The following is a 57,671-nucleotide window of genomic DNA, read 5'->3' on the forward strand; positions in this document are numbered from 1 at the left end:
TTCTGCTGAGATCGTTTCTTTTCCGTCTTTCAGTAAATTGATATAACGAACCGCTTCAAACAATTGCGCAATCAGAATTGGTGTATTGAAATCATCATTCATGGCATCGTAGCACAATTGTTTCCATGCTGCAATGTCTATAGAACTTGTTGTACCTGCTGAAATTGTAGGTAAAGCATCTACAGCTTCCATTAGTCTTTTATAACCTTTTTCGGCAGCCACAATAGCATCATCAGAAAAATCTAGTATGCTTCGGTAATGTGCCTGTAACATGAAAAAACGGGTTACAGACGCCGAAAAAGCTTTGCTTAGGATGGTATTGTCTCCGCTTAAAATCTCTCCCGGTAAGATGTTGTTTCCGGTTGATTTTGCCATTTTCTTTCCGTTTAAAGTCAGCATATTGGCATGCATCCAGTAGTTTACCGGAGACTGACCTGTGCAGGCTTCGTTTTGTGCGATTTCACATTCGTGATGTGGGAACTTCAAGTCCATTCCACCTCCGTGAATATCGAAATGATTTCCAAGATATTTGGTGCTCATGGCAGTACATTCTAAGTGCCAGCCCGGGAAACCATCACTCCATGGCGATGGCCATCTCATAATGTGTTCTGGTTCTGCTTTTTTCCAAAGCGCAAAATCCTGTGGGTTTCTTTTGTCAGATTGTCCATCAAGATCGCGGGTGTTTGCCAGCATATCTTCGATATTTCTACCGCTTAAAATTCCATAATTATTGGTTTCGTTGTATTTCACAACGTCAAAATAAACCGATCCGTTTGCTTCATAACCAATTCCGGTATCGATAATTTTTTTGATGATTTCGATTTGCTCAATAATGTGCCCGGTAGCAGTTGGCTCAATGCTTGGCGGTAAGAAGTTGAAGGATCTTAATATATTGTGAAAATCAACGGTATAGCGCTGAACAATTTCCATAGGTTCTAACTGCTCCAATCGTGCTTTCTTGGCAATCTTGTCTTCGCCTTCATCTACATCGTCTACAATATGCCCTACATCGGTAATGTTACGCACATAACGCACTTTGTAATCAAGGTGTAAAAAATACCTGAATATCACGTCAAAAGACATGAAAGTTCTAACATTTCCTAAGTGTACATTGCTATAAACCGTAGGTCCGCAAACATACATTCCAACGTTTCCTTCATGTATAGGGTTGAAACTTTCTTTTTCACCCGAAAGTGAATTGTATATTTTTAGATGTTGAGCTGTGTATAAAGGCATTTTTTTGTCGTTTAATCGTTTATTTGTTTAACCGTTTATTTGTTTACTGTTGAATCGCGTAACGTTCTGTAATTACTTAAGTTTTATTCTTTTGAAAGATAGTATTTTTTTAAACTGTTTATCTGATTGCAGATTTTTTCTATTTTTTCTCGGGTTTCAAGATATTCTGTCTCGGAAAGATAGTTTAAATCTCTGGAAATTATCAAATGATTTAAAGTTTCCATCGCTGACGAATAAGAAATAGTTAAAAAATGAGCTTTGTCTTTATTCGTATTTCGCGACGTGCCTTCTGCAATATTTGTTGCAATTGACGATGAACTTCTTTTTATTTGAGAAGTGATTCCAAATAGCTCATTTGGCGGGAACGTATCAGTCAATTTGTAAATGTCTAATATAAACATTCTTGCATTTTGCCAAACTTCTAATTTCTCAAAAGAAAACGTGTACATTCTTTTCTGTTTAATTGTTGATTTGTTTAACCAGTTAATCGAAAGTTTTACTCAAAGAAAAATGGGATTAAACAAATCAACGATTCACCGATTCAACTAGAATTGTGTATCCAGTTTTATATAGTCCAAAAGTTCTCTTTTAATTTGCGGATCTTTAAATCTACCACCAAATTCAGAGGTTACTGTGCTGCTTTCGATATCTTTGATTCCTCTGGAATTTACGCAAAGGTGTTTCGCGTCGATCACGCAGGCTACATCTTCGGTTCCAAGTGCTTTTTGTAATTCCTGAACAATTTGCATGGTTAGACGCTCTTGCACCTGAGGTCTTTTTGCATAATATTCTACAATACGGTTCATTTTGGATAAACCAATAACTCTTCCGTTAGAAATATAAGCCACGTGAGCTCTTCCGATGATTGGCAGTAAATGGTGCTCACAAGTAGAATAAACCGTAATGTTTTTTTCTACCAGCATTTCACCGTATTTGTAGTTGTTGTCAAAAGTAGAAGCTTTTGGCTGTTTTGAAGGATTAAGACCTCCAAAAATTTCTTTTACAAACATTTTGGCTACTCGGTTTGGAGTACCTTTAATGCTGTCATCCGTCAAATCCATTCCCAGAGTTTGAAGGATGTTTTCAACATCTTTTTTTATTTTTTCTATTTTTTCGTCGTCACTTAAGTCAAAAGCATCCGCTCTTAAAGGATTTTTTGCGTTACTGCTAAAGTGATTGTCTCCTATTTCGTCTAAAAAATCTTCGTTATTTATCATTAAAAACTTACTATTAGTATGGGTATTTCTTTTTAAGGCGGTAAAGATAATTAATAAATGGTAAACCTTTTCTATGGTTTTTACTATTTAATTGCGGCTTTTGCTATAAAATTCAAATTGTAGAGAAAATGTGGTTTCTTTTAAATACAAAAGACAATAACACAGCATGTTATTGTCTTTTTAAAATTTTATATTCAGACCTTACTTCTTATTGTAAATCAAAAGAGCTTCTTTTAGAATGTTTACAGCAGTAATTAAATCTTTTTTGTTTAAAACGTACGCAATTCGAACCTGATTCAGTCCCATTCCCGGCGTTGAGTAAAATCCGGCAGCGGGAGCAACCATAACGGTTTCGCCATTCAGATCATAACTTTCTAAAAGCCATTGCGCAAAATCTTCAGAATTGTCAATCGGTAATTGTGCGATACAGTAAAAAGCCCCTTTAGGTTTCGTCACAATAACGCCTTCGATTTTATTTAATTCGGCGATTAAAGTATCACGACGCGTTCTGTATTCGGAAATTACCTCGTCAAAATAACTTTGTGGAGTATCTATTGCCGCTTCACAAGCGATTTGCTCGATTGTAGGAGGGCTCAGACGTGCTTGTGCAAATTTCATTACTGTTGCCAATACTTCTTTATTTTTGGTTACCAGACATCCAATTCTGGCACCACACATACTATAGCGTTTAGAAACCGAATCGACCATGATTACGTTTTGCTGAACATCTTCCAGATTCATTACAGAAAAATGTTTATCGTCTCCATCATATAAAAACTCGCGATAGACTTCGTCAGCAATTAGGTATAAATCGTGTTTTTTGATTAAGCCTGCCAATTGTCTGATTTCTTCTTCAGAATATAAATATCCGGTTGGATTTCCTGGGTTACAAATTAAAATGGCTTTTGTTTTTGTAGTAATAAGTTTTTCAACTTCGTCAATACTTGGTAAAGCAAATGCAGTTTCGATAGTTGAAACTAAAGGAACGACAGTTGCACTTGTTGAAGATGCAAATGCATGGTAATTAGCGTAAAAAGGTTCCGGAATGATAATTTCATCTCCCGGATCTGTAATTGTGGCCAGCGCAAATAGTAAGGCTTCAGAACCACCAGTTGTAACAATGATGTCTTCTGTATTAACGTTTACATTTTGGCGCTGGTAAAATTGAGCTAGTTTTTTTCTATAGCTTTCATATCCGGCTGACGGACTATATTCTATAAGAGTTAAGTCAATATTTTTTACCGCCTCGATGGCCACTTCGGGTGTCTTGATATCCGGTTGACCAATGTTTAAATGATACACTTTGTGTCCTTTTTTCTTTGCTAAATCAGCAAAAGGAGCAAGTTTGCGTATCGGTGATTCGGGCATGTTTCTGCCTTTGTGAGAAATTGTTGGCATAGGTTTTCTTTATTGAAGTGCAAATTTGCATTTTTTTTTCGAATTTAACGTAAACATTACGGGTACTTATTAATTTGTAGTAATTATCGATATTTTTAGTAATTTTATCTTAAAATTTTATCAATGAGAAAACATTTTATATTGTTTTTTGGGCTTTTCACAGCTTTTGCACTTCAGGCGCAAGAAGATTTTCAAATAGAAAAGCGTGCCTCTAAGGTTACCATACCTTTTACATTAATTAATAATCTGGTTTTTATTCCTATAAAGGTAAATGGAGTAGAACTAAATTTTCTGTTGGATTCGGGGGTTGAAGAAACCATTTTGTTCAGTATGGAAGAAAAACAGGAGGTTAGTTTTAAAAATGTTCAGAAAATTAAGCTGAGAGGTTTAGGAAGTGAAGATGAAATTGAAGGTTTGAAATCGACGAATAATGTTTTGGAAACCCATGGTTTAAGATCGAACAATCATTTACTGTATGTCATTCTGGACCAAACTTTTAATTTATCATCACACATTGGAATTCCGGTGAATGGTATTATTGGATATAAATTTTTCAAAAACAACCTCGTTGAGTTAAATTATCAAAAGAAGAAGATTGTAGTTCATCAGAATAATGAAGAAGCTCTTAAGAGACTGAATAAAAAATTTGAAGCAGTTCCGATTACGATTGAAAGATCTAAACCGTATCTGTACACAACCGCATTTGTGGAAAATGTTGCTGTACCCGCAAAAATGTTGATCGATATTGGTAATAGTGATGCTTTTTGGATTTTTAAGAATGATATTATAAAGCTGCCGGGTAAAAATTTTCCTGATTTTCTGGGAAAAGGTTTCAGCGGTGACATTGAAGGACATCGTGCCAAAATTGAAAAGTTTTCTATTGGAGAATTCAATTTTAAAAACCCGATAGTGGCATTTCCGGATTCGAGTTCGATTCGGAATGTAAAGATGGTGCCCGGACGAATAGGTTCTGTTGGTGGAGAAGTTTTAAAACGATTTACTGTCGTGTTAGATTATGCGGATAAAACATTGTATCTTAAGAAAAACAGTAAATTCTCAGAACCTTTTACGTATAATAAAAGTGGAATTACAGTGCAGCATAACGGACTTCAGTGGGTTCAGGAAACGGTTCATCTGGAGACGGTAAAGGTTGTTAATTCAGTTGAAGAAGCAGGTTATGGCACTAAAAAGAATGATGATTTTAGATACAAGTTCTCCTTAAAACCGGTTTACGAAATTGTAAATATTCGTAAAAACTCAGCCGCAGAACGTTGCGGATTGAGAGTGGGGGACATCATTGTTCGTATTAATCACACACTTCCGTATAAATACACTTTACAACAGATCAATTCACTTTTAAAATCTGAAGAAGATGTTTGGATAGATTTAGAAATAGAAAGAAACAGTCTCCTTTTAAAATTCAGATTTAAACTGGAAGATGAACTGTAACGGGGATTAACGCTATTTTTTTGTAGAGGCGTTTTGTAAAGATTTAATTATTAAAGCAAGCTTTAATTGTTTAATATACATTATTATTTCGTTATGTTTGTAAAAAAATAACCGGAAGTCTATGGTGAAAAAATACACTAGTTTCTTGCAATTCGCATTGTTTTTTATTGTTATGCTGGTTTGTGTTTCAAAAGTTCAGGCACAATGTGCGGGGAGCGATGCGCAAAATATAATTTGTGATATTGAAGATCCGGTCAATCAATCAATCTCTTTGTTTTCATTATTAGGAGGTACACCAACTCCTGGGGGAACCTGGACGGATAATAATAATTTAAGAGGTCTGGATTCTGCTACAGGAATGTTAAATGCCCAGCTTATTTCAAGTGGGGGAACTTACCAATACACCTATACCGTAACAACGCCGGGATGTGTTGTAAATAAAGCGACCGTAACCTTAACTATTGGCGCATATTCAGGAATTGGAACTGAAGCTACAATCTGTAATGACAGAGGAGAGTATAATCTTTTTACGGCATTTAATAGTGTTATTATGGGACCGCATTCCAACGGAACCTGGAGGGATAGTAGCGGTAGGATTGTAAGATCTACGTTCACGGTACCAAAGGTACAAGTGAAGACCACTTATAATTTTACTTACACAGTGCCGCCTGTACTGGCATGCGAATCGGTACCACTTACTTCGGCAGTGAAGATAACGGTTGTAAGGAAGCCGGAAGCCGGAGATCCAACAGATAAAGAATTATGCGGTACGACTGATTTGGGACCTTACGCTAATTTTGACCTGCACGACCTGCTTTCAGGGGAAGATATGGGAGGTAAGTGGAGTGGTCCCGGTATTACCGCGTCAACAGGCCATACCGTTAATCTTCAGACATTGTTTGCTACATCCGGAGCGGGAGAGTACTCCTATACTTACACAGTTTTTGCAGTTCCGGATCAGAATATCTGTGAAAATGATATGGAAACGGTAAAAATTACACTGGAAAAGAGATTAGATTTTACCGGCGCGAAGTTAGTTGTAGATTCCGATATTTGCGAAGATAAAATTGCAACGGCATCCTATACCGCAAGAATTAAAGAAGGACCGCAAGCTATCCCGAACGGAGAATATGAGGTTCAATATACTATTACAGGACCTACCGTTGCATCAGCGACGGTAAAGGCTAATTTTACAAATGGGGTACTGGTATTCCCGCTTAGCTCTAATTATTTTAAGCAAATAGGTACATTTAACGTTACAGTAACCAGTATTATAGCTACATCCAGTAAAAAATTATGTACCAATATAATTGGTAATTTATCAGATGACTTAATCATTAGTCCATTGCCGCGTTTAGATGGAGCAGTGTTAACAACTACTCCAATTTGTCAAAATGAGGCAGCAATAATTCAGCTTTCAAATGCTTCGTTATTGGCTAATGGAACTTACAGAATTACGTATAATCTGACGGGAGATAATGTTGTTACCGGTAGAACAGCAAATATTGCAGTTTCCGGCGGCAGTGCAAACTTTGTAATTCCGGCGAGTTTAAATGTAAAAAGCGGATCGTCAGCAATTACGATAACAAGTATCACAAACATTACGAATCCATCTCCCCAATGTTCGAATGTGGCCAATGTAAAAGGGACTCAGATTATCAATCCTTTGCCGGATGCGTCAACTGTTGTCGTACAGGTTGAAAACTTTTGTTTTGGAGAGCCAGTTCTCGTAGCTGTTTCCGGATTAGGGAATCTGACAGATGTTACACTCTCTTACACGCTTTCTGACAGCAACTCTTCTGCATTACAGACAGTTGTTTTAGCAGTTACAAACGGAAAAGCTACTTTTGTTATCCCTGCAGGATTGCTTTTAAATACAGGTTCGACAAGAATTAAGGTTCTTAATGTGAAAAACAATGTGACATCCTGTGATATCGATTTGGTTAATGTGTCGGATATCTTTATGATAAATGTAATTCCTGAAGCTCCACTTGCAGCAAGTCCGCAGATATTTTGTAAAGTGGAGGGAGCGGTAATCACAAATTTAACGCCACGTGGAGCCCAGTACAAATGGTACAGTTCTGTTACGGCAGCTACACCGCTTTTAGACACTTATGTTTTAAAAACAGAGCAGCTTTATGTCAGAGAGATTTCTGCTGCAAATTGTATTTCTGCACCAACTCCCGTTTCGGTTGTGGTAAACGATACGCCGGCTCCAACGCTGAATTCAGGAGGAGAAAATTTTTGCGGGTTAAAAAATCCTACGATTGCAGATTTATCCAAAGCAACCAATGTCTCTTCTACAGTTGCGTGGTATGATGCCGAAAATAACGGTAATTTATTGACTTCAACAACTTTGCTTCGCGATAAGGCAACTTATTATGGTTTTGATCTTTCGGTTGTAACCAGTTGTATTTCTGATAATTATTTAGGAGTTACAGTTTCTTTATTCGATTGTAATCCGGATGAATATGCCTTTTTTATTCCTGACGGATTTTCACCAAATGGAGATAACGTAAATGATACTTTCAGGATTCCGGATATAGAATTTTTATACCCGGATTATACTCTTGAAATCTTCAATAGATATGGAAGTGTAATGTTTAAAGGAAATAGAAATAAACCCAATTGGGACGGAAGAAATTCCGAATCGGCCGGTTTTGGTGACGGAATCGCGCCAAATGGAGTCTATTTTTATGTGGTCAATTTTAATAAAGGCAACAGACGTCCACAGCAGGGCCGACTTTACCTGAACAGATAATTTCCTTTTATAGTATTTAAGATAAGTTTCAAATGAAAAAAGTACTACTTTTTATAAGTTTCCTCTTTTGTATCCTATCAGCCTCGGCCCAACAGGATCCTGAGTACACCCATTATATGTACAACATGAGTGTAGTCAATCCGGCTTATGCGACAGGAGTTCCTGCTATGATGAATTTTGGAGGATTGTACAGAACGCAATGGGTTGGAGCCATTGGAGCACCTAAAACTTTTACCTTTTTCGGACATACAGCTTTAAGTGATAAAATTGAAGTGGGTTTGTCACTGATTTCAGATGATATTGGTGACGGAGCAAAAAAAGAGAATAATTTTTATGCTGATTTTGCCTATGTCTTAAATCTGGGGGGAAAAAATAAACTTTCGCTTGGACTAAAAGCAGGTTATACATCGCTCCAAAGTAATTTCAACGGGTTTAAATTAGAAAGTGGGGATGCGGCCAGTGATTTGGCTTTCGCCGAAAATGTAAACGTCACCAAGCCTAATATTGGAGTGGGGGCCTATTACTTCAGAGATAATTTTTATGTCGGATTGTCTGTACCCAATCTGTTGAGCACGAAACACCTTGAAGAGAAATCTGGAATCAATGCTTACGGATCAGAAGCCATTCATACTTTTTTAACGGCAGGGTACGTTTTTCAACTCAATGATAAGGTTAAATTAAAGCCTGCTTTTATGTCAAAATTTGTTCCGGGGTCGCCGGTTACTTTAGACCTGACAGCCAATGTTTTGTACAATAATAAATTTGAATTGGGGGCAGCCTATAGAGTAAACGATGCTGTAAGTGCTTTAATGAATATAAATGTAACGCCAACTTTAAGAGTGGGCTATGCTTACGATCATAATTTGTCGAATATGGGAAGGTTTAATTCAGGTACACACGAAATTATGCTGCTTTTTGATTTAGACTTATTAGGAAAAGGATACGATAAATCGCCAAGATTCTTTTAAAATGAAAAACAGGAAAAAATTACTCGTTATTGTATTCGTATTTTTAATACAGTTTATACAGGCTCAGGATTTTGAATTGGCCAGAGCCAAACGTTTTTTTGATAAAACGCATTATGCTGAAGCGATTACTTTATATGAAAAATTAGCAGAAAATAAGCCTTCACAGGAAGTGATAAAGAATCTGGCAGACTCGTATTTTTACACTAACGATTTGATAAAAGCGCAGCGTTATTACCGACTTTTGATTCAAAATTATGCTAATGGTTTAGATCGGAATTATTATTTCAGATATGCACAGACTTTAAAAGCAAGCAATAGTTATGACGATGCCAATGCAGCTTTAAAGGAGTATTATTCAAAATCAGATCATAGCGATGCCGTTTCTAATTTTGAAAAAGAGCTAAAAACTCTGGAGAATGTTTCGGCGATCGGGAAACGTTATGAACTTAAAAACCTGGCAATCAATACCCCTAATTCAGAGTTTGGAGCAGTAAAATATAATGAAGATCTGGTTTTTGCAGGAGTAAAATTAAAGCCCGGATTGTTGGATAAAAAATTCAAATGGGACAATGAAACGTATTTGAATCTGGTGTCGATTCCTCTTAAAAACAGCAATTCCGCAGATTCTATAGTGCATTATTTTGCCAAAGAGTTAAAAAGTGGGATGCACGAGGCAAACGCGGTTTTTACAAAAGACGGCAAAACGATTTATTTTACGCGTAACAATTCCAAGAATAAAAGCAAGAAAACAAACGAGCAGAAAATTTCGAATCTTCAGATTTTTAAAGCCGAACTGATGGAGGGCAAATGGAAAAATGTAACGTCACTTCCGTTTAACAGTTCAGAATATTCAGTCGAACATCCCGCTTTGAGTCCGGATGAAAAAGTGTTGTACTTTGCATCAGATATGCCGGGAACTTTGGGGGCGTTTGATATTTATTCGGTAAACATTAATAAAGGAGCATTTGATACCCCCCGAAATTTAGGTCCGACAATTAATACCGATAAAAGAGAGCAGTTTCCCTTTGTTTCAACAGACCAAAAACTCTATTTTTCTTCTGACGGGCATTTAGGTTATGGATCACTTGATGTTTTTGTTTCCGATATTAACGGAAACGAATACAGTAAACCGATGAATGTGGGACAGCCTTTGAATTCAAATGGTGATGATTTCTCTTTTAATATCGATGCTGATACCAAAGAAGGCTATTTTGCTTCCAATAGAGAGGGAGGAAAAGGGAGCGATGATATTTATCAGATTAAAGAAATCAAAGACCTAATCGTAGAAGATTGCAAACAATTCATTGCAGGAATTATTACAGATGTTGATACCAAGCTGCCTTTAGAAAATGCGACAGTGACTTTACAGAATTCAGATCAGAAAGTTTTGAATACAACGATCACCACCACAGATGGGAAGTTTAGTTTTACTGTTGATTGCGAAAGTTCGTTTACTGTTTTAAGTTCCAAAGAAAAGTATACAAGCGAATCGAGAACCGTATCTTCCGGAAAAACCAGAGACGCAAGCCATGACGCCTCGATGGCTTTAAGATCTTTGGAGGTTATAAAACGAGAAGAACTAGAAACTGCTGAAAAGAAAAGGCAGGAAGAACAGCAGCTTGCAGAAAAGAAAAAACAGGAGGAAGAAATTGATAAGAAACGAAGAAAAGAAAAAGAAGCGTTGGCTGTTATTGCTTTAAAAGAAGCAGATAAAAAGGCAAAGGCAGACGAAATTATTGCAAAAGACATTAGAAAGAAAGAAAAAACAGCTCAGATTCTTGCGCAGGAAAAAGATGTGATAAAAGACAATAAAAACCGATTGATTATTAAAACCGATCCGATCTATTTTGATTATAATTTGTGGTACATCCGAAAAGAATCTAAAGTAGTATTAGGACGTGTGGTGGAATTAATGAAGAAATATCCTGACATGGTAATCGAAATTGGATCACATACCGATTCAAGAGGTAATGAAAAGTTCAATGCCAATTTATCTCAAAAAAGGGCTAATTCAACCAGAGACTTTATACTAGAGTCAGGTATTAATGCCAAAAGGGTGACGGCGAAGGGATATGGAGAATCAGTACCTATTGTGAAATGCAACCCCGATGAAGCGTGCTCAGAAGAAGAACACGAACTGAACAGAAGAAGTGAATTTGTAATTAAGGACTTATAATTGCAGTAGTTAAATCGACCCGACAGATTTTTAAAACCTGTCGGGTTTGATGTTTAAAAAATTAGTTTAGAACCCTTTCTTTTAGCTTCTTTTTTATTTAATTTTATAAAATAACAACGATTAAAATAAAAATAATTATGAAAAACCTAGTTGTATCCTGCTTGCTTGTGACCTGTATCGGACTTCAAAGCTGTAAAAACAATGAAAATCAGAAGGCGGCTGAAGCAGCTAAAGCAGATGCTGAGACCATTGTAAGTACAGAATGTTATAAAGCTATATATGAAAAAGATACTATCGATTTAAAAGTAAACACGCTAAAAAATGGAAAAATAAGTGGCAATATGACTATGAAAGTTGCCGCAGCAACAGAAAGAGTGGGAGAACTTGCAGGAGAATTCCGCGGAGACACCTTATTTGCGGACTATACTTTTCAAGAGGTAACCAACAAGAATAAAACTTTTAAAAATCCAATGGCATTCTTAAAGAAAGACAAAAGACTTATTTTAGGCAACGGGACGATGCAGACTACTATGGGAGTTACTTATCTGGTAAAAGACAAACCAATCGATTTCGATCGAGTAAAATATAAATTTGATGCGGTCGAGTGTACGGAGAAATCAAAATAACAACCTCTAAAAAACAAATCCGACAGGTTTTTAAACTGTCGGATTAGATATAAAAAAAGCCGCTTCTTAATTTCTGGAAGCGGCTTTGTTATTTATTAGTTTTTGTGTTTTATAACACTTCACCTTTGATTTTTAAGGCAACTCTACCGTCAGGGTAGTTTACGGCATTAGTTTCAACGGTAATTGTTTTACGAATCGGACCGGAAACCATGTTGTATTTTACATCAATTTTACCTTTTTTTCCCGGCATAATTGCTGCTGCGGGTTTGGTAACAACTATAGAACTTACGGTAGATTCAGCACCAGTAATCAAAAGCGGAGCATCACCCGTATTGGTAAATTCAAAAGAGCGAACTCCGTTGTCACTTTTCGAAATTTTTCCATAATCAATTGTATTGTCTTGGGCTTCAAATTCAATTTTTGGGCCGTTTTGTGCATAACTTATTGTACTAAACAATACGACTGCAATAAAAGAGGCTACATTTTTCATTTCAAATTTTTTTAAATTGTAAGTAAATATACATTCTTTTAATTAACACACAAATTATTAATTCGCTTTTTATAGTGTACTTAATTATTTACTTTTGCTGTCAATAATTAGTACAAAAATTGAACCAGTTTTTCTGTTTAATTGTTTAGACGTGTATCTGCTTCATCGATTGATGATTAGCAAAGACTGTAATTACAGTAACGAAACGATTAAACAAATAAGCAAATTAACGATTAAACAACCCTAGTAAATGACAATTCCAGCACAATTTGACGCTAAGACGATCGAGAACAAATGGTATGATTACTGGATGAAGAACAACTATTTTCATTCAGAACCTGATCACAGAACACCATATACAATTGTAATTCCGCCACCAAACGTCACAGGAGTCCTTCACATGGGGCATATGCTGAACAATACTATTCAGGATGTTTTAATTCGTAGAGCGCGTCTTAAAGGTTTTAACGCCTGTTGGGTTCCGGGAACGGATCATGCTTCTATCGCGACAGAAGCAAAAGTAGTACAGAAATTAAAAGCGGAAGGAATCAATAAGAATGATTTAACCCGTGAGGAATTTTTAGCACACGCCTGGGAATGGACGGATAAATACGGCGGTGTAATTTTAGATCAGCTTAAAAAATTAGGAGCTTCCTGCGATTGGGAAAGAACTAAATTTACTATGGATCCTGATATGTCAGCATCTGTAATTCGCTCGTTTGTAGATTTGTATAATAAAGGATTGATTTACAGAGGATACCGAATGGTAAACTGGGATCCGGAAGCAAAAACAACACTTTCTGACGAAGAAGTAATCTACGAAGAACAGCAAGGAAAATTATTTTTCTTAAAATATAAAATTGAAGGTTCAGAAGATTTTCTGACGATCGCTACGACGCGTCCTGAAACTATTTTTGGAGACACTGCGATCTGTATCAACCCCAATGATGAGCGTTTTGCACATCTAAAAGGGAAAAAAGCTATCGTTCCAATCTGTGGAAGAGTTATTCCGATTATCGAAGACGAATATGTAGATGTTGAATTCGGAACCGGATGTTTGAAAGTGACTCCGGCACACGATATGAATGATAAAACGTTAGGAGAGAAGCACAATCTTGAAATCGTTGATATCTTTAATGAAGATGCTACATTAAATAGTTTCGGATTGCATTATCAGGGCAAAGACCGTTTTGTGGTTCGTACTGAAATTGCAAAAGAACTGGAAGAAATCGGAGCTTTGGCTAAAACCGAAATCCATTTGAATAAAGTGGGAACCTCCGAAAGAACCAAAGCGGTAATCGAACCAAGATTATCTGACCAATGGTTTTTGAAAATGGAAGAGTTGGTAAAACCGGCTATTAAGTCAGTTTTAGAAACGGGAGACATTAAATTGCATCCAAAACGTTTTGAAAATACTTATGCGCATTGGTTAAACAACATCCGTGATTGGAATATCTCACGTCAATTATGGTGGGGACAACAAATTCCGGCTTATTATTATGGAGATGGAAAAGAAGACTTCGTAGTAGCAGAAACTATTGAAGATGCTTTAGTTTTAGCTAAAGAGAGAACATCTAACAACTCACTAACAGCAGCTGACTTAAAACAAGATGTTGACGCTTTAGATACGTGGTTTTCATCATGGCTTTGGCCAATGTCAGTTTTTGGTGGAATTATGGATCCGGAAAGTGCAGATTATAAATATTACTATCCAACAAATGATTTGGTAACAGGTCCGGATATTTTATTCTTCTGGGTAGCCAGAATGATCATTGCAGGTTACGAGTACGCAGGTGAAAAACCATTTACAAATGTGTATTTAACCGGTTTAGTTCGTGATAAACAACGTCGTAAAATGTCTAAATCATTAGGGAATTCACCTGATCCTTTAGATTTAATCGATAAATTTAGTGCGGATGGAGTTCGCGTAGGATTGCTTTTAAGTGCTTCTGCCGGAAACGATATTATGTTTGATGAAGAATTATGTAATCAGGGGAAAGCATTTTCGAATAAAATCTGGAATGCCTTTAAACTAATCAAAGGATGGGAAGTTTCTGAAACGATTCCACAACCTGAGTCTTCAAAAGTAGCCATCGAATGGTACGAAGCAAAATTGCAGCAGACCTTAGTTGATATTGAAGATAATTTCGAAAAATACAGAATTTCAGATTCGTTGATGGCCATTTATAAATTGGTTTGGGATGATTTCTGTTCGTGGTTCTTAGAAATGATTAAACCGGCCTATCAACAGCCAATTGATAAAGCAACGTTGGATAAAGCGATCGAAATGTTAGAAAGCAATCTGAAATTGCTGCATCCGTTTATGCCTTTCTTAACCGAAGAAATTTGGCATTTACTTGCTGACAGAACTCCGGAAGAAGCTTTAATCGTTTCTACCTGGCCGGAATTAAAACCTTTCAACGCCAATTTAATTTCAGATTTTGAAAGTACAATTGAAGTAATTTCAGGAATCCGAACAATTCGTAAGGATAAAAATATTCCGTTTAAAGATGCGATCGAATTGAAAGCAATCAACAGTGAGAATATCACGACGTATTTTGACTCTATTGTTACGAAGTTAGGGAACATTTCAGCTTTCGAGTATGTTACAGCTAAGGTAGACGGAGCATTGTCTTTCCGTGTGAAATCAAATGAATATTTCATTCCGATTTCAGGAAACATCAATGTAGAAGAAGAAATTGCCAAACTGACGGCAGAGCTGGTATACACGCAAGGTTTCTTAAAATCTGTTCAGGCAAAATTATCTAATGAAAAATTTGTTGCCGGAGCACCTGAAAAAGTTTTGGCTAATGAAAAACAAAAAGAAGCTGATGCATTAGCAAAAATTGCTACAATCGAGCAAAGTATTGCCGGATTGAAATAAGCTGCTTTGTAATTAATATTTAACCCGACAGATTTTTATAATCTGTCGGGTTTGTTGTTTTTAATCGTCACGAATTCAAGAATTATTCATTTACTCACAGATAGTAAAAAATAAAATTCGGGAATTCGGGGCTGTTAAAAGTAAGTTATTTTACAGGTTCTCGAAGTATTGTTCTCAATTTTTCAGAAGCTGTTTTCCGAAAGTCTGATAAATAAATTTCATGGTGTAAGCCATTTTGTTCCAGCTGGTGTGCTGTAGAAAACTCCTGTATTTTTTTCAGCGTTTGAGGCTCATTTTCAAAAGGTCCGATATGAAGAACCTGTATCACTTTGCCTTCAGCCATCTCATAAAATTCTATTGATTTCGCTCGTTCGATTTGTTTTTTATTGGCAGTATTTTGAATGGCTTCTTCTGTTTGCTCTTTAGTTACGAAATTCGGCATTCTGATCATAATTCTGTAATCCCATTCACTTCGGGGTATTTTTAGCGGAGCTTCATCCATAGAAATGTCTTTGTATTTTTCAGTATCAAAACTCCATAAGGCTTCTAGTTTTGGAACAACAAAATCGTTATTTACGGCTTTCTGCATAAATTTAATAGCATAAGCAGTGGCATACAAGGCCTGAATATTTTCTGAGAATTTTTGTCCCGAAGGATCACCTTTTCCTGTAATCGATAGGTAATTTGTTTTTTCAATGTAAACTATCTCGGGATTAGTTTTAGCAGTGTAGTATACTTTGTCGGTTTTTGTTAAATCTAGTTTGCTCATCTTTTTAGTTTTATTGCAAATTAAATCACAGAAGGTGACAACAGTATGTCAGCAGAAATATTTTAGATCTTTTTTCTAAAAAAAATAGCCACGAATTCACGAATTGTTTGTTTTTATAGATGGTAAAAATAAAATTCTAGAATTCGTGGCTATTAAAAATAAGCGGTTACTTTTTCTTCTTCAAAAACAAAAATACAGGATAAGAAATCAAAGTGAGAACAACGATTATAGCAAAACCTTTTGGATCGCTGAAAATAAATCCTATTAATAAAGCAATCGAGGCTACAAAGGCAAATATTGTCGTCCACGGATACCAAAAAGAATGATACGGACGAGGTAAATTAGGTTCGGTGGCTCTTAGTTTTAAGAGAGAAAGATAAGCCAGTCCCCAAACGATAATTGAGATAAAGGCTGCAAAAGAAAATAATACTTCAAAAGAGCCAATACAAATTAAAAATAAACTGAAAAGCGATGAAACTAAAAGCGCTACGATTGGTGTTCCTCCTTTATTTACTGTTGTTCCTTGTTTGAAAAAGAACCCGTCACGGCTTAATCCGTAAAGGATTCTTGGTGGAATCATCATAAAAGCATTTAGTATACTGATTAATGAAAAAATGGAAATTACCGTAACAATAATAGCTCCGTTTTCTCCAAAAAGGATCTTAGCAACATCAGCTGCAGCTAAATTTGATTTTGCCAGGGTGCCAATTGGTAAAACATGAAAGAAAGCGGCGTTTACCAAAACATAAATAGCAACAACTAAAAAGACACCGCTGTACAATGATTTGGGAATGTTTTTGTTGGGGTTATCGTTTTCTTCTGCAAAAAAGCAAACACTGTTCCAGCCATTGTAAGTCCCGATGATCAATTGCAATGATTTGAAAAAGCCAAAGATTAGTCCAATTTGAAAGAAAGAATGGTCTGTTTTGATTTTAGGAACTTCAGTACCTGTGTACATAAAACAGGCTATGACCAAGGCTACAAAGCAGATTACTTTTAAGAAACTGGTAATTTGCTGAATGACGCTGCCGTTTTTTACACCACTTAAATGAATGAGTACAAAAGCAAGTAATAAAGAAATTGCCATCACGGTAGAATAGTTCGAGAGTACAGGAAATAAAATAATGATATACTCACTAATTACAATGCAATAAAAAGCCGGCGGTGTAACATTGACGATAAAATCAAACCAGCCGGAAAGAAAGCCGGCATATTCGCCAAATGCTCTTTTAATATAGTTATAGGAGCCACCTGCTTTGGGTAACATTGTGGAAAGTTCTGCATAAGAATTGGCTCCTAGCAAAACATATAAACCTCCAAAGAGCCATGAAGCAATAATGAACCAATAATTATCGAGTAGGGAAGCAATACTGCCAGGTGTACGAAGAATTCCAACGCCAATCGTTCCTCCAATTAATACAGCAATATTAAAACTTAGGCCAAGACTTTTTTGCAATTGATTTTTTTTAGCATCTGACATATATCGGAGTTTTGTTTTGGTGAGAATTTTTGTGGAACAAAAGTAATACAATCGGATTACTTTCTTTAGTGAAAACAAAAAACCTCATCTATTGTAAGATGAGGTTTTCTGTTTAAAACCAAACTTTTTTGTTTTCGGTATTGAAATACGACAAAAGTCTGGAGGGTAAAATCTAATTCAAAATTTAGAATTTATATTTTAAGCTTGTCAAAATTTGACGAGGTGCAATTGGGTTGATACTGTAATTTTCGTGAACAGTATAATTCAACTCATTTGTAATATTAGATAATTTACATAAAACGGAGAATTTTCTCCACTCGTAACCTACAGACGCATCAATAGTAGTGTAACCTTCGATAGGAATATCTCTGTCTCTAATGGTAACAATGTAAGCAGGATCTGGTTTTTGATTGGTAGGTGTAGGTTTAACAGCTGTCCATAGATAATCATCATTCCATCCACCTAAACGGTTACCAATATAATTAGCGATTGCTCCAAATGAAACTCCTCTAAACATTCCTTCCTGTACCTTGTAGTAGAAGCTTAAGTTGGCTGTGTTTTTAGGTGTTCTTACAACCTGATCTCCCGCTACAAAACTTCCACTTGTTCCTGAAGTTTTAGTATAACGCATATCATTATAGCTATAACCGGCAATAATATTAAGTCCTTCAATAGGTGTTGCAGTAACATCAATTTCAACCCCTTTACTTTTAGTAGCTCCACCCAATACTTTTATGTTTGAATTGACATTTGCCGTAACACCATCAGCTTGAAATGGTGCGGTCTGAGCCAAATTGCTGTTTGAGATTTGATAAACAGTTAAGTTTGTACTTAACAAGCCCTCAAAGAATTCTTTTTTAATACCTGCTTCGTATTGGTCAATGATTGATGCTTCAATTGTTTGACCGTCAACAGTAAATCCTGTATTTGGTGTAAACGAGTTTGAATAGCTGGCAAATAATGACATGCTTTTTGTTGGCTGGTAGATAAGACCCACTTTTGGAGAGAAAGCATTGTCTAGTTTTTTAGCTCCAACTTCAGCCTTTGCTTTTTCCGGAGCGACAGTTTGAGTTTCTTTTGCAGTGTCGTAAGTTTCTTTATAATTTGTAGCCTGACCTTCTTGCCAAGACCAACGGATACCTGCCAATACTTTGAATTTTTCTGTAACCGAAATTAAATCCTGAAAGTATGCGCCAAAACGATTGGTTTCTGTTTTTGCAATTTGAGTAGCTCTAGCATTAGGAATATCATTTCTTTGCGTTGAAGGATCAAAGTTGAAAAGATTGATGGTGTCGTAAATATTTGGGTCGTATGTTTTTGGGCTTCCATCAGGGTTTTTGCTTGTTACAAATTTCTTTTCGTTAAAAGCAAAAGTGTATCCTGTGGCAAATGAATTTTCCCAATCAACACCTGTATATACCTGATGTTTTACCGATCCTGTATTGAAATTCCCTTGCAGGCTTAGTTGGTCTCCCAATATTTGTTCCAGGTTTTTAGTTTGAGTTAGCCCTCTGTTCCAGAAACCAGGAGTTGGGTATAATTTAGTATCATCTAAACCTGACATTTGAGCGGTCGATTTTTGACCTCTATCATAGGTTTGGTAAGAGCTATTGAAGTTTAGTTTCCAGTTTTTATTGAAATCATGGTTTAATAAAACCGAAGCACTTGCTGATTTTGTAGTACCATTAGACCAAAGTGATCCGTAGAATGCATTACGAGGTAAGTCCAGAATTTGTTTTCCAATAAGTCCTGTTCCGAAATCCGGGGTCCAGTCTGCTGTTAAGTAATCTCCTTGTACCGTAATTTGTGTTTTAGGACTAACAATAAAAAGCAAAGACGGGTTTACATATACACGTTCGTTTTTTACTACATCTCTGAAACTTTCAGAATTCTCGTATGAACCATTTATTCTAAAAGCAATAGAATTGCTAAGAGGACCATAAAAATCGAAAGAAGGTTTGTAGAAGGCATAACTTCCAATTTGCATCGATACCTCACCGCCCGATTTAAATGAAGGTGTTTTGGTTACCAGGTTTAAGATACCTCCCGGTGCAACGTTTCCGAACAATAAAGCCGAACCTCCTTTTAAGAATTCAACTTTCTCCAGACCCGAAACATCAGGAATGGAACCTGAATTGTAACGAAATCCATTTTTAAACATATTGTTGGCAGACATGTCATATCCTCTTGAGAAAAAAGACTCCTGTGCACCACCACGAGCAGAACTTACGTAAACACCATTAGCGTTTTTAATAACCTCACTTAAACGAATGGCCTGTTGTTGTTCGATTACATCAGAACCAATAACCTGTATGCTTTGTGGATTGTCCATTGGTTTTAATCCCGAACGAACGGCAGTAACCGGTTTAGGCTCTCTATTGGTTTTAATTAATACCTCATTTAGTATTTCTCCTTTTTTGTTTTTTACCGTGTCATTGGCAGTTGAGGCTGCCTCGTCGCTTGAATAGTTCTGGCTGTAAGAAGCAAAACTTATAAAGGATAATGCAAGTAGTAAATTATATTTCATGTTGCTTATTTAGATTTAATAAAAATAAATTTTTGCAAATGTAATATCGAGATGCGGTCTTAACAAAATTTTCAGAGTTTTTCTAGATTAAAATTTCATTAGAATAGTCTTAAGATTAGCTTAAGATTTTGCTTTTTTAAATTTTATTAAGTATAGAAAAGTGTAAAAGAGATTTTAGGTTAAAAAAAGCCTTGCTCATTACGAACAAGGCCTGACTAACTATAAAATGATCAAATAAGGAATGGACTATATTATTTAACGGCAATTAAATAAGTTGCCATCTTCCAGATTTCGTTGTAATTTTTACCATTATGTTCTCCGGCAGTTTTTTCGGTATAAGCAAATTCTACCATATAATTTCCTGACCAAAGTGGCGTAAAAGAGATTTCTCCTTTGTCATTGCTCCACAATTCTTTTTCCCAACCATTTGGAGCAATTACTTTTATTTTTTGTTTTTTAGCCGCTGCGCCTTCATACAACGCATTGATGTTTAGTACTGTTTTTTGTTTAGCCGCTGTCACTTCTTTAGCAAAGACACTAATGATGTTTGTATTTGCGGCAGCATCATTTCCTTTTGCGGCATTGCCAACGGTAACCGTTGCGCTTGAGTTGTAATCTAATTTCATGGTACCGTATACATCTTTTACAGTATGATGCATCACAACTGTATAAACACCATCCTCATCTGGTGTAAAAAAGGCCTGATATTTATTTTCTAAGGCTGTAGCGGTAAGTTTTGTTTCTTTTTTTGACGGGCTAATTACTACCAGTGAAAAATCTTTTAAATCCGAAAACCATTTTGCTGAAGCTGTAATATCATTATCTGAAAATTCTCCAAAGAAAACAGATATTTCCTGAGCTTTTCCTTTAGCTCCCACTGCTTTAGTTTCGATCCACAAGGCATGAGCAAATAGAGTAGGGCTGGCAATTAACATTAAAAGTAAAAATGTTATTGATTTTAAAGTTTTAGATTTCATAATATGCAATTAATGAGTTAATAATTTCGTATCACAAATGTAAAGTTTAATATTAGTCTGACAATATTTATTTAGAATAATTATGAATAATTGCATTTAATAGTCGGATTTGGTTTTGTTTTTTTCTTTTGGCGTCCGTACCAGATTATAAAGCCGGTGACAGGCAAAAACATACAGATCAAACCTACGATTAGAGTAAAAACTTTTCCAATCCAGCCTGCCCAAAAACCGATGTGAAGATTCATCGTCATACCGTCAATTTCTAAACCTTTGATGACTTTTGAAGGTATTTCTATTTCTTTACCGGTGTATTTGTTGATAGAGAAGGTTCTTCCGTTTTCAATTCCTTTAAGTCCTATCTTTTCAGCTGCAACAGCAAAATAGCTGGTAATACTGTCTTTTCCGGCCACAGACAACCGTACTTCCTGAACCGTTTTATCTTTGGCATAAAGATTCTTCAAAATAATATTCAATGGCATTACGGTTTTGGTGGAATCATAATCCGGTTTTATTTTGCTCATCGTCTGGAAAGCATGTGGGGTACCATTAAAAATAGCATGTGTGGCTTTATTTAAAGGAGTATTTACTATAATCAATCCGGTAATTGTGATCATAAGAGCCGGAAGTAAATTGTAAAATCCGGGAACGTTATGCAAGTCATAATTAAGTCTTTTAAAACTGGCCTTTGTTTTTATGGTAAAACTTTGCTGTCTGGTGGTACGATTCCATTTTTTAGGCCACCACAGAATAAGTCCTGTGATGAGTTCGATAAGAAATATCCAGACCGAAATTTCTACAATAAGGTGACCTGCTTTGCCAAAAGGCATTTCGCCACTGTGTACGTGAGCGATGATATAAAAAACATCATAGGCACCTCCGGAATCCAGAATTTTTCCTGTATAAGGATCAATCCATGAAAATTGTAACTCCCTTTTTTTGGTTGCCGATGCGATTTTTATGGTTCGCTTAGGATCGCGATAAGTAACAAAATAAGTTGCTTTGCGCTCCGGTAGCTGTTTTTTGAATGCAGCTAAAACTTCTTCAGGAGTAAGTCTTTTTTCCTTAACCTCTTTTACATACTGTGAATTATAAGCCAGTCCATCGATAATGTCATCACAAAAAATGAACAACACTCCTGTCAGGGCAACAATAAAAACAATTAAACCGGAACCAAGCCCCAGCCATAAATGAAGCCAGTGGTTGAAGACACTCCATTTACTTTTTTGTCTGATTTTCTTCTCTTTGGTTCGAATTGGATTTTTGGTCATGATATACAACAATAAAAACCAAGCCCGCAACTCTTTGTACAATTGTCAGGCCTGGTCATAACTAAATTGAAAAAATTAAATTTTAAAGTTAACCCCAAATAAAAAGGTTAGTGGTTTTTGCGGCTGGCCATAACCATTGTAATATTCTTTATCAAAGAGATTGTCGATTTTCATGCTCAGTCTGTATTTCGGCTGATCGTAGAACAATAAACCGTCAAAAACGGTATAACCATTAGAACTGAAAGTATTGGTATCGTTCATGAAAATTTTACTCACATAGTTACCTCCGAAACCAACCCCAAGACCTTCAACTTTACCTTTTAACACACGGTAACTCATCCAGAAATTGGCCATTTCCTCAGGAGAATAATCTAGGTTGTTACCAATGATTGCCGCATTTGAAGCTTTTACAAATTTTGCGCTGTTTTTAGTGTAACCTGCCACTACGTTGAAACCCGGAAACGGATTGGCAATAATTTCGGCTTCAAAACCTTTACTGCTTTTTTCTGCATCCTGAATGCTGTAGGTATTGGCTCCTTCAATAACATTTCGTAGGCCGTTTTTAATAGCAATTTGGTAATAACTTACCGTGGCTACTAATTTACCTTCAATAAAATTGAGCTTCGTTCCAATTTCCCATTGATTTGCTTCTTCCGGATCAAAGTTTTCTATACCAGTTTTACCTAAAGCAGGGGCAATGTTCGAAAATCCGTTTTGGATGTTTGCAAATACAGAGAATTGATCTACCAGTGGTGCATATACAAAACCGGCCTTCCATGCCATTGTATTTTGGTTGAACCAAGGACTGGTGACAACCCCGTTTGTTTTAATGCTTTTCTGAAAATTGCGGTCAAAACGTAATCCTCCCAGGAAAGTAAATTTTTTGTTGAAAGTGATGGCATCAGACAGGTAAATTCCTAAGTTATTAGTTTCGGTTTGTGTATTAGCAACCGTTGCATTTACCGTTTTTAATTTGGCATCCCAGGCCTCTTCAGTCATTGGAGGTACAACTCCTGTAGTTACGTCAATCTGATCGTATTCGATAAATGGGCCGCGATACAAAGCACGCTGATAATCGTCATACATCGAAGTATAAGTACCACCGACAACAACTTTATTTTCAAATTTTCCAAACGTATGAATGCCTGTAAAATCTTGTTGAATTTGATTTGAACCTGCTTCCCGCGGATGGTATTCGATGAAATTTCTTTGCAGCATTTTATCTGTCATCATCACCAGTCTGATGTATTTTCCATCCGTATCAATAGACGATGAGGTATATCCGGTTTTTGAAGACCAGTGACTGTTAATTTTATAATCGATTAAAGCTCTGAAAGTTCTTGAGAACATTTTGGCAGCCATGTTTCTGCTGTGATAAGAAGTCTTAAAATCCCAGTTTAAATCGTCCCATGAATTGTTTTTGGCAATTAGGGCGGGACTTACCCCTCTGGCAAAAAATAAATTTCGCTCTGTTTTGTACAACTCGGCATCCACCAAAATTGATAAACGGTCGTTTACCTGATAAGAAAAAGAGGGAGCAATTAAATAATTTTTTTGGAAAACTTCCGGTTGGAAACTTTGCTCAGAATGATAGGCTCCATTGATACGAAACAAAGCGGTTCCGTCATCATTTAAAGTAGTATTGTAATCTGCCGTCAGGCGATTTAGGTTCCAGCTTCCGGTGGTGTAACTAAGTTCAGTTTTTTGACCATTAAAAGGACGTTTTACAACACGATTCACAACACCTCCATAATTGGATATATTATTAAAAGAAGAACCAAAAAATACGGCAGATGGTCCTTTGATTACTTCAATTCTTTCAAAGTTTTGCGGATCTATGGGTGCTCGTACATAAGAAACCATTCCGTCACGTAAATAACCGTCAGAACGGAAACCTCTTAAATAAGCAGACACATTTCCGTCATTAGTCTGTACATAACCACCACCCGTAATACTTTTCATTGCTGTTGGAAAATCAGTAACCAATTGCTCTTTTAAAAGTTCCTTAGTAACCACCGTGTACGACTGGGGAGTGTTGATATTGCTTAACGGCAGTCTTGATACAAATTGTGTTTTTTTCTGAGCAAATTGATTTTGACGCTGTGCGGAAACTACCACTTCACGAAGCTGTGAATTACTTTCTTTCATGAAAATATTAGGCAAAACCTGATTAGTCAGTGCTACTTTTACAATTAATTCCTGAGATTCAAGTCCCAAAAAAGAAAAGGTTAGAGTATAGTTTCCAAAGGGAACATTTTTAAATTCGTAATTACCATCCTGATTGGTTTCAACACTCGAATTGAGTCCGCTTAGGGTTACATTGATATGTTCTGAATTCACTCCGTCGGCAGAGGTTACTTTTCCTTTAATCGTTGCATTTTCCTGTGCGACAATTGAATTTGAAAAGAAAAATACCATCAAAAAACTGAGCTGTAAAATCTTACAATAAAGGATATTGTGTTTGTTTTTGGCAAATAACATATTATTCTTATTTAGAATGATTAAAAGTTTGATAATTTTACGCAAAAGTACAGCATAGAAATACCGACAAAAGCCGTAAAAGGGATTAAAATAAACGCAAAAGGAATTATATGAAGAGTCAGTTAAGAAGTGAAATTTATGAAGACGGAGTGCTGGAAATTGATAATCCGATTCCCTTTAGTGAAATCTTAATTGAAGAGAGAAAAGAGCATGATTTTAATGGCATAAAAGGAGTTTTGACCAGTATTACATTAAATGGTGTACAAATCGATTTTAAAGATGTCACGATTGAAAAAGATTTCTATTCGGTAGCTGTAGAGCATGATTTTTCGTTTATAAAACTCCATTTTGAAATAGAAGGAGACAATGAATACTGCCCGGATAATAAAAAGGAGAAAAGAATCTACATTCCGCAAGGGCATTATAATTTTTTTTATTTGCCGATCATCAAAGGAAATCTGAATTTCAGAACCCAGAAAAGAAAAACAGTCGAAATAAGTTTCACAACAGATTATCTGGAACAGCTTTTTCATTCTAATTTAAAAGAAGCTATTCCTTTATTGGCAGAAGCCATCGAAAAAAAAACAGCTTTCCTCATGTGGGACAAAAGCAGAGCGATATCTCCACAATTGCAAAAGATAATAACCGAAATAACAGAATGCAGTTATAGCGGAGTGATTAAAAAAGCTTTCTTAGAATCGAAGGTGGTTGAAATCATTTCGTATTTGTTTACGATAATCAATGAAAACGAAAATAAAGAGGAATCGACAGAATTAAGTTCGTATGATTATTCTAAGATTATAGAGTTAGAAATGATTTTAAAAAATCGGTTTAAAGAGAATCACAGTCTTTCCAGCCTTGCTGCTGATATTGGACTAAACACTTTTAAACTTAAAAAGTATTTCAAGCAAATTTATGGAGTTTCAGTTTTTGCTTATTTGACAAGCATAAGAATGGAGTATGCCAAAAAAGTAATTGTCGAAAAAGGATTTCCTATTGCAATTGTCTCTGAAGAGATTGGTTATAAAAATCCACAGCACTTTACTGTAGCTTTCAAAAAAACGTTTGGATATTTGCCCAGTAAGCTAAAAAAATAAAGAAGAAGTTTCACTTTTGAGATAGTCCGATAAAGTAAATTGTTTTACTTTTAGTGTGGGAAGGTTTAGTAAAAAAGTAAAAAAATAAAAAAGGGTAGAAGTTACACTTTGAAAGCCTTAATTTTGTATCCAAATTGAAACCCTCCTCATGATTTTACCCTTCTTGAAAAAACTGCAGAATTCTCCTAAGGGATTCCGTTTGGCTAATACTGTATTTTTCTTTCTTTCGGGATTTGGATATTCTTCCTGGGTGTCCCGTATTCCGCATATACAGGCACAATTGCATCTGTCTGAAGCTGAGTTTGGAGCTGTTTTATTTGCCTTTCCGATTGGTCTGATGCTGACCATGCCTTTTACAGGAATGCTGTTAAATAAATATAGCAGTCGTTATGTTATGCTGTTGGGAGCCATCATGTTTAATATTGCTCTGGCGTTACCCGGTTTAGCTGCTTTTGTATGGCAGTTGGTCGTTATACTTTTAATTTTTGGAGCTTCGAGAAACATTTTCAATTTATCTATTAATGCACAATCACTAGAGGTTCAGAAATTGTATCCAAAATCAATTATAACCCGTTTTCATGCTGTATGGAGTATCGCTGTTTTTTCGGGAGCAGGCTTGGGTTATGTAATGGTGACACAGCATATTGCACCGGTTCATCATTTACTTGGCGTTAGTGTTTTTATGATGGGACTTACCGCTTGCTTTTATCCGATGAGTATCCACAATGAGCCTGTACCGGTAAAAAAGAAGTTCTTTTCGATGCCGGAAAAAAATCTGATAAAGTTTGCCCTCATTTGTTTTGTGTCTATGGCCTGTGAAAATACCATGTACGATTGGAGTGGTATTTATTTTAAAAATATACTAAAAGCTTCTCCAAAACTAACCAGCGCTGCCTTTGTCTTTTTTGCAACAGCAGTAACCTTAGGACGTCTGTTTGGGGATTATGGTGTAATGAAATTTGGTACAAAACGAATTTTGTTTTACAGCGGAGTTTTAATCACAGCGGGTTTTGCGATTTGTTTTGCCCTGCCATATGCTTATCCAACAATTTTTGGTTATGTCTTGATTGGATTTGGAGTTTCCTGTGTCGTTCCGCTTGTATTTAGTATTGCCGGAAGATCATCCAAATTAAGCAGCGGTTCTGCCTTAACGTCTATCTCTACTATTGGTTATCTTGGATTTTTATTGGTTCCGCCTATGGTTGGTTTTATCTCTGAATATTTAAGTATGAAATGGGCATTTTTGATAATGGCGCTGTTAGGAATACTGATGATTTTTATGGTGAATAAAATCGGGGAGAAGGAGTGATTTTTGTTGAGGGGCTAAGGTTCTAAGTTGCTAAGGTTCTGAGTTTTTTTAAATTCCGTAGGAATGAAATAGGGTTGTAGCAACGGATTTTAATCCGTTGGAATGGAGAAGGAATTAAAGCTCCTTAGGAACGGTCTATTTGGTAATGCAAAGTCGCGAAGCCGCAAAGTTTTTTTAATTGGATTATATTGTAGCAATGGATTTTAATCCGTTGGAATCGAGTAGGTATAACAAATTAAAGTTCCATAAGAACGGCCCATTTAATAACACAAAGTAGCGAAGTCATAAAGGAAATTGTACTTTGTAACTTCGCAACAAAACTATCTGAAAATATTATTTCTTCGTCATTACAAATTTCTCTGAACTTGGTTTACCATTCAAATTCCCTGAAATCTCAGCAGTTAAAGTGTTATTCGCTCCTTTTGTATACGTTATTTTTTGTGGATAATCGTGTTTAGGATTTTCAAAAACCAATTGTTTGTCTGATTCAGCAGTAGATTGAAAAGCCACCGGTTTATCATCATTCTGGCCTTTCACCGTAGCGAAATAGGTTAAGGTTTCTTCTTTTTGAGATAACACGATGTTTTCGAAATGAATAGTATCTTTTTCTTTAATGAAATAAGAGGCAGCACTAAAAGTACTGTCATTTAGTTTTTGCCAATTTTCAGTCAGAATGCCTTCCGGAGATTTGTTTTCCCAGTTTCCTATTAACCAGTCTGCGATTTTGATTTTATCTTTCTCGGCAGAATCTTTCTTCTGACAAGAAACAGCAGCAATTAAAAGCACTGAAAGGGTAATTTTTTGAAACATATCTATAAGTTTTGATGTTAAATGGAAAAGCTAAAGTATGAAAAAGAATGGTTTGTTTTAAAAAGTGAGATGTGAAAAGAAAAATGTAATGTGTAAAAAGTGAAAAGCAAAATGGTAACACATTTCACATTTAACGTCCCACATCTAACATCTTACAATTCACAAAGTATAGAGTACACCAATTCTTTTGTTGGTTTCTGATCTTTTAATTTGGCTCGGACATCGTCAAAAGTAACTTTAAAATCGCAGCCTGATTTGTATTCACTACATCCGTAGGCCGTTTTACCCTTGAGAATTGTTCCCTTTTGACATTTTGGACACGTTAAGGCATCTGATGCTGTTGTCACTGATTTTGCTTTGGCAGTGGTTTTCTTCGTTTCTAATTTAAGTTTGTAATTTTCTTCAAAACGAATCAAACCTTCAACAGTTCCTTCTTCGGTTTTAAACCCCTTTATATTTACGGTAGATCCTTTCTGAACCAATCTTAAATATTGATTTTCTGATATTTTTTTCTCTGCAAAAGTATAAGGCAACAGAAAATCACAGCCCGATTTATAATTACCGCACCCAAAAGCAGATTTTCCTTTTATTAAGGTAGCTTTTTGACATTTTGGACAGGTTTCGGATAAAATCCCCGCGGCTTTCTTTTTCTCTGCTTTTACAACTGGTTTTTCAACCGTTGCTGCATGCGAAATATTAGCATGTCTGGTTTCGCTTCGTACTTCGGTAACCAAAGCTTCTACCATGCGTTTCATGTTTTTAATAAAAGCTCCGGCAGTAAAAGTTCCTTTTTCGATATCTTTCAGTTGCTTTTCCCAGGAACCCGTTAGCTCAGCCGATTTGATAAGTTCGTTCTGAATCGTATCAATAAGCTGAATTCCCGTAGGCGTTGGCAAAACCTGTTTTTTGTTTCGAACAATATACTGACGTTTAAAAAGTGTCTCGATAATATTCGCCCTTGTTGACGGACGACCAATACCGTTTTCCTTCATCAGTTCGCGCAGATCTTCATCATCGACTTGTTTTCCGGCAGTTTCCATAGCACGCAGTAAAGTCGCTTCGGTAAACTGGTTGGGTGGCTTGGTTTCTTTTTGCAGAAAAGAAGGTTCATGTGGCCCTTTTTCTCCCACCACAAAACTGGGTAACAAATCAGCTTCTCTTTCTTTCGCGTTCGGGTCTTCGAATACGATGCGAAATCCTTTTTTTAAGATCTCTTTTCCGGTGGCTCTGAAAGTTACGTCAGCGGCTTTACCAATTACTGTGGTATTGGCTACGAGACAATCATCGTAAAATACAGCAATAAAACGTTTGGTAATAATGTCATAGACCTGCTGCTGGTTGAATTGCAAATGAGCTTCTATTCCGGTTGGGATAATCGCATGGTGATCTGTAACTTTTTTATCGTTGAAAACCTTTGGTGATTTTTTTATTTTTTTCTCTAAAAGCGGTTGAGTTAATTCAGCATATTTCGTTAATTTTTGCAGAATCCCGGATACTTTTGGATAAATATCATTTGGTAAAAAGGTAGTATCTACTCTCGGATACGTGACTACTTTTTGTTCGTATAAAGTTTGTACGATTTTAAGCGTTTCATCTGCCGAAAATCCAAACTTGGTATTGCAGTAGACTTGCAGGCCTGTTAAGTCAAATAGCTTTGGAGCGTATTCGTTTCCGTTCTTTTTTTCAACCGAAACAATTTCGAATTCACTTTCTTTGACTTTGCTGGCCAGAAGTTCTCCGTCTTCTTTTTTAAGGAAACGCCCTTCTTCATAACTAAAAAGAGTTTCTCGGTATAAAGTCTGCAGTTCCCAATACGGCTGAGGTTTAAAATTTTCGATTTCTTTAAATCGGTCTACTACCATGGCCAATGTAGGTGTCTGTACACGTCCGATAGACAACACTTGTTTGTAACCGCCATGTTTTACGGTATACAAACGTGTAGCATTCATTCCGAGTAACCAGTCGCCAATGGCTCTTGAAAATCCGGCATAGAATAAATTATCGTAGTTTTCAGAGGGTTTCAGGTTTTCAAAACCTTCTTTGATAGCTTCGGTGGTTAGGGACGAAATCCACAAACGCTGCACTTCGCCTTTGTAATTCGCCTCGTTCATCACCCATCGCTGAATAAGTTCCCCTTCTTGCCCGGCATCCCCGCAGTTGATGACCACTTCGGCTTTGTCGAACAGACTTTTTACGATTTTAAATTGCTTTTCGATTCCTGAATTTTGAACTACTTTGGTTTCAAATTTCTCAGGAAGCATGGGTAAGTTGTTCAAATCCCAGCTTTTCCAGTGCGGTTTGTAATCGTTGGGTTCTTTTAAGGTACATAAATGTCCGAAAGTGTAGGTTACAGCATAACCATTGCCTTCAAAATAACCATCGTGTTTGGTATTGGCTCCCAAAACGGATGCGATTTCACGTGCGACACTTGGTTTCTCAGCAATACAGACCTTCATTTTTCTCTTTCTTATTCGAAAAGCGAAATTAGCGATTTTTTATAAGAAAGGGGCAAAGGTTCTTGGGAACAAAGCGACAAAGTTTTTAAGGGTTTGTGCTAAATTTAAATACCAACATTAATATAAGACGTTTGTTTTATTTTTTCATTGTTCTGTTTATCATCAAAATCTGGACTTTCGCCTTTGAATGTAAGGGCATTGAGATCTTAATTTTTTTATAGTGTGTCAATACTTCATTACAAAAGTGAAACAGCGCTACATAAAAAAAGCGGCAAAAAAATCTTGCCGCTTTTTAAATTCTCAGTTATCGTTTATTTCGCCTGTTTTAAATGTTTGCCAAGGAATTTTTCCATAGCACCATAAAAATCATAACGATTGTTCTGATTATGGAAACCATGTCCTTCATCATTTTTTACCATATATTCTACGGTAACACCGCGTTTTTTTAAGGCTTCAACCATCTGGTCGCTTTCGGCTTTGTTTACCCTCGGATCGTTAGCTCCCTGTGCTACAAATAATGGGGTTTTTATTTTGTCGGCGTGTAAAGCCGGTGATGTCGACGCAAGCAGTAAGCTGTCTTTTTTAGGATCGCCTACCATTTCGTGAAATTGATCTAAGTAAGGCTTCCAATAAGGCGGAATCGTATTCATAAACGTAAACAGGTTACTTACCCCAACGTAATCTACCGCTGCGGCATACAAATCGGGTGTAAAGGCAACCCCCGCAAGAGTTGCATAACCGCCGTAACTGCCACCATAAATAGCAATTCGTTTTTCATCGGCAATGCCTTCTTTTTTCAGCCATTCCACACCATCGGTAATATCGTCCTGCATTGTTTTTCCCCATTGTTTAAAACTTGCTTCCCAAAATTTCTTTCCGTAGCCTGTACTTCCTCTGAAATTCATTTGTAAAACGGCATACCCGCGATTGGCTAAAAACTGAACCTCAGGATTGTACTGCCAGCTGTCTCTTGCCCAAGGTCCACCATGCGGATTGATGACAACAGGCAGGTTTTTAGGCTCAATTCCAAGTGGAAGCGTTAGATAACCATGAATTTCCAGACCGTCTCTCGATTTATAAGTAACAGGTTTGATGTGGCTCATTTGTTTTTCCTCAATCCAGGGATATGGATTTGCTACTTCTTTAATTTCTGCAGTTTTAAAATCATACAGATAAAATTTCCCGGGAGTTCGGTCGTTTCCTGCCCAGGCAATAGCTTTGGTTCGGGCATCATCATAACTTACAATTTCGGTTTCGTAGCCTTCCAGTTTCTTTTCAAGATTGTTTTGAATTGTTTCCCAGTCTTTGTCAAAAAAGTGTTTTTCCTGTTTTTCTGCTTCCCAGCCAACAGAAGTTAAGACCTGTTTTTTTCTGTCGTAATCAAGAGTATTTAAATCGTAATTAGGGTCAGAGAATAATTCTTTTACATTTTTCTTGCTAATAGGGTCGTATTCAACTAAGATCACTTTGTCTTTTCCGATATTGCTAAGCGCGTAGATGTTTTTATTGTTTTTATCGAAAGAAGCAGGAGTAAAGATATCTTTGAAAGTTGTTGTAACCAAAGGAGTAAAAGGTTCTTTTTCTGAACTTCTGTAGTTCCAGGTAATGTTTACGCCATCGGTTTTTGAAGCCAGACGAATTATACCATTGTTGTCTGTAAACCAGCCATCAAAGTTTTCTTTGTTGTCGTAAAGTAGTGTTAGTGTTCCTGTTTCGACATTAAGAAGATAAGGATCAAAATATTCTTTTACTCTTTTGTTGATCTGTACGATGAGTTCTTTTTCTTTTCCCTTAATATCAATGAGCGCGTCTATAATTTCGCTTCTTACACCCGGGAAAGGAGTTAATGCTTTTAAGTCCTTTCCATCCGCGTTTACCGAAAATAGCTGAAAATTTTCGTCTCCGCCTATGTCTTGCGCATATACAATTCTGTCGCCTTTCCAGAAATAACCTGAAATACTTCGCAAAGTATCGTTGGTAACACGAACTGCCTTTTGATCGCCTACTTTCTGAACAAAAATGTTTGATTTTCCTTTATAATCGGCGCGATAACTAAAATAATTTCCATCGGGCGAAATTCGGAAGGTACTTTTTTCCCCATTTTTGAAAAATGTTTTTACGTCAATCAATGGGGCAGGTGTTTCTTTAGGCTCCTGTTTGCACGAACTTAAAAGAACAGCCAAAACAACTAAAACGGATAATACGTTTTTTTTAATCATAATTTACTTTTTTTGATGATGATGAAATTGTTTTTAAAATCTACATTTTTAAGTATGATATACTGTTGAAAATGTGATTCTTATAAAACCAAAAATAAGAAAAAGTTTGCGATTAGGATCTGAAGAATTAAATTGTTTTAAATAGTGTTTTTGATGGTGAACAGAAGTAGAATTTTTACTAAAGATTTGTGGATTCAGGCAGGAGAATTATTTTTTAGGAGAAAGACCTTGCAGAGTGAGATACTTTTGTCGACGGCTGATCTGGATAAGTCATTTCGAGCGATGAAGTATTCATTTGGTTAATGGATGGGTTTTAAAAGGAAAATAGAATAAATAACAAGATAATTACTTCAAAATATTCCTTTTTTAATGATTAAAATAATTATATTCGCTTGTAACTAATTCAACCAAAGCCAACTACCATGAGTGTGAAACAAGCTGCAACTATAGGTGAAGTCATTCAGCTATTAGATGAAATAATCGAGTTATCAAAAATAGAACAGAGTAATATAGGTTTATTTGCAACGCTATACCGTGAAGTTACGGTGAAGGTAAAAGAAGGTATTCAAAATGGAGCCTTTCAAAACGGGGAGCGAATGGAAAAATTGGATGTCATTTTTGCCAATCGTTATCTAAAGGCCTATTACGAATATAAAGCCAAAGAAAAACCATCAGATTGTTGGGGGTTTGCCTTTGAACAAGCCGAAAAATTCTGGCCAATAGTGCTGCAGCACCTATTACTCGGAATGAATGCTCATATCAACCTGGACTTAGGTATAGCTGCTGCCGAAATTAGTACAGTAGAAGATATAGAGAGTTTAAAAGCTGATTTTGACAAAATAAATACCATTTTAAGCAGTCTCGTAGGAAGCGTAGAAAAATGTTTGATTAAAATTTGGCCAACGCTTACCTGGATATTAAAATTAACAGGCAAAGCAGACACCTTTTTTATTGACTTTAGCATGGAAACCGCCAGAGACGGTGCCTGGAAATTTGCCAATGAATTTGTAGCGGTTCCCGAGGATAAAAGAGAAACCTGTACACATGAAAGAGATGTGAGAATAACAGAAATCGCCCGCTTGGTTTCAAACCCGGGATATTTTGTGAGTGCCGTTTTCAAATTCATTCGTTTGTTTGAAAGAGGTACAGTCGCTCAAAAAATAATCGATATGCAGATTGTTGAACAAAAAAATATGGAGTGTGCTGTTGCATAATATTAATTCCGTTAGGAATGCCTCATTTTGCAGCAACGAATTTTAATCCGTTGAAAAAAAGGATTTCAGTTTTGCAAAGTTCCATAGGAACGACACCTATTTATTGTCTTTATAGGTGTCGAACTGCTGGTTCTTTTTTGTATACGTGATTGTTCAAATTGGATTAAAATGCAATCTACAATATTGGTCAGGCCTATGGCTCTTTACCTTGATGATGTATTTTTTTCTTTTAACCGAATGTTTTCGGTTTTTATAGAATCTTTTGGTTTTATGGTATCTTCCGGCTTAGTTACTTTGGTTTCATTTATTGTGTCATTATCGATTACGGCAGTTTCACCATTTACCATAGCTTTTCCCATACAACTGGTTAGGGAGAAAACTAAACTCAAAGAAAATAAAGCCATTTTTTTAATGGGTTTGATTCTAATTCGGTTAAATCGATTTTTTAAATGATCGTATTTCGTATTTTTTTCAGTTTCTATTTGAGTAGATTTAAAATAGCCACAGATATTTTCTTTACCCGAATTTTCAATAAAATAGTTCTGAATTTCGGTAGTATTCATTTTTGTAAAATCAACTACAGTTTTACTACACGAACCACAAAATCTACCATTTTTATTGGGCGACATTGAGTTCCAGTTTTCATTACAAGGTTTTGGTACAGTTATTTTATTTTCCATGGTTGTTTTAAATTGATTAATTCAATTGGTTAGACAAAAATTATTCCAGAATGAGAATATTTTTCTACCTATTTAGTTTTTTTCTCTTGCGATGTGCACATCTCGCTCTTGCTGTCGTATCAATTTAATTCCGGTAGGAATGAAATATTTTGTAGCAACGGATTTTAATCCGTTGAAAAAAAAGGATTTCCGTTTTACAAAGTTCCATAGGAACGGTACCTATTTATCGTTTTTTATATGTTTCGAACCGCTGGTTCTTTATTGTAACCGCATATATTCAAATTGGATTAAAATCCAATACTGTAATATTGGTCGAGCTTAGGGCTCCTTACCTTGATAAAGTATTTTTAAATTTCTTTGCAGGCACGAGTTTTAGGCCTGTCTTTTTGCATAATTTTAATTCCGCTAGGAATGAAATATTTTGTAGCAACGGATTTTAATCCGTTGAAAAAAAAGGATTTCCGTTTTGCAAAGTTCCATAGGAACGGTACCTATTTATCGTTTTTTATATGTTTCGAACCGCTGGTTCTTTATTGTAACCGCATATATTCAAATTGGATTAAAATCCAACCCTACAATATTGGTCGAGCCTATGGCTCCTTACCTTGATAATGTGTCTTTAAATTTCTTTGCAGGCACGAGTTTTAGGTCTGTCTTTTTGCATAATTTTAATTCCGCTAGGAATGAAATATTTTGTAGCAACGGATTTTAATCCGTTGAAAAAAAGGATTTCCGTTTTACAAAGTTCCATAGGAACGACATCTATTTGCCGTCTTTATAGGTTTCGAACTGTTGGTCTTTTTTGTAAACGTATATATTTAAATTAAGACATTCGAAGGCTACAAATTAATATTTGTTTTGCGAAGACTCTTGACTTTTACGAGTTAAGACTTCGAAGAGCGGAATTTCGTTTATAGAACTTTACACCGTTTCTTCCGACCAATTCAATTCATAGAATTTTATGTAGCTCATCCAGCAATTCCATTTCGTCACTGGGTAAAAGCTGTAATGCGATTTCCAGTAAGTTCATGATATCAATGTCAGTCTCTGATGGATCATTTTTAAGCGTTTGAATACAGGTTCGCAGTAAAGACGAAATAGTCGAATTTAACTCATGGTAACTGGCTATTTTGAAACGAGACACAACCGAATCATTCTGCTGTTCGGGTTTCAGACTTGTAAAAAAGTTCATTTTAGAGACTAGGTTTAAAAATTGGGTTGCTTGTACTGTACGGTCTTCTTTCATGGTGTGGAGCTTTATTTTGATATCATTTATCATTTAAATGTTTAAGTATTAATTGGTCAGGTTTTGACTAATATTATACAAATATAAACAAATTCGACTTATAAGTCGAATTTGTTTTAAGAATTCATGAGGTTACTTCTTTTTCTTTGTTTTATGAAAGCGATTGATAAATTAGAAGCAGAGATAGTCAATAGGATTTATAAGCTTTTCTTAGATAAATATGCAGGAAACAAAAGCAGTTTTGCTAAAGCAAGTAACTGTACCGAAACTACTGTAAGAAGAATTCTAAGAAATGAACAAGGAATTACTATAAATCTTCTGATTAGAATGGCAGATGCACTTGATACAACTTCCAGTGAACTTTTAAAAGATTTACATCTTAAAAATGAGGAATAAATATAATTGAACAGAAAGTTTTTATAATAAAAATGCTCAAATCTCTTTTTTAGACATTTGAGCATTTTTGTTTTGCCACAAAAGCTGTAACAATTTTTAATTTATTTTCATTTTGTTACAGAAAGTGTGACAAAATAATTTTTTGTTTTCATTTTGTCACAGCAAAAAAATCCCTGTAAATCTTTTTAGGATGAAGTGTAAAGAAGCAAACTCTTTTCAAGAGAAGACTAGAAAAGAAAGTACGTAAAGTGTCCAAAGATTTTTTTCTCATTATGTCATTTCGACCGGAGGGAGAAATCTTCGTAAGTAACTCCGCAACGAAAACTTAATCTTTGTCGAGCTCCTCGTGGAGATTTCTCCTCACGTCGAAATGACAAGCTTTGTGTTTATCTCCCAATTTAGTTCAATTATTTAGGCAGATGTGCCACCAATTCAACCTCTAATTTTGCGGTTGGCACGTATAATTGTACGATTTGTACCCATGTAGCCGCAGGAAAGTCACCATTGTAGAATTTTTTTCTAACGTTGTTGTACTTTTTCATGGTCTCAATATCTGTTGTGTATAAATTTTCTTTTACTACATTGGCAAATGTGGCACCATAACTCGCCAGTGAAGCCTTTAAATCGTTATAAACAGTTGTGATTCCAGCCGGAGTTAATTCTGTTGTTACGGCACCCGAAATGTATAGCACATTGTCCACTTTTAAAACCTGAGTATAACCAATAACGGTATCTTGTTTGGGGCCATTGTTCCAATGCCATTTTTCCTTTTTTATTTTGGCTTCTTGTGCAAAATTGTTGTTGATAATAAATAAAAAAGAAAGTAAAAGAAAATGTTTCATGATGGTTTGTTTTTTGATTGGAGTTTGTTTTAAGGGATGGGTATGAAGTCGGGAGACTTCACACAGCAGAGTTTGTTATTAGTTTCATTCATTTAATTTAAGCTGTTTGAAGTAAGAAAACTTCGAATAGTGACGAATTTTACGAAGAAGACTTGGAAGAGGGGGAACTAGTGTTAGGATTGGATTATTTTTACATTTATATGTGTATCTGTTTGGTATAATTTTAAGAAAAAAGTTTTACTTAATCCATTATATATAAATTCACACATATTTAATATATCGTTTCCAATGATTAAGTCGTATTTCATATTTGGCATGTTTACAGTTCTCATTTTTAGAGAAATAAATGAATTCTCAGAGGTCATAGGAAGTCTCACTCCAATAGGAACTTGGACTGATTCAAAAATATTGCTAGCAGAGCCCATTTTTGTTTTTTCAAAATCTTTAATTTCTATTAAATTCGATATAAGACTTTCCTTAATACTTGTATTACTTGCCCCCGTATCTATAAAAGCATTTAGATTTTTGATAATTTCACCTGATTCCTCAATGTGTATATCTACTAATATCTCTGCAAATCCACTATCAGATATTCTACCATAGTGCACCAATTCTAAAATTTTCATCATATTTTATCAATTTTATGTATTGCTAATAATTAATTTGTTGGTTTCTTTTGTAATTTTTAATTAATAAAGTAATTGCTTATCGCACAACTACAAGAGAAAAATGAGTTTTATACATTGATGTTTTAAAAACATTATTTAGTTTTATTTGGAAATATGATATTGTAAAGAAAATGAAACTACTAGAATGATAAAACCAAATATTCCAATCATTCCATTTGCTGTCAGATTTACAATATTCTTTAAAAGTTTTATTATAATTTCAATTAGTAATATTAAAGCTGTCCACATTACAAAAGATCCAAATATTGCAATTAAACAAATCCAATATTCTTCATGAATGTCATCAAGTATTAAATATGTTAAAATCAAACTTGGAATATAAAAAATGATCAGAATTCTTGATAAGAAGCCTATACATCCAATTTTGCTTAAAATATTTCTTTTTTCAGAATCTTCCCATGTAATTTGAGGATTTAAATTCTTATTTGAGTAGTAAAGATATTTTTGAGATCTTACTAAATTATCAAGTTTAATGGCTTCAACAGATAAAAGAAAAGTTCCTAAGATATTTAAAATAAAAATTAAGGTATTCATTTGATATTTAGTTAATTGTGTGTTTTGAAACTGTTTATTTGGAACTACTTTTTCTTTGTTGTATTTGAGCTACTTAGACTTTACTCACTCCTGAGATTTTTAGATTAGTTTTATAAACCACTTTGTTCTTTTAAATCATTGTACAGAGCACTTTGACCAATTCCTCCAGGGACATATTTTTGTCGATTAAAATCTTCTTCCTCTAAAGTAATTAAATCAAAAATACTTTTAAATTCTTCTTTTGTAATTATTTCGTTTGGCTTATTAAAACTCAAATATGCAAGTTTAAAGAACCTCATTAATGCTATAAAACCTGTTGATTTATTTAGAATATTGTTGTTTGCCACTTCATTCCATGCAGTGGGCCATTTGTGTTGTACTGCCCAAAAGTAATTCCACAATATTTGTGCAATTTTTATATCTGATTCATCGTCAATAAATATATTTCGCAAAAAAAGCCTTTCAGCATCTTTTGAATCTACATAGTCAAGTTTTGCATTTTTTTTATTTTTGTTGCGTCTATAAAAGTCACGATCTAGTTGTTTATCTTTAGTTATATATTTTAGTAAAGATTCGACAAATGTGGATTGCGTAATTGTTTCAGAACTAGAATCAGCATTGCCTAATATTTTAATTTTATTATAGAAAGGACTGTTTTCTTTATTGTTTAGTGCTCTTGCAATGTTATGTCCTGTTTTCTGAGGACTCCTTGATTCAGCAAAAGCAAAGAGATCAGTTACTAGCGAGCCACTTACATTTCTTTGCTCTTTATTAATAGTTGCAAAAACTATTGCTTGATCTTCAAGTTCCATATCAATGTATATCGTAACAATAAGTTCAAAAGTTCCTCTTTGATTATTATAGTACTCAAACCCTGCTATTCGATGCTGACCATCAAGAACTTTTGCTATGTCATCCTTATATAAGATCCTTAATATTCCTTCGCTTTCAATATATTGAGCGTTTTCGGAAGAAATAGATAGAATTATACTATTTGGAAATGTAGCATCGACTAAATTTACATATTTACCAATTTCATTTTTTGCTCTTTTAGTATCTAATTTTCTTTGTATGCCAATATAATCTTCAATTTCACGGTTTCCAGAATCCTCTATTAAACGTCTTACATCTGCATAAGTTATTTTTTCAAGATCTTCACTGTCAATTACACCAATAAACATTGGTCCAATAGGTTGCGTTGCTTTAATGCATTTAACGTCTATATATTGTTTATCAATTGTGCTCATTTTTTTTTCAGTTTAAACCTTGTTGTATAGTATTCTGTTCGTCATTTCTGTAGTCTCTTACATCAATTGGATTTGAATTTTTATTGCTTAATACTTGTGCAAAGTAAAAAATTAAAATAGAAATTATAATTGAAGAAATTGAGCAATATTTTATAACTTCTAAATTTGGTGTTTTTACATTTAAAGAAACTGTATATGCAATTGAAGAAAGTAAAATTATAACTAGTGGAAAAAGTCCTCTTTTTTCCTTTGTGGAATGATAGACTAAGAAAGCTGAACCCGAAAAGGAAACTCCATAAAGAAAAAATTCGCCAGATTTATAAAAATCGCTAAATACTTTTGAAGAATCTTTGTCAAAAACTATAGAGAAATACCCGAATATTGTAGGTAAAACAGTAAGTATTAAAATAATAAGGGTTTCCCAAAATGCTGAAATATAAATTTTTTTATTTTGTTGCATTGCTTATAATTATTTCGTTATAATTTGTTCTTTTTGCTCCAGTTCCGCCTATATTACTTGCTCTAGCTAGAATTTTTTTATTTCCGGTTTGATAAAGTTCATCAATACTTTTATGTGATGCATTAGTAAGTATAAAATGAGTTTTTTTTTGTTCTAATACTTTAAGAATTTGGGCTAGTTCAATTTGATTTTTCCATGAAAATAGAGATTGATTATATTGTATAAAACCATTATTTTCGTGTGCAACCGTATACGGTGGATCTAAAAAAATAAAATCATTTTCTTTTGTCTCATAACATTTTTTCTTAAAATCAGTTACTGAAAAATATGTTTTTTCAAACAACTCTGATATTTTTAGAATATTGTCAAATTCGAAAAGGTCTTTTGTTTTTCTATGACCATACGGGACGTTATATTCTCCTTTACTATTAACTCTATAGATACCATTATAAGAAGTTTTATTAAGATATATAAATTTGGAAGCATTTTCGATTTTATTATCAAATAAAGTCCCTCTAATCTTGTAGTAATATTCTTCTGTGTTTTTGAACTTTTGCAGTGATTTGATTAATGCATCTGGATTTGATTTAATTATTCTGTAGGTATTTATTAAATCTTGATTTGAATCAGAAAGATAAGACTTATTTTTAATGTAGTTTTTTGATTTCAAATATAGAAAAATAGCACCACCACCAATAAATGGCTCAAAGTAATTATTAAATTCTGTTGGTAAAAACTCTTCAATATGTTTTGTTAACCACGTTTTTCCTCCCGCCCACCTTAAAAATGGTTTTATTTTACTCATGTATTTTATAAAAAAAATTAAACCTTATAGTTTTTTTGTTGACTTATTACATTAAATCGAGTTTGTCGAATTTATTTAAAATAAGATTTATTATTAAAATTACATTTTTAATATCCTAGGGCATTCAAATATAAAAATTAGCATCCAATAAATTTAGATGTTTCCAAAACTAACTTTTTTCAATTCAATTACTTTACGGAAAAACGTAATATATTATTAGTTCCATAAATATTCATATTTTATAGTTCTCGCTTTGAAGTAAAAAAAATAGAAAACAAACATCGTATTAAATTTAAACTCACCACCACGTAAAAACACCTGATTTTTGATAAAAGTAAATTGTTCTAAGTAACTGATATTACGGAAATCCATAAAAGCTAATCAAAAACACAGATCCCTAGCCCTGATAGTAGCGGCATCCTTTTTAGGCAAACTAAAACGTCTATAATTAAACCATAAACATTCTGCCTAAAAAGATATAGCGGATAGCAGGAACAAGCTCCTAAAAACCATCCTAATTCGACTAAATTTCAGCTTTAAAAAACACAAAAAAACAACACTAGAATTTTCGGTAAAAATTTTGTAATTTTGCCCTCCAATAAAAGGAATTAGAAAATGTTAGATAGACTTCAATATGTAAAGCAGCGTTTTGATGAGATTTCGGATTTGATTATTCAGCCGGATGTTATTGCTGATCAAAAGCGTTATGTGCAACTCAACCAGGAATATAAAAGTATCAAAGCTTTGGTTGAAAAAAGAGAAGAATACATTCTTGTTTTAGCGAATATTGACGAAGCAAACGAAATTATTGCTGACGGAAGCGATGCAGATATGGTTGAAATGGCCAAAATGCAGCTTGACGAAGCAAAAGAACGCTTGCCGCAACTGGAGGAGGAAATCAAATTTATGTTGATTCCTAAAGATCCTGAAGATGCTAAAAATGTCATGGTGGAGATTCGCGCCGGAACGGGTGGGGATGAAGCAAGTATTTTTGCAGGGGATTTATTCAGAATGTATACGAAATACTGCGAGTCACAAGGTTGGAGAACTTCTGTGGTGGATATGAACGAAGGAACTTCGGGAGGTTTCAAAGAGGTTATTTTTGAAGTTACCGGAGAAGATGTATACGGAACCCTGAAATTTGAAGCTGGTGTACACCGTGTACAACGTGTTCCGCAAACAGAAACTCAAGGTCGTGTGCATACTTCGGCAGCAACGGTAATGGTTTTGCCGGAAGCGGAAGAGTTTGATGTACAAATTGATATGAACGATGTTCGTGTAGATTTCTTCTGTTCGTCAGGACCTGGAGGACAGTCGGTAAATACGACGAAATCGGCAGTACGTTTAACGCACATTCCTACGGGATTGGTGGCGCAATGTCAGGATCAGAAATCACAGCATAAAAATAAAGACAAAGCGTTAACGGTTTTACGTTCTCGTTTGTACGAAATGGAATTGGCTAAAAAACAAGAGGAAGACGCTACAAAACGTAGTTCTCAGGTAAGTTCGGGTGACCGTTCGGCTAAGATCCGTACGTACAACTACGCACAAGGTCGTGTAACCGATCACCGTGTGGGATTAACATTATACGATTTAGGAAACATCATGAATGGTGATATTCAGAAAATTGTTGCCGAGCTTCAGTTGGTGAATAATATGGAGAAATTGAAGGAAGCGTCGGAGGTTTTTTAAGTTGCTGAGGTTCTGAGAGTTTAGGCTCAAAGGGGCAGAGGTACAAAGGCTCAAAGGTTTTTTTAAGGGGCTGAGGGTTTAGGCTTAAAGGTTTCTGGAAATAGATATATAAAAAAGGAGTGTTTCATTGTTTGAAACACTCCTTTTTTTATTGTTTATATGGATTACAGCTTGAAAATTGTTGCTGTAAAATGAAATATTCTTGTAGGATTTAGCTGAAAATTTGCTTTTCCAGTCTCTCAGACCTTTTCATAAAGAATGCAAACACATCAAAAAAACTTTGCACCTTTGTACCTCTGTCCCTCTGTCCCTTTGTACCTAAGAACTTCTTGGCTTCGAAACTACATTGGTAACAAAAAGCTGTAATAATGATCCGAAGATGTTTTTGAAAGTCGAGGTGCTTTTGCCTACTACAAATCTTTTGGCCAGATAACCAATTCCTATACTAATAGCTGATTGTGCGAGATCGCTTTTAAATCCGACCGTTTCGTTGATTTCTTCAACAGTGCTTCGAATCAGGTTTAGAGGTTTTAAATGCTCTTTAATGTCATCGATTTCGTCTTTTATGGCGCACCACTCGGCATTTTGCTGGGTTTCTAAAAGCTGAATTTTCCGGTCTAGTGAATCAAGGGTGTAAATAGTTTCCATGACAGTCTTTTTTAGTTTTTTGATGGACCTGAATCACAAGGAACTTCTTGTTTCGTTTCTTTTAAAATGCTCGAAACAATCATGTTTCCGATAGGGGTTTTAATAAGCTTGTGATGCGATTTGTGCAGTACAATGGCAACAATTAAGTAAAACAGGGCCAGTATAAAAAAACCGTAATAGCTTTCTCCAAGTTTTTTTCCGATCCATAAACTGATTCCAATATTAAGGAACAGGGTGAAAAATGCAACAACAGCGCCAACTGCGATCCTGGAGGTCAATGTTGATAAAACATCTGCCGATGCTGATACCGTTTTAAGTTTAATTAATTCTAAACTCGTTTTGGTATAGTTCTCTGCTTTCTCGTAAAGATTTAAGTTCTCGTTTGTTGTTGCATTTGATTCCATAATAAAGGGGGTGTTTAGGATTTAAATTTCACCTTTTAATAGTTCGATTTTACCGCTTTGGCTTCGTCCTTAAGGGTGTTGAAGTCCTCTTTCGCCTGACTGAATTTTACCTTTCCCTCTTCGATAATTTCTTTCCCGTTTGACTTAATGGTACTTACAACTCCGTTGAACTTGGTTTTTATATTATCTCCGTAATCTTTAGACTTGTCTGATATTTTTTTTCTGGTATTTGATCCTTTGTCCGGTGCAAATAAAACTCCTAAAACTGCTCCCGCTGCTGCGGCTCCTAATATTCCTAAAATTGTGCTACTCGTTTTCATAATATTCGATTTAGTAATTAATATATAGTGCTTAATAGTGTTCGTTTATTAAATTTCACGGCCTTTAATGAGCCTCAATAATATGGCAATAACTGCAATGACCAATAAAATATGAATGATACTTCCGAGGCTGTAAACAAAAAAGCCCAATGCCCAAAGAATGACCAGTACCAACGCGATTGTGTATAGTAGATTTGACATGATTTTTGTATTTAGGTTTAATTGAATCGTTTTCTTAGTTTAACTTATACGAAAGGTATAAACTAAGGTTGCTGTTTTTTGCATCCGGAAAAGTGTATGTTGTTCCGGCTACCGTTCTTTCTTTTCCAATAGTAGTTAACCCGTAGTTGTAACGTAATCCGATGCTTATTGGGTCAAAATCGACTCCAACACCTGCTGATAAACCGGCGTCAAACTTGTTCAGATCATCGGTGTCAATTTCTTGTTCGAAGTTAAAATCACCTCTGCCGGTTACTTTTGAGCTTACCAAATAAGAGGCGTAACCACCGGCATGAACATTAAAGTTTCGGGTGATATTTACTCTAACCAATAAAGGAACTTCGATGTAGTTGAGTCTGAATTTTGAATCTCCGCTGGCAAAAGCGTTATTGTATTCCAGTTTGGCTCCTTTTGTAGTGAACAGGATTTCAGGCTGAATGGCAATGAAATCAGAGACAGGTAAAGTGGCGTAAAGACCGGCATTGAAACCGTATAATATGTTTTCGTCATTGGCATCACTAGAGTACAAATTCGACATGTTGAACCCTCCTTTGATTCCATACTCGGGATTCGCATTAGTGTTCTGAGCATGCAGCATTCCAAACGATGCTGTTAAGAAAAGGGTTAAGGCGCATAAAAAATTTGGGTACATTTTCATAGTTAGATAGTTTAGTTAATAATAGCGTATATAGGCGTTTAGATTACTATTCTTGATTTTTGAATTTCTCTGACAAACTCATATTGTTTTGGCAGGTATTGCAGTACCATTTCTAAAATAATCTGATCGTTCGTTTCCTTTGAAATCGATTCAAGCAATCTGATCTGTTCTTCTAAAGAGGCATTCATAGAATCGAGATAAGCCGCATTGAAATTGGTTTCGTTGGCATCGATTAAATCGTATAAATCCCGCTTATGGGTGGCATTGATTTCGGTAATAATGATCAACTTTTTATTGGCCAGAGTTGTGATCTCCTGTAGCAGCTGATTTTGATTGATTTCGATTTGTTTGCTTACTTCCAGTATGTTGTTGTCAGAACTTTTTTGTTGTGCAATTTGACTTTTAGAAATAATGGTTTGACTTGCATTTGCCGCTGCGATAAAAAAAAAGGCTTCAATTTCTTCTTTTTCATTCTTGGTAAAAGCTTCATTTTTTAAAGAAGTTGCTACTGGATAGTTTTTTTTACAGGAGGAAACAAAAACTATTACACACAATAGGAATATTGTTCTTAAAAAAAATGCTTTTACTCGGGGAATTGCTTTCATTATTACTTCATAAAGTATTACTTTACAAAGATGGCGACGAATGGAGGTTTTTGCTTTACACCAAAAAAAAGAAACGTTATATAATTCCCATAAAAGATTTATACAACGTTTGTTATGTGGTTTTTAAGGATTTTTTTGAGGGGTTAATCCGGAAGAAAAATCGTAAAAATTGAACCCTGATCAGGCTGACTGTCGGCCATGATATATCCTTTGTGATTGTCGACAATTTTTTTGCAAATGGCCAGACCAATTCCTGTTCCGGGATAATCTGTTTTAGAATGAAGGCGCTGAAACAATACAAAAATAGTTTCCTTAAACTGAGGGTCAAAGCCCATTCCGTTATCTGTAAAAGTTATTTTGTGGTATTTTTTTACATTCTGATCTAATAGTTCGCGATAATCTACCGAAAATACTTTTTGACTTTCGATGGTAATTTCGGGAGCAACATTCGGACGGTTGTATTTTAAAGAATTCCCGATGAGGTTGATAAAAAGCTGTTCGATTTGATACGGAATGACGGCCAGTTTAGGCAATTTTGTAGACGTAATAACCGCTTTTTTCTCGTCGATCATTTCGGTTAATTCAGCTTCGGCATTTTTAAGTAATTCATTTAAATTTGATTTAATGAATTCTTTTTTGGTGGTATTTGTTCTTGAGAACAACAATAAATCATCAATTAAAACACGCATTCTTTTAGCCGAAATCTCAATTTTGGCAATATAATCATTGGCATTTTGAGACATAACGGCTTTGTCGGCATCTGAAATTCGGGAGATAAAAGTCTGAATTTTTCGAAGAGGTTCTTGTAAATCGTGACTCGCAACATGGTTGAAAGAAGCCAGTTCCTTATTACTGTTTTCAAGTTCGACGTTTCGTGCCTGAAGTTCTATGTTGAGTAAGTGCTCGTCGGTAATATCAAAGTTGATTCCCAGCAAAATTTTGCTTCCCTGTTCGTCAGTCAATAATTTCCCTGTTGTTTTAAAATGTCTTACTTCTTGGGTCGGAAGTACAATTTTATAGTAAACAAAAGGCAGTTGTTTATAGTTTAGGATTCCTTTCATCGACTTTGCTACTATTTCTTTATCATCCGGATGAACAAAGTTTAAAAAGGTGCCTTTTTCGGGAACAAAAGCATTAGGTTCATAGCCCAGCAGGCGATATTGATTGTCGGAATAGTCTATTTTGTTGGTGTCTAAATCCCATTGCCAGGTACTGAATTTACCAATAGCTTCAGATTCAGCCATCAGTTTTCCAGAGATTAAAAGCTGCTTGTTGAAGACTTTCAGTCGTTCGAAATCACGACTAATTTGTCGGTAAGCCAATAGAATAAAGCTTAAAGCAACCAGAAACAGTGAAATAGAAAAAAGCGGACTCAGGGAAATTTCGGCATCGTAGATTTTTAGTCTTTTGGCCAAATCAGTTTTTTCGATATCATTCATTTCGTCTACTTTAAAACGAATGTTTTCCATCAAAATTCGTCCTCCAAACAAATGATTGTCGAGTTTTCGTTTGTCATAGGTTTTGGGATCGCTGTATTTAAGGCAATTTTCAAACGAAACAAAACGCTGAATGATGAGCTTGAATAAGTTTTGAAGATTTTTCTGCTGTCGCGGGTTGTCTTTCGTTAACTTTTTTAAATTAATGAAGGAAGTGTTTACCTTGTCGCGCGAATAAATGTAAGGAGTCAGGAAACGGGCATTGCGGGTTATGATATAGCCGCGCTGCCCCGTTTCGGCATCCTTAATGGCCGACATTAACCGTTCTAACTGAATGTTAATTTCATACGTATGCATCACCAGCTTACTGGACTCATTCAGGTCCTGATTGTGCTTGTGAGCAATAGAAGAAAGAAATAACAGAATGAAAACTGCGATTACAAAAATAACTCTCAGTGAGTTTGAGGAATTAAAATTTGGGATCCACTTCATTGATTTCCTACTATTTTAGTCGCAACAGAAAATTATCACGATTTAACCCTGAGGTATGATAGTGCCAGTTTACCGTAACGACTTCATTAATTATTTTTTTCAGATTGTTAAAATCACTTGGTTTTTTAATATAAATATTGGCGCCCTGAATAAAAGTATCTTCAATGTCTTCTTCAGAAGAGGAAGTAGAGTAGATTGCAATAATGATGTCTTTTAAACGCTCTGTTTTTTTAATCTCGATCAGGCATTCTTTTCCGGTTTTTTTCGGCATGTTCAAATCCAGAAATAAAATATCAGGTAAAGCATTGTCAGGATTCATCAAATGGTCCATTAATTGCATTCCGTCATTCGCAAATTCTACTTTAGTCTGAATCTTTATCTCTTCAAAAGCATCTTTAAAAAAAAGGCGATCGTCCTCATCATCGTCAGCCAATAAAATGTGTAATGCGTTTTTTTGCATTTTAATATAGGTATTTGTATTTTATTTTAAATTCTCTCTTCGTTTCTTAATGATTCGCTGAAAAGCCGATGGTGTAATTCCGGTGGTGTTTTTAAACTGTGTACTCAGGTGTGCTACACTGGAGTAGTTGAGTAAAAAAGCAATTTCGGTCAGGCTCATTTCGTTGATAATAATTAATTGTTTTGCTCTTTCAATTTTTTGTAAAATAATAAAATTCTCGATAGACGAATAGGTTACTTCCGAAAATACATTCGATAGGTACCCATAGCTATGATTGAGTTTTTCGGCCAAAAACACAGAACTTTTGTAATTGTTACTGTCTTCCATAAAGACAAGTTCAATAATAGCATCCTTTATTTTCTGTACCAAAACACTTTTTTGGTTTTCTACCACTTCAAAACCACAAGGGCTCAGTTTCTCTTTTAAAGCCTCGAGTGCCTCAGCATCAAGGTTGTTATTGAGCTCAATTTCACCAAAACCCAAAGTGGTAAAGCTTACATTGTGCTGGTCCAGATTGTGTTTTAAAAAAAGTGAACAAATGGTGTTAATGTCGAACTTTATAAATAGTTTCATTTAATGAAAATTTGGTTAAAGATACTTAATTTAATTTTGGTTATATCGTTTAACAATTGTTAGAAATTTACTAAATATTTAAACTAACTCATTGGGAGTAATCCGGAAAAATACTATTCAACACATCAAAACATAGTTTTTTAGTATAAAAAAATACCGTCTAATATTTATACTAGACGGTATTCCGATTGAGTCAGAAAGGGTTGCGAATCTGAAAGGATCTGATGAAATTCTTCTTTTACTTTTCCCTGCTTTTGCTGAAGTTTACTATCCATTTTAGCTCCGGCAAACATCAAATCATCATGCTTCAGAGTTGCGTATTTTGCTTCAGTATTCTTTCTTAAACTCATTCCACTTTTATGCTATTCCTGCAAAAAACATTAAGCAGTAATAGTAATGTAAAATTGCAAATTATTTGTTGGTTTTCTGTTACATTCATTTAAAGAAGTATTGCATAATTCACATTTTGGACTTTTAAGCGTGATAAAGAAATTTAATAGATGCTGTTATAATTATTTGATTAAAGGGTACTTATGGAAAACAGAAAGAAAGTCTTTAGATTCATCTAAAAAAAATGTTAAAAAAGTTACAGGAATTCAATGTTTACGTAACCTGTTTGTAATTCAAATAGTGTAGTTTTGCCGCCGAATTTACCTAAAACAAAACAAATTTTAATGAAAAAAACTTTACTCAGTTTATTACTTATTGCGATTACTTTTTCAGCCAAATCTCAGTCTTATTTGGGATATACGCATGATAATTATGCAGGTGTTCAAAGCGTTCTTTTTAATCCGGCTTCTATTGCCGATTCTCGTTTTAAAACCGATGTTAATCTGTTTTCAATCAGTGGGACAGTAGCAAATGATCTTTATGGTGTTCGCCTTTTTGACGTGTATAAAAAAGGATATGATTTTGACAAGCAGTCGATCATGACACCGGCTAACTCCAACAATGGTTTGGTTAATTTTGATATTATGGGGCCTTCATTCATGTTTAATATTGCTCCAAAACATACAATTGCTGTTTTTACAAGAGCCAGATCGATTACTAATGCTTATAATGTTAACGGTAGCCTTGTAAATGAGGTGAAAAATGGTTTAGACCATGCCAGCAATTTTAATTTTAATTTAGGCAATCCAAATGCAGTTTCGCATTCATGGGGAGAGCTTGGTGTTTCGTATGCTGCAGTTTTATGGCAAAACGATCAACATTTCTTAAAAGGAGGTTTAACAGCAAAATATCTTCAGGGTGGTGTAAACGGTTATACTCAGGGCAGAGGTGTGAAAGTTGCATTTGTGGAGAACAAAGCCAATCCGAGAGCCAGCACGCTTTTTTCTGAAGGAGAAGTAACCGTAGGAGCAAGCCAGGACTTTGATGCTAATAAAGATTACAAATTTGATGCGAATTCAAATGGTTTCGGTTTTGATTTCGGACTTGTGTACGAATGGAGACCTGAATACAAAAAGTACGATTTAAACAAAGCAACAAGAGCCGACAATAACTTTCGTGATTTGAACAAATACAAAGTACGTTTTGGTTTATCGGTTACCGATATTGGTTCAATCAATTACAAGAATTCAAAATTAGATACCTATAATGTTACCGGAGTGGTAACAGAGAAAATGATCAATGATGCCGATAATTTGTATGATTTCCTGAACGAGCATTATACAAAAGTTTCGACTTCAAAAGGAGTTAGAACCAATTTGCCAACAGCAATTCACGCTGATGCAGATTGGAACATGTACAGAAAATTCTATTTAAATTTAAATGGAGATATCAGTATGGTGAGCGACTCTAAATTAAACGGAAGCAGTATTGCCAATCGTGTTAGTTTAACGCCTCGTTACGAAAGCAGATGGTTTAGCTTTTATGTACCGATGACCTGGATGGAATACAGCGGAATGCAGGTAGGATCAGGAATTCGTTTAGGAGCTTTCTTTATTGGTTCAGGTTCTGTTTTGACGAATCTGGTTTCAAAAGAATCCAAAGCGGTTGATTTTCATCTAGGGGTAAAAATTCCGGTTTATCAGAAGAAATTCAAAGATACAGATGAAGACGGAGTAATCGATAAAGAAGACTCTTGCCGAAAAGTAGCAGGTCCGGAAGAAAATAACGGTTGTCCATGGCCAGATACAGATGGAGACAAAGTTTTTGATAAAGATGATGTTTGCCCAAGTGTTGCAGGTCCTGTAGAAAATAAAGGATGTCCTTGGAAAGATAGTGATGGAGATACTTTATTAGACAATGTAGATGCTTGTCCTGCAGTTGCCGGTCCGGTAGAAAACAAAGGTTGTCCTTGGCCGGATACTGACAAAGACGGAGTTTTAGACAAAGACGACGCTTGTCCGGATGTTGCTGGTCCTGCAGAAAATAAAGGATGCCCTGTTTTAGATGCTGATAAAGACGGAGTTTTGGATAAAGATGACGCTTGCCCGTTAGTGTATGGCCCTGCAGAAAATAATGGTTGTCCTAAAGTTACAAAAGAAACATTAGCACAATTGAAAGTAGAGGCGAAGTCTATCTTTTTTACAACCGGAAAAGCAACTTTAAGTGACGCCAGAAAAGGAGAAACTTCAGGTAGATTAGATGCGATCAAAGAGATCCTGAAAAACTATCCAAATGCTAAGTTTGCAATCAACGGACATACAGATAACATAGGAAATCCAAAAGCCAACAAGAAATTATCTGAGGCAAGAGCAAAAATAGTAATGGATGCTTTGATTGAAAAAGGGGTAAATCCGGCTAACTTAAGTTCACAAGGATTTGGATCTGCAAAACCGGTTCAGTCTAATAAAACGGCTAAAGGAAGAGCAGAAAACAGAAGAACAGAAATTGTATATTTAGGTAATTTGTAAGCCTAAACAGAATATAAAACCAAAAAGCCATTCGTAATTGAATGGCTTTTTTTATTTTTGCATACTTCTAAAATAGAATTATTTCTACTCTGTTTGGAGAACTAAAAAATCAAGAATGACAACACAACAACTACACGAACAAATTCTTTTAAAAAAATCATTTTTATGCGTTGGATTAGATCCTGATCTGACTAAAATTCCGCCACATTTATTAGAAACCGAAGATCCAATTTTTGAGTTCAATAAAGCAATAATTGATGCAACGCACGATTTAGCGGTAGGGTACAAGCCCAACACTGCTTTTTTTGAGGCTTACGGATTAAAAGGATGGCTTTCACTTCAGAAAACCATAAACTACATCAACGAGAATTTTCCGGAAATGTTTACCATTGCCGATGCAAAACGTGGTGATATAGGTAATACATCAAGCATGTATGCCAAAGCTTTTTTTGAAGATTTGAATTTCGACAGTGTAACCGTTGCTCCTTATATGGGGAAAGATTCTGTAGAACCTTTCTTGGCTTTTGAAAACAAACATACGATTATGCTGGCTTTGACTTCAAACGAAGGAGCATTTGATTTTCAAACTTTGACGACAAACGGAAAAGAATTATACAAACAAGTTTTAGAAACGTCTAAAACCTGGAAAAACAGCCACAATCTTATGTATGTGGTAGGCGCTACAAAAGCAGAATACTTTACCGAAATTAGAAAAATTGTTCCGGACAGTTTCTTATTGGTACCGGGAATTGGAGCTCAGGGCGGAAGCTTATCTGAAGTTTGCAAATACGGAATGAACGATCAGGTTGGTTTATTGGTCAATTCAGCGAGAGCAATTATCTACGCCTCAAAAGGAACTGACTTTGCTGAAAAAGCGAGAGAAGAAGCTGTGAAAGTTCAAAAAGAAATGGAAGAGATTATTCGTTTAAAGTTTCAGGTTTAAATAACTTTATAAATAGATTAACCGCAAAGTTCGCAAAGGTTTTTCGCAAGGTTCGCAAAAAAAAGCTTTGCGTTCACAGCGTAATCCTTTGCGAACTTTGCGGTTAAAGAACTTGAAACTTGAAACTTGAAACCTGAAACCTGAAACCTGAAACCTGAAACCTGAAACCTGAAACAAAATAAGCATGAAAGAGTTAACAGATCAAATAGGAAATGTACATACTTTCGAAACAGCTCCAAAACGAATTATTTCGTTAGTTCCTTCACAAACCGAATTGCTATACGATCTAGGTTTAGAAGAAAAAATAGTGGGGATAACAAAGTTCTGCGTGCATCCGTATCATTTTAAGTCGACTAAAAAAATGGTTGGAGGAACGAAGAAGATTCATTTTGAAAAAATAAAACTGCTCCAACCCGATATTATCATTTGCAACAAAGAAGAAAATACGCCCGAAATTGTAACCCAGTTAAGTACTATTTGCCCGGTTTGGGTGACCAATATTGTTTCAATTGAGGATAATTTCCAAATGATTTCTGATTTTGGACAGCTTTTCAATTGCAGAACCGAAGCTCAGAAATGGAACAATAAACTGCTCTTTGCTTTAGACGATTTTAAAAAATACGTTCAGGACATTCCTGAGAAAAAAACGGCTTACTTTATTTGGAAGAACCCTTATATGGTAGCAGGAAATGATACCTATATTAATGAGTTATTAAAACTGAATCATTTTCAGAATATCTATGGGGATAAAGGTCGCTATCCGGAAATTGAACTCAGAAAAATGCGTCTGGAAGGCGATCCTGATTTGGTTTTTCTTTCTTCAGAACCTTATCCGTTTAAAGAAGAAGATGCTTTTGAAATAGGACGTTTTACCCATCATGCCAAAACTATTTTTGTCGATGGCGAAATGTTCTCCTGGCACGGAAGCCGACTGTTAAAGGCTTTTCCATACTTCAAATTACTGCACGAAAGACTTAGAAATTAGTTTCAGGTTTCAGGTTTCAAGTTTCAGTTTTTTTTTGTTTCAAGTTGTTGGAGCGTATATTTTGGCGCAAAAACTTTAGCAAATTTGCGGTTAAACTATGTTCAAAGTGTAGCAACCTGAAACCTGAAACAAAAAAGGTAACAAATTAGCAAAAAAAAATGCCGGCATCTCGAAGACGCCGGCATCATTTAACTAACCAAAACCAAAATAATAAATAACCAGTTTATTACACTACAAAGATCCAACTTATATGGATGTTTTGCTGTTAAGGTTTTGTTATTACTTTGTTGGACATAAGTTAAGATTCTTTAATGTGCTGTTTTGAGCTTTCTGTAGTGTTAAATAATTTTTGGCTATTAAAATATAAAAACAATCAATTTTGTTTATTAATATCGCAAAGATAAGTTTGTATATTTGATAAAGTGTTAGATATCAATGAGGTGTGATTTCTTAAAAAAATTAGCATTTGATATAAAACAGTTAATTCTAATCAAAAAAAACAGAAAACAATGAGTGATTCAAACGAAAGTAAATGTCCTTTCCACAATGGACAAATGAAAGAAACTGCTGGTACAGGAACCTCTAATAAAGATTGGTGGCCAAATCGTTTAAACTTAAATATATTGCGTCAGCATTCTAGTTTGTCGGATCCGATGGAAAAAGATTTTAACTATGCGGAAGCATTTAAAACGTTAGATCTGAATGCGGTTAAAAAAGATCTTTTTGACCTGATGAAAGATTCGCAGGATTGGTGGCCGGCAGATTATGGTCATTATGGCCCTTTATTTATTCGTATGGCTTGGCACAGCGCGGGAACGTATCGTATATCAGACGGTCGTGGAGGTGCAAGTTCGGGGAATCAGCGTTTTGCTCCTCTAAACAGCTGGCCGGACAACGGGAATTTAGATAAAGCACGTTTTTTACTTTGGCCAATCAAACAGAAGTATGGAAACAAAATTTCCTGGGCCGATTTGATGATCTTAACAGGTAACTGCGCTTTAGAATCTATGGGATTTAAGACTTTTGGATTTGCAGGTGGAAGGGAAGATGTTTGGGAACCGGAACAGGATGTGAACTGGGGTTCAGAAATAGAATGGTTGGCTACCAGTGATAAACCATTTAGCAGGTATACCGGTGATAGAAATCTGGAGAATCCACTTGCGGCTGTACAAATGGGATTAATATATGTAAACCCTGAAGGTCCGGATGGTAACCCGGATCCACTAGGTTCCGGTAGAGATATTAGAGAGACTTTTGCAAGAATGGCAATGGATGATGCGGAAACTGTGGCATTAGTTGCGGGAGGTCATACATTCGGAAAAGCGCATGGTGCCGGTGATGCAGCATTAGTCGGAGCGGAGCCTGAAGGTGCCAGCATAGAACAAATGGGAATGGGTTGGAAAAGCAGTTTTGGTAGCGGAGTAGGAGGAGATGCTATTACCAGTGGGATTGAAGGAGCTTGGAAACCAAATCCGACTACCTGGGATAATGGTTTTTTTGAAACTTTGTTTAAGTACGATTGGAAATTAACCAAAAGTCCGGCAGGAGCACATCAGTGGACACCAACAGATGAAAGCGCTGCTACAACTGTAGAAGATGCTCACAATCCGGCCAAACGACATGCTCCGATGATGACGACAGCAGATATGGCGCTGAAATTAGATCCTATTTACGCACCAATTTCAAGAGACTATTTCGAGAATTTTGACAAATTTGCTGATGCTTTTGCAAGAGCATGGTACAAATTGACGCACAGAGATTTGGGGCCTGTTTCACGTTATTTAGGACCTGAAGTTCCAAGTGAAGTATTAATTTGGCAAGACCCGATTCCTGCTGCTAAAGGCGAGTTGAGTTATAATGATATTGCTGCTTTAAAAGATAAAATTCTTTCCAGCGGACTTTCTATTTCAGAATTGGTAAATACGGCTTGGGCATCAGCTTCTACATTTAGAGGTTCGGATAAACGTGGAGGAGCTAATGGCGCCCGTATTCGTTTTGAACCTCAAATTAGCTGGGAAGTTAATGGAGGAGGACAAGTAAAAAAGGTATTGGCTGCTTTAGAAGCCATACAAAATGATTTTGCTAATTCAGGAAAATCAGTATCTATTGCCGATTTAATTGTTTTAGGAGGATCTGCAGCTATTGAAAAAGCAGCGTCAAATGCCGGTTTATCTGTTGATGTTCCTTTTACACAAGGAAGAGGTGATGCTACTTTAGAGCAAACAGATGTACATTCGTTTGAAGTATTAGAGCCAAAAGCAGATGGATTCCGAAACTATAAAAGTGCGAAAACAGGAGCTATTACTGAAGAACTTTTAATAGACAAAGCACAATTGTTAACCTTAACTGTACCTGAAATGACAGTGTTGGTGGGAGGTTTGAGAGTGTTGAACGCTAACTATGACGGTTCTAAACATGGCGTGTTTACCGCAAATAGAGAAACATTAAGTAATGATTTCTTCATAAACCTGTTAGATTTAAGAACGGCCTGGAAAGCCACTGATGAAACCGGTGAAGTTTTTGAAGGACGTAATCGTACTACAGGAGAGGTTAAATGGACCGCAACCCGTGCCGATCTTATATTTGGTTCTAATTCTGAACTTCGTGCTTTAGCTGAGGTATACGCAAGCAGTGATGCCAAAGGGAAATTTGTTAAAGATTTTGTCTCAGCATGGACTAAAGTAATGAATCTGGACCGATTTGATGTACGTTAATAAAAAGGTTCTGAGGTTCTGAGGGACAAAGGTTCTGAGGAGCAAAGTTTCAAAGAGACAAAGGTTCTGAGAGACAAAGGCTCAAAGGGACAAAGTCTGCGTTTTGAACGTATATTTTAAAAAAGTAAACCCGACAGGCTTTTAAAACCTGTCGGGTTTGTTTATTTAAGAGGGAAATCTTTGTCCCTTTGAACCTCTGCTACTTTACCCCTAAGAAAAAACAACTGTTTTATTGCTGTAAACTATTGTTTTTCTTTCGGCATGTAATTTTATCGCTCTGGCTAAAACGATGCGTTCTAAATCGCGCCCTTTCATAATAAAATCTTCAACGGAATGTATGTGTGAAACTCTCGCAATATCCTGTTCAATAATTGGCCCTTCATCCAGTTGTTCCGTCACGTAGTGGCTGGTTGCTCCAATAATTTTTACCCCTCGCTTAAAAGCCGAGTGATAAGGTTTGGCACCCGGGAAGGCCGGTAAAAACGAATGATGAATATTAATGATTTTATTCTCGTAAAGCGAAATCAATTTAGGGGTAACGATCTGCATATAACGCGCCAGGACAATGAAATTAATCTGGTATTTTTTTAACAGTTCAATTTGTTTGGCTTCACCTTCTTCTTTATTGTCTTTTGTAAATGGAACACAGTGAAACGGAATATTAAATCGTTCGGCAACTGATCGCAACTCGTTATGATTACTGATGATGACAGGGATTTCTATATTTAATTCGTTAGCACTGTAACGCCCAAGAATATCAAACAGACAATGATCGTATTTGGAGACAAACAAAGCCATTTTAGGTTTGTGTTCCTGATTGTACAATTCCCACGACATATTAAAGTCGGCTACAATCGTTTTTGAAAAATCTTCTTTTATCGATTCGGCACTCACATGTTGATTGGTGAGTTCACATTCCAGTCGCATAAAAAAGACATTTTGCTCTACATCAACATGCTGATCGATATAGGTAATATTTCCTTCGACTTTAGCAATAAAAGTGGTCACTGCGGCAATGATTCCTTTTTGATCTTTGCAGTGCATCAGAATGGTTATTTTTTGCATTTTGGTTTAGGTTATTGGTTAATCGGTTAATCGTTGATTTGTTCATTCGATTAAACGATTAACAAATCAACAATTTAACAACAAAAGCTATTTTTTGTCCTGCATTGCAAATACTTTCTTCAATAAAGGAGATGTTCTTGCATTGATGTTGGTACGAATGTCTTTTTCTTCTACGGCAATCATTTTAAAAACACCTGCTAAAGCCTGATTTGTGGTATAATCAGTCAAATCCGGGTTTACTTTTCGAACTAATGGAATGGTGTTGTATTTCTTGATTATGTTTGTCCAGATTACATCAGCACCTACTTTTTCAAAAGAAGTTTTGATTACGGGATTGAATTTGCTGTACAAAGCTGTTGTTGTACTGTTTTGTAAATAACTGGTTGCAGCACTTTCGTTCCCCAATAAAATGTTTTTTGCATCGGTAAAAGACATGTTTTTGACCGCAGAAACAAAGATTGGTGTAGCTTCTTTAACGGCATCTTCGGCGGCACGATTCATTGCTTTTATGCCTTCATCGGCAAGAGAGGATAAACCAATTTTTCGTAAGGTAGCGTCAACTCTTTGCAGTTCTTCCGGCATTAAAATTTTTACCGCTTCATTTTTATAAAAACCATCCTCAGCGGTTAATTTGCTTACTTGCTTTGTAATTCCTTTGTTTAGGGCTTCCTTTAATCCCGAGGCAATATCAACATTTCCGGTGCCATTGATCTTTGACGATAATTGAGATAACTGATCTAAAGTTTTTTGTATCTGAGCATTAGAAGTGAAAGAAAATGTAAGCGTAAGTAACAGAAGTAGAATCTTTTTCATTAAAGTGTAATTTTATAAGTTTTCAAAAATACTACTTATTCAAAAATAAAGCCACAATTTTATTTTCGGAGAAGA

General features: G+C 35.5%; 49 protein-coding genes (1 of these 49 only partly in view). 15 read left to right on the forward strand and 34 right to left on the reverse strand.

Features of this window, described 5'->3' with window-relative positions; all coding sequences use genetic code 11:
* The 4 genes from cysS to OLM58_RS14130 form a co-directional block, all read right to left on the reverse strand.
* Positions 1–1,236, reverse strand: the 5' portion of a protein-coding gene (cysS, locus tag OLM58_RS14115) for a cysteine--tRNA ligase (RefSeq protein ID WP_264529421.1). The gene continues 243 nt to the left of window position 1, outside the view; the window shows 1,236 of its 1,479 coding nt (coding positions 1–1,236); it begins with the start codon at positions 1,234–1,236; its stop codon lies beyond the left edge, outside the window.
* A gap of 83 nt (positions 1,237–1,319) precedes the next feature.
* Positions 1,320–1,685, reverse strand: a complete 366-nt coding sequence (locus tag OLM58_RS14120; RefSeq protein WP_264529422.1) for a four helix bundle protein — start codon at positions 1,683–1,685, stop codon at positions 1,320–1,322.
* A gap of 96 nt (positions 1,686–1,781) precedes the next feature.
* Positions 1,782–2,453, reverse strand: a complete 672-nt coding sequence (gene folE / locus OLM58_RS14125) for a GTP cyclohydrolase I FolE (RefSeq protein WP_264529423.1) — start codon at positions 2,451–2,453, stop codon at positions 1,782–1,784.
* Between the two features lie 201 nt (positions 2,454–2,654).
* Positions 2,655–3,851, reverse strand: coding sequence for a pyridoxal phosphate-dependent aminotransferase (locus OLM58_RS14130; RefSeq protein WP_264529424.1), 1,197 nt, complete (start codon positions 3,849–3,851; stop codon positions 2,655–2,657).
* A 123-nt stretch (positions 3,852–3,974) separates the two neighbouring features.
* Between OLM58_RS14130 and OLM58_RS14135 the strand changes: the two genes are divergently transcribed.
* The 5 genes from OLM58_RS14135 to OLM58_RS14155 all read left to right on the forward strand — a co-directional run bounded on the left by OLM58_RS14135 (position 3,975) and on the right by OLM58_RS14155 (position 11,831).
* Positions 3,975–5,300 carry a PDZ domain-containing protein gene (locus OLM58_RS14135; RefSeq protein WP_264529425.1) on the forward strand — a complete coding sequence of 442 codons (1,326 nt, stop codon included), beginning with the start codon at positions 3,975–3,977 and terminating at the stop codon, positions 5,298–5,300.
* Between the two features lie 121 nt (positions 5,301–5,421).
* Positions 5,422–8,061, forward strand: a complete 2,640-nt coding sequence (locus OLM58_RS14140) for a gliding motility-associated C-terminal domain-containing protein (protein WP_264529426.1) — start codon at positions 5,422–5,424, stop codon at positions 8,059–8,061.
* A 32-nt stretch (positions 8,062–8,093) separates the two neighbouring features.
* Positions 8,094–9,029: a type IX secretion system membrane protein PorP/SprF gene (locus tag OLM58_RS14145; protein ID WP_264529427.1), complete on the forward strand. Its 936-nt coding sequence runs from the start codon at positions 8,094–8,096 to the stop codon at positions 9,027–9,029.
* A 1-nt stretch (position 9,030) separates the two neighbouring features.
* Complete coding sequence (locus OLM58_RS14150; protein ID WP_264529428.1) at positions 9,031–11,205, forward strand: OmpA family protein; 2,175 nt, start codon at positions 9,031–9,033, stop codon at positions 11,203–11,205.
* Between the two features lie 137 nt (positions 11,206–11,342).
* Positions 11,343–11,831: a hypothetical protein gene (locus tag OLM58_RS14155; RefSeq protein WP_264529429.1), complete on the forward strand. Its 489-nt coding sequence runs from the start codon at positions 11,343–11,345 to the stop codon at positions 11,829–11,831.
* 109 nt (positions 11,832–11,940) lie between these two features.
* On the opposite strand, the gene OLM58_RS14160 is transcribed toward OLM58_RS14155, so the two are convergent.
* A complete protein-coding gene (locus tag OLM58_RS14160; protein WP_264529430.1) occupies positions 11,941–12,321 on the reverse strand; it encodes a DUF1573 domain-containing protein in 381 nt (126 codons plus the stop codon).
* A 250-nt stretch (positions 12,322–12,571) separates the two neighbouring features.
* Between OLM58_RS14160 and OLM58_RS14165 the strand changes: the two genes are divergently transcribed.
* Entirely contained in the window at positions 12,572–15,205 is a 2,634-nt protein-coding gene (locus tag OLM58_RS14165) for a valine--tRNA ligase (RefSeq protein ID WP_264529431.1), read from the forward strand.
* Between the two features lie 145 nt (positions 15,206–15,350).
* Here the strand turns inward: OLM58_RS14165 and OLM58_RS14170 are convergent, their stop codons facing one another.
* The 6 genes from OLM58_RS14170 to OLM58_RS14195 all read right to left on the reverse strand — a co-directional run bounded on the left by OLM58_RS14170 (position 15,351) and on the right by OLM58_RS14195 (position 24,707).
* Complete coding sequence (locus OLM58_RS14170; RefSeq protein WP_264529432.1) at positions 15,351–15,974, reverse strand: GyrI-like domain-containing protein; 624 nt, start codon at positions 15,972–15,974, stop codon at positions 15,351–15,353.
* Between the two features lie 166 nt (positions 15,975–16,140).
* Positions 16,141–17,454: an APC family permease gene (locus OLM58_RS14175; protein WP_264529433.1), complete on the reverse strand. Its 1,314-nt coding sequence runs from the start codon at positions 17,452–17,454 to the stop codon at positions 16,141–16,143.
* Between the two features lie 184 nt (positions 17,455–17,638).
* Entirely contained in the window at positions 17,639–19,981 is a 2,343-nt protein-coding gene (locus OLM58_RS14180; protein WP_264529434.1) for a TonB-dependent siderophore receptor, read from the reverse strand.
* A 251-nt stretch (positions 19,982–20,232) separates the two neighbouring features.
* On the reverse strand, positions 20,233–20,958 hold the full coding sequence (locus OLM58_RS14185) for a hypothetical protein (protein WP_264529435.1): 726 nt from the start codon (positions 20,956–20,958) through the stop codon (positions 20,233–20,235).
* 80 nt (positions 20,959–21,038) lie between these two features.
* A complete protein-coding gene (locus OLM58_RS14190; protein ID WP_264529436.1) occupies positions 21,039–22,226 on the reverse strand; it encodes a PepSY-associated TM helix domain-containing protein in 1,188 nt (395 codons plus the stop codon).
* 75 nt (positions 22,227–22,301) lie between these two features.
* Positions 22,302–24,707, reverse strand: coding sequence for a TonB-dependent receptor (locus OLM58_RS14195; protein WP_264529437.1), 2,406 nt, complete (start codon positions 24,705–24,707; stop codon positions 22,302–22,304).
* Between the two features lie 110 nt (positions 24,708–24,817).
* Between OLM58_RS14195 and OLM58_RS14200 the strand changes: the two genes are divergently transcribed.
* Both OLM58_RS14200 and OLM58_RS14205 read left to right on the forward strand, forming a co-directional pair.
* A complete protein-coding gene (locus tag OLM58_RS14200) occupies positions 24,818–25,804 on the forward strand; it encodes a helix-turn-helix domain-containing protein (protein ID WP_264529438.1) in 987 nt (328 codons plus the stop codon).
* A gap of 148 nt (positions 25,805–25,952) precedes the next feature.
* Positions 25,953–27,113, forward strand: a complete 1,161-nt coding sequence (locus OLM58_RS14205; RefSeq protein ID WP_264529439.1) for an MFS transporter — start codon at positions 25,953–25,955, stop codon at positions 27,111–27,113.
* Positions 27,114–27,446: 333 nt separating this feature from the next.
* On the opposite strand, the gene OLM58_RS14210 is transcribed toward OLM58_RS14205, so the two are convergent.
* From OLM58_RS14210 to OLM58_RS14220, 3 genes are all read right to left on the reverse strand, one after another.
* Complete coding sequence (locus tag OLM58_RS14210; protein ID WP_264529440.1) at positions 27,447–27,923, reverse strand: DUF6265 family protein; 477 nt, start codon at positions 27,921–27,923, stop codon at positions 27,447–27,449.
* A gap of 152 nt (positions 27,924–28,075) precedes the next feature.
* Positions 28,076–30,379 (reverse strand): type IA DNA topoisomerase, encoded by a 2,304-nt coding sequence (locus OLM58_RS14215; protein ID WP_264529441.1) that lies wholly within the window; start codon positions 30,377–30,379, stop codon positions 28,076–28,078.
* 311 nt (positions 30,380–30,690) lie between these two features.
* Entirely contained in the window at positions 30,691–32,598 is a 1,908-nt protein-coding gene (locus OLM58_RS14220; RefSeq protein WP_264529442.1) for a S9 family peptidase, read from the reverse strand.
* 422 nt (positions 32,599–33,020) lie between these two features.
* On the opposite strand from OLM58_RS14220, the gene OLM58_RS14225 reads away from it, so the two are divergent.
* Positions 33,021–33,812 carry a DUF5995 family protein gene (locus tag OLM58_RS14225; protein ID WP_264529443.1) on the forward strand — a complete coding sequence of 264 codons (792 nt, stop codon included), beginning with the start codon at positions 33,021–33,023 and terminating at the stop codon, positions 33,810–33,812.
* A gap of 203 nt (positions 33,813–34,015) precedes the next feature.
* On the opposite strand, the gene OLM58_RS14230 is transcribed toward OLM58_RS14225, so the two are convergent.
* Positions 34,016–34,492 (reverse strand): hypothetical protein, encoded by a 477-nt coding sequence (locus OLM58_RS14230; protein ID WP_070906949.1) that lies wholly within the window; start codon positions 34,490–34,492, stop codon positions 34,016–34,018.
* A 949-nt stretch (positions 34,493–35,441) separates the two neighbouring features.
* Positions 35,442–35,771 carry a hypothetical protein gene (locus OLM58_RS14235; RefSeq protein ID WP_264529444.1) on the reverse strand — a complete coding sequence of 110 codons (330 nt, stop codon included), beginning with the start codon at positions 35,769–35,771 and terminating at the stop codon, positions 35,442–35,444.
* Between the two features lie 120 nt (positions 35,772–35,891).
* Here OLM58_RS14235 and OLM58_RS14240 point away from each other — a divergent pair, with 120 nt between their 5' ends.
* The gene (locus OLM58_RS14240; RefSeq protein ID WP_264529445.1) at positions 35,892–36,134 is read left to right on the forward strand and encodes a helix-turn-helix domain-containing protein; all 243 of its coding nucleotides are present in this window, start codon (positions 35,892–35,894) and stop codon (positions 36,132–36,134) included.
* Between the two features lie 407 nt (positions 36,135–36,541).
* Here OLM58_RS14240 and OLM58_RS14245 read toward each other — a convergent pair whose 3' ends face one another.
* The 6 genes from OLM58_RS14245 to OLM58_RS14270 all read right to left on the reverse strand — a co-directional run bounded on the left by OLM58_RS14245 (position 36,542) and on the right by OLM58_RS14270 (position 40,711).
* On the reverse strand, positions 36,542–36,976 hold the full coding sequence (locus OLM58_RS14245) for a RidA family protein (RefSeq protein ID WP_264529446.1): 435 nt from the start codon (positions 36,974–36,976) through the stop codon (positions 36,542–36,544).
* Between the two features lie 173 nt (positions 36,977–37,149).
* Entirely contained in the window at positions 37,150–37,605 is a 456-nt protein-coding gene (locus OLM58_RS14250) for a hypothetical protein (protein WP_264529447.1), read from the reverse strand.
* Between the two features lie 141 nt (positions 37,606–37,746).
* Positions 37,747–38,199, reverse strand: coding sequence for a hypothetical protein (locus OLM58_RS14255; RefSeq protein ID WP_264529448.1), 453 nt, complete (start codon positions 38,197–38,199; stop codon positions 37,747–37,749).
* A 110-nt stretch (positions 38,200–38,309) separates the two neighbouring features.
* A complete protein-coding gene (locus tag OLM58_RS14260; RefSeq protein ID WP_264529449.1) occupies positions 38,310–39,446 on the reverse strand; it encodes a DGQHR domain-containing protein in 1,137 nt (378 codons plus the stop codon).
* Between the two features lie 7 nt (positions 39,447–39,453).
* Positions 39,454–39,906 carry a hypothetical protein gene (locus OLM58_RS14265; RefSeq protein ID WP_264529450.1) on the reverse strand — a complete coding sequence of 151 codons (453 nt, stop codon included), beginning with the start codon at positions 39,904–39,906 and terminating at the stop codon, positions 39,454–39,456.
* A complete protein-coding gene (locus tag OLM58_RS14270; RefSeq protein WP_264529451.1) occupies positions 39,893–40,711 on the reverse strand; it encodes a DNA adenine methylase in 819 nt (272 codons plus the stop codon). Before OLM58_RS14270 ends, OLM58_RS14265 begins: the two co-directional genes overlap by 14 nt.
* A 615-nt stretch (positions 40,712–41,326) precedes the next feature.
* Here OLM58_RS14270 and prfA point away from each other — a divergent pair.
* Positions 41,327–42,403 carry a peptide chain release factor 1 gene (prfA, locus tag OLM58_RS14275; RefSeq protein WP_017498542.1) on the forward strand — a complete coding sequence of 359 codons (1,077 nt, stop codon included), beginning with the start codon at positions 41,327–41,329 and terminating at the stop codon, positions 42,401–42,403.
* A gap of 318 nt (positions 42,404–42,721) precedes the next feature.
* On the opposite strand, the gene OLM58_RS14280 is transcribed toward prfA, so the two are convergent.
* The 10 genes from OLM58_RS14280 to OLM58_RS14325 all read right to left on the reverse strand — a co-directional run bounded on the left by OLM58_RS14280 (position 42,722) and on the right by OLM58_RS14325 (position 48,568).
* Entirely contained in the window at positions 42,722–43,051 is a 330-nt protein-coding gene (locus tag OLM58_RS14280) for a hypothetical protein (protein ID WP_264529452.1), read from the reverse strand.
* A gap of 11 nt (positions 43,052–43,062) precedes the next feature.
* Entirely contained in the window at positions 43,063–43,455 is a 393-nt protein-coding gene (locus OLM58_RS14285) for a hypothetical protein (RefSeq protein WP_264529453.1), read from the reverse strand.
* Between the two features lie 35 nt (positions 43,456–43,490).
* Positions 43,491–43,775: a YtxH domain-containing protein gene (locus OLM58_RS14290; protein ID WP_264529454.1), complete on the reverse strand. Its 285-nt coding sequence runs from the start codon at positions 43,773–43,775 to the stop codon at positions 43,491–43,493.
* A gap of 48 nt (positions 43,776–43,823) precedes the next feature.
* Positions 43,824–43,976, reverse strand: a complete 153-nt coding sequence (locus OLM58_RS14295) for a lmo0937 family membrane protein (protein WP_123923494.1) — start codon at positions 43,974–43,976, stop codon at positions 43,824–43,826.
* A 34-nt stretch (positions 43,977–44,010) separates the two neighbouring features.
* Positions 44,011–44,652, reverse strand: a complete 642-nt coding sequence (locus tag OLM58_RS14300; protein WP_264529455.1) for a porin family protein — start codon at positions 44,650–44,652, stop codon at positions 44,011–44,013.
* A 38-nt stretch (positions 44,653–44,690) separates the two neighbouring features.
* The gene (locus OLM58_RS14305; protein ID WP_264529456.1) at positions 44,691–45,257 is read right to left on the reverse strand and encodes a DUF4142 domain-containing protein; all 567 of its coding nucleotides are present in this window, start codon (positions 45,255–45,257) and stop codon (positions 44,691–44,693) included.
* Between the two features lie 143 nt (positions 45,258–45,400).
* Positions 45,401–47,185, reverse strand: coding sequence for a CHASE3 domain-containing protein (locus tag OLM58_RS14310; protein ID WP_264529457.1), 1,785 nt, complete (start codon positions 47,183–47,185; stop codon positions 45,401–45,403).
* Between the two features lie 10 nt (positions 47,186–47,195).
* On the reverse strand, positions 47,196–47,645 hold the full coding sequence (locus OLM58_RS14315; protein WP_264529458.1) for a response regulator: 450 nt from the start codon (positions 47,643–47,645) through the stop codon (positions 47,196–47,198).
* Positions 47,646–47,666: 21 nt separating this feature from the next.
* Positions 47,667–48,218 (reverse strand): helix-turn-helix domain-containing protein, encoded by a 552-nt coding sequence (locus tag OLM58_RS14320; RefSeq protein ID WP_017498551.1) that lies wholly within the window; start codon positions 48,216–48,218, stop codon positions 47,667–47,669.
* A gap of 167 nt (positions 48,219–48,385) precedes the next feature.
* The gene (locus tag OLM58_RS14325; protein WP_264529459.1) at positions 48,386–48,568 is read right to left on the reverse strand and encodes a general stress protein CsbD; all 183 of its coding nucleotides are present in this window, start codon (positions 48,566–48,568) and stop codon (positions 48,386–48,388) included.
* Positions 48,569–48,892: 324 nt separating this feature from the next.
* Here OLM58_RS14325 and OLM58_RS14330 point away from each other — a divergent pair, with 324 nt between their 5' ends.
* The 4 genes from OLM58_RS14330 to katG all read left to right on the forward strand — a co-directional run bounded on the left by OLM58_RS14330 (position 48,893) and on the right by katG (position 55,718).
* Positions 48,893–51,076: a DUF5723 family protein gene (locus OLM58_RS14330; RefSeq protein WP_264529460.1), complete on the forward strand. Its 2,184-nt coding sequence runs from the start codon at positions 48,893–48,895 to the stop codon at positions 51,074–51,076.
* A gap of 115 nt (positions 51,077–51,191) precedes the next feature.
* A complete protein-coding gene (pyrF, locus tag OLM58_RS14335) occupies positions 51,192–52,019 on the forward strand; it encodes an orotidine-5'-phosphate decarboxylase (RefSeq protein WP_264529461.1) in 828 nt (275 codons plus the stop codon).
* Positions 52,020–52,203: 184 nt separating this feature from the next.
* Complete coding sequence (locus tag OLM58_RS14340; RefSeq protein WP_264529462.1) at positions 52,204–53,004, forward strand: ABC transporter substrate-binding protein; 801 nt, start codon at positions 52,204–52,206, stop codon at positions 53,002–53,004.
* A 509-nt stretch (positions 53,005–53,513) separates the two neighbouring features.
* On the forward strand, positions 53,514–55,718 hold the full coding sequence (gene katG / locus OLM58_RS14345) for a catalase/peroxidase HPI (protein ID WP_319802347.1): 2,205 nt from the start codon (positions 53,514–53,516) through the stop codon (positions 55,716–55,718).
* Between the two features lie 210 nt (positions 55,719–55,928).
* Here katG and purU read toward each other — a convergent pair whose 3' ends face one another.
* Together purU and OLM58_RS14355 are read right to left on the reverse strand one after the other, a co-directional pair.
* Positions 55,929–56,783 (reverse strand): formyltetrahydrofolate deformylase, encoded by an 855-nt coding sequence (purU, locus tag OLM58_RS14350; RefSeq protein WP_264529463.1) that lies wholly within the window; start codon positions 56,781–56,783, stop codon positions 55,929–55,931.
* Between the two features lie 87 nt (positions 56,784–56,870).
* Complete coding sequence (locus tag OLM58_RS14355; protein WP_264529464.1) at positions 56,871–57,596, reverse strand: DUF4197 domain-containing protein; 726 nt, start codon at positions 57,594–57,596, stop codon at positions 56,871–56,873.
* Between the last annotated feature and the right edge of the window lie 75 nt (positions 57,597–57,671).

The sequence above is a fragment of the Flavobacterium sp. N502540 genome (assembly GCF_025947365.1).
GTDB lineage: Bacteria > Bacteroidota > Bacteroidia > Flavobacteriales > Flavobacteriaceae > Flavobacterium.

Excerpts from the sequence above, each read along its gene's own strand:
- OLM58_RS14120 (WP_264529422.1), bottom strand. The coding sequence starts at position 1,685 with ATGTACACGTTTTCTTTTGAGAAATTAGAAGTTTGGCAAAATGCAAGA.
- folE (WP_264529423.1), bottom strand. The coding sequence starts at position 2,453 with ATGATAAATAACGAAGATTTTTTAGACGAAATAGGAGACAATCACTTT.
- OLM58_RS14130 (WP_264529424.1), bottom strand. The coding sequence starts at position 3,851 with ATGCCAACAATTTCTCACAAAGGCAGAAACATGCCCGAATCACCGATA.
- OLM58_RS14135 (WP_264529425.1), top strand. The coding sequence starts at position 3,975 with ATGAGAAAACATTTTATATTGTTTTTTGGGCTTTTCACAGCTTTTGCA.
- OLM58_RS14140 (WP_264529426.1), top strand. The coding sequence starts at position 5,422 with ATGGTGAAAAAATACACTAGTTTCTTGCAATTCGCATTGTTTTTTATT.
- OLM58_RS14145 (WP_264529427.1), top strand. The coding sequence starts at position 8,094 with ATGAAAAAAGTACTACTTTTTATAAGTTTCCTCTTTTGTATCCTATCA.
- OLM58_RS14150 (WP_264529428.1), top strand. The coding sequence starts at position 9,031 with ATGAAAAACAGGAAAAAATTACTCGTTATTGTATTCGTATTTTTAATA.
- OLM58_RS14155 (WP_264529429.1), top strand. The coding sequence starts at position 11,343 with ATGAAAAACCTAGTTGTATCCTGCTTGCTTGTGACCTGTATCGGACTT.
- OLM58_RS14160 (WP_264529430.1), bottom strand. The coding sequence starts at position 12,321 with ATGAAAAATGTAGCCTCTTTTATTGCAGTCGTATTGTTTAGTACAATA.
- OLM58_RS14165 (WP_264529431.1), top strand. The coding sequence starts at position 12,572 with ATGACAATTCCAGCACAATTTGACGCTAAGACGATCGAGAACAAATGG.
- OLM58_RS14170 (WP_264529432.1), bottom strand. The coding sequence starts at position 15,974 with ATGAGCAAACTAGATTTAACAAAAACCGACAAAGTATACTACACTGCT.
- OLM58_RS14175 (WP_264529433.1), bottom strand. The coding sequence starts at position 17,454 with ATGTCAGATGCTAAAAAAAATCAATTGCAAAAAAGTCTTGGCCTAAGT.
- OLM58_RS14180 (WP_264529434.1), bottom strand. The coding sequence starts at position 19,981 with ATGAAATATAATTTACTACTTGCATTATCCTTTATAAGTTTTGCTTCT.
- OLM58_RS14185 (WP_264529435.1), bottom strand. The coding sequence starts at position 20,958 with ATGAAATCTAAAACTTTAAAATCAATAACATTTTTACTTTTAATGTTA.
- OLM58_RS14190 (WP_264529436.1), bottom strand. The coding sequence starts at position 22,226 with ATGACCAAAAATCCAATTCGAACCAAAGAGAAGAAAATCAGACAAAAA.
- OLM58_RS14195 (WP_264529437.1), bottom strand. The coding sequence starts at position 24,707 with ATGTTATTTGCCAAAAACAAACACAATATCCTTTATTGTAAGATTTTA.
- OLM58_RS14200 (WP_264529438.1), top strand. The coding sequence starts at position 24,818 with ATGAAGAGTCAGTTAAGAAGTGAAATTTATGAAGACGGAGTGCTGGAA.
- OLM58_RS14205 (WP_264529439.1), top strand. The coding sequence starts at position 25,953 with ATGATTTTACCCTTCTTGAAAAAACTGCAGAATTCTCCTAAGGGATTC.
- OLM58_RS14210 (WP_264529440.1), bottom strand. The coding sequence starts at position 27,923 with ATGTTTCAAAAAATTACCCTTTCAGTGCTTTTAATTGCTGCTGTTTCT.
- OLM58_RS14215 (WP_264529441.1), bottom strand. The coding sequence starts at position 30,379 with ATGAAGGTCTGTATTGCTGAGAAACCAAGTGTCGCACGTGAAATCGCA.
- OLM58_RS14220 (WP_264529442.1), bottom strand. The coding sequence starts at position 32,598 with ATGATTAAAAAAAACGTATTATCCGTTTTAGTTGTTTTGGCTGTTCTT.
- OLM58_RS14225 (WP_264529443.1), top strand. The coding sequence starts at position 33,021 with ATGAGTGTGAAACAAGCTGCAACTATAGGTGAAGTCATTCAGCTATTA.
- OLM58_RS14230 (WP_070906949.1), bottom strand. The coding sequence starts at position 34,492 with ATGGAAAATAAAATAACTGTACCAAAACCTTGTAATGAAAACTGGAAC.
- OLM58_RS14235 (WP_264529444.1), bottom strand. The coding sequence starts at position 35,771 with ATGATAAATGATATCAAAATAAAGCTCCACACCATGAAAGAAGACCGT.
- OLM58_RS14240 (WP_264529445.1), top strand. The coding sequence starts at position 35,892 with ATGAAAGCGATTGATAAATTAGAAGCAGAGATAGTCAATAGGATTTAT.
- OLM58_RS14245 (WP_264529446.1), bottom strand. The coding sequence starts at position 36,976 with ATGAAACATTTTCTTTTACTTTCTTTTTTATTTATTATCAACAACAAT.
- OLM58_RS14250 (WP_264529447.1), bottom strand. The coding sequence starts at position 37,605 with ATGATGAAAATTTTAGAATTGGTGCACTATGGTAGAATATCTGATAGT.
- OLM58_RS14255 (WP_264529448.1), bottom strand. The coding sequence starts at position 38,199 with ATGAATACCTTAATTTTTATTTTAAATATCTTAGGAACTTTTCTTTTA.
- OLM58_RS14260 (WP_264529449.1), bottom strand. The coding sequence starts at position 39,446 with ATGAGCACAATTGATAAACAATATATAGACGTTAAATGCATTAAAGCA.
- OLM58_RS14265 (WP_264529450.1), bottom strand. The coding sequence starts at position 39,906 with ATGCAACAAAATAAAAAAATTTATATTTCAGCATTTTGGGAAACCCTT.
- OLM58_RS14270 (WP_264529451.1), bottom strand. The coding sequence starts at position 40,711 with ATGAGTAAAATAAAACCATTTTTAAGGTGGGCGGGAGGAAAAACGTGG.
- prfA (WP_017498542.1), top strand. The coding sequence starts at position 41,327 with ATGTTAGATAGACTTCAATATGTAAAGCAGCGTTTTGATGAGATTTCG.
- OLM58_RS14280 (WP_264529452.1), bottom strand. The coding sequence starts at position 43,051 with ATGGAAACTATTTACACCCTTGATTCACTAGACCGGAAAATTCAGCTT.
- OLM58_RS14285 (WP_264529453.1), bottom strand. The coding sequence starts at position 43,455 with ATGGAATCAAATGCAACAACAAACGAGAACTTAAATCTTTACGAGAAA.
- OLM58_RS14290 (WP_264529454.1), bottom strand. The coding sequence starts at position 43,775 with ATGAAAACGAGTAGCACAATTTTAGGAATATTAGGAGCCGCAGCAGCG.
- OLM58_RS14295 (WP_123923494.1), bottom strand. The coding sequence starts at position 43,976 with ATGTCAAATCTACTATACACAATCGCGTTGGTACTGGTCATTCTTTGG.
- OLM58_RS14300 (WP_264529455.1), bottom strand. The coding sequence starts at position 44,652 with ATGAAAATGTACCCAAATTTTTTATGCGCCTTAACCCTTTTCTTAACA.
- OLM58_RS14305 (WP_264529456.1), bottom strand. The coding sequence starts at position 45,257 with ATGAAAGCAATTCCCCGAGTAAAAGCATTTTTTTTAAGAACAATATTC.
- OLM58_RS14310 (WP_264529457.1), bottom strand. The coding sequence starts at position 47,185 with ATGAAGTGGATCCCAAATTTTAATTCCTCAAACTCACTGAGAGTTATT.
- OLM58_RS14315 (WP_264529458.1), bottom strand. The coding sequence starts at position 47,645 with ATGCAAAAAAACGCATTACACATTTTATTGGCTGACGATGATGAGGAC.
- OLM58_RS14320 (WP_017498551.1), bottom strand. The coding sequence starts at position 48,218 with ATGAAACTATTTATAAAGTTCGACATTAACACCATTTGTTCACTTTTT.
- OLM58_RS14325 (WP_264529459.1), bottom strand. The coding sequence starts at position 48,568 with ATGAGTTTAAGAAAGAATACTGAAGCAAAATACGCAACTCTGAAGCAT.
- OLM58_RS14330 (WP_264529460.1), top strand. The coding sequence starts at position 48,893 with ATGAAAAAAACTTTACTCAGTTTATTACTTATTGCGATTACTTTTTCA.
- pyrF (WP_264529461.1), top strand. The coding sequence starts at position 51,192 with ATGACAACACAACAACTACACGAACAAATTCTTTTAAAAAAATCATTT.
- OLM58_RS14340 (WP_264529462.1), top strand. The coding sequence starts at position 52,204 with ATGAAAGAGTTAACAGATCAAATAGGAAATGTACATACTTTCGAAACA.
- katG (WP_319802347.1), top strand. The coding sequence starts at position 53,514 with ATGAGTGATTCAAACGAAAGTAAATGTCCTTTCCACAATGGACAAATG.
- purU (WP_264529463.1), bottom strand. The coding sequence starts at position 56,783 with ATGCAAAAAATAACCATTCTGATGCACTGCAAAGATCAAAAAGGAATC.
- OLM58_RS14355 (WP_264529464.1), bottom strand. The coding sequence starts at position 57,596 with ATGAAAAAGATTCTACTTCTGTTACTTACGCTTACATTTTCTTTCACT.